This is a genomic window from Arthrobacter sp. ISL-30, from assembly GCF_018613855.1.
Taxonomy (GTDB): Bacteria; Actinomycetota; Actinomycetes; order Actinomycetales; family Micrococcaceae; genus Arthrobacter.
In genome coordinates this window covers 1-57020 of the sequence record NZ_JAGGPK010000020.1, presented here as the reverse complement: position 1 = coordinate 57020, position 57020 = coordinate 1, and the positions used below count along the sequence as shown (strand labels likewise).

The window sequence follows — 57020 nt, the reverse complement described above, 5'->3', positions numbered from 1 at the left end:
GGGCTGACCTTCGCGGCGCTACCACGTGTGCCGCTATCTCCGAGGCGGAGGCCGCCACCGTGCTGGGCCGCCTGGGGCCGGACCCCTTACGCAACATGCCGGGGGACCGCGAAGAGTTCGTCCGACGCGTAACGAGGCGCCGCACCGCCGTCGCGCTATTGCTGATGGATCAATCGGTCCTGGCCGGTGTGGGAAATATCTACCGCGCCGAGGTCCTGTTCAGGCAGGGCATCGATCCCTGGCTGCCCGGCGAGTCATTGTCGGCGGAATCGGCCGGGCTGCTCTGGGACGACACCGTGGAACTCATGTCCGACGGCGTCCGGAGCGGCCGGATTGTGACGACGCCGGCGACGTTCTGGTCTGAAAGGCCGGAGGGAGCGCGTGGCGAGGAAGCGCACTACGTCTACAAGCGGCAAGGCTTGCCGTGCCGCCGCTGCGGCACAACCGTCGGCCTGGCGGAGATTGGAGCACGAAAGCTGTACTGGTGCCCGGGCTGCCAGAGCTGAGGACTACGACTATCAACGAGAACGACTGAAGGCCCCCGGACTCGGGGGCCTTCAGTCTCATTCATTTCTTAGTGGAGGGGACGACGGGAATCGAACCCGCGTAATCAGTTTGGAAGACTGAGGCTCTACCATTGAGCTACGTCCCCGGGATGATCCTGAACACCTCGTGGTGCTTCTGATCTTACCGGGAGTTTTCCGGTGGCTTGTTCAAGCCGGATATAACTAAACCTAATTCTGGTGCCAAGTGTCAAATGTGCATTCGACGCCCCTTGGCCGTAGACTGTCCTGTGCATTCACGGGGTGTAGCTCAGCTTGGCTAGAGCACCTGCTTTGGGAGCAGGAAGTCGCAGGTTCAAATCCTGTCACCCCGACTCTGTGTCAGTTCCGGATATCCGCAACACGGCAGAACCCCATCCCACAAAACCAGGAGTACTTAGACTGTGAAGAGCGCTGTCGAGAACCTCACCGCCACGCGCGTCAAGCTCAACGTCGAGGTTCCCTTTGAGGAACTGAAGCCGAGCATCGATGCCGCTTACAAGACCGTTGCTTCGCAGATCCAGGTTCCCGGGTTCCGCAAGGGCAAGGTTCCCGCCAAGATTGTCGACCAGCGCGTTGGTCGCGGCTATGTCCTGGAGACTGCTATCAACGACGGCCTCAACGGCTGGTACCAGGCCGCTGTCCAGGAGACCGGCATCCGCCCGCTCAGCCGCCCTGAGGTTGAGATCACGGAGGTTCCGGATCCTTCCGCAACCGATGGCGAGCTCAAGTTCCAGGTCGAGCTGGACGTCCGTCCCGAGATCGAACTGCCAGACTACGCCGGCATCAAGGTCGAGGTCGCTGCTGCTGAGTCCTCCGACGCCGACGTCGACAAGGCCCTCGACGAGCTCCGCGGCCGCTTCGGCACCCTGAAGCCGGTCGACCGCCCCGCGCAGACCGATGACTTCCTGACCATCGACATCACCGCCACTATCGACGGTGAAGAGGTCGACTCCGCCACCGGCCTGTCCTACCAGGTCGGCGCCGGCACCATGCTGGAAGGCCTCGACGAAGCCGTCGCCGGACTTTCCGTAGACGAGGAAGCCATTTTCGACACCACCCTTGTCGGCGGCGAGCACGCCGGCGAGGCAGCCCAGGTCAAGGTCGTAGTCAAGGCCGTCAAGGAGCGCGAGCTGCCCGAGGCCGACGACGACTTCGCCCAGCTGGCATCGGAGTTCGATACCCTGGCTGAGCTCCGCGAGGACCTCGCCAAGCAGGCCGCCGAGTCCAAGGTCGTCAACCAGGGCGTAGAGGCCCGCGACAAGGTCCTGGACAAGCTCGTTGAGCTCATCGAGGTTCCCGTGCCGGAGTCCGTCGTCGCCGAGCAGATCGAGGCGCACTTCAACCCGGAGAACGCCCACGGCGAAGGTGACCACGACACCGAGGAGCACCGCGCCGAGGTCAAGGCCAACACCGAGCGCGCGTTCCAGAACGAGATCATTCTCGACGCCATTGCGGACAAGGAAGAAGTGGGCGTCAGCCAGAACGAGCTGATCGACTACATCGTCAGCACCGCCAGCCAGTACGGCATGGACCCGAACCAGTTCGCCCAGATCATTGACCAGAGCGGCCAGGTTCCCATGATGGTTTCCGAGGTTCGTCGTCGGAAGGCCCTGGCAGTTGTCCTGGGCCAGGCCGAGGTTGTGGACACCGAAGGCAACAAGGTCGACCTCAGCGACTTTGTCCGTCCCGGTAGCGAAGAAGCAGCTCCGGAGGCGGAAGCCGAAGAAGCGGGCGAGGTTGTCCCCAGCGACGATCCCGCCGCCGTGAAGTTCTAAGGAATGCCCCCGCCCGCCCCCGGATCACAGGATCCGGGGGCGGGCTGCTTTAAGCCGTAAGAGAGCGCATCGGCGGACCGTTCCGCGATCGTGCGCCGTCAGCGAACAGCGCGATTCCCGAGAACAAAACCCCTGTGAAAACGGTTAGTGTCCAAGTAGTGAAGTTCAGTGATGGCACTTCAGTGATGGCACTGTCACCAGCGAGAGGTAAGTAAATATGTCACAGCAAGCAGAGGCCCCCCGGATGGCAACGGTCGATCCGGCGACCCAGGACAACTACATCTACAACCGCCTGCTGAAAGAGCGCATCATCTGGCTCGGTTCCGAGGTCCGCGACGAGAACGCCAACGCAATCTGCTCGCAGCTGCTGCTCCTTTCCGCTGAGGATCCCGACAAGGACATCTACCTCTACATCAACTCTCCCGGCGGCTCAGTAACCGCCGGCATGGCCATCTACGACACCATGCAGTTCATCCCGAACGATGTCGTCACCGTGGCCACAGGCCTTGCTGCCTCCATGGGACAGTTCCTCCTGTCTTCCGGCACCAAGGGCAAGCGCTACGCAACACCCAATGCCCGCATCCTGATGCACCAGCCCTCCGGCGGCATCGGCGGCACGGCATCGGACATCAAGATCCAGGCCGAGCTGATCCTGCACATGAAGAAGGTCATGGCCGAACTCACCGCGGAGCAGACCGGACAGACCGTGGACACCATCCTCAAGGACAACGACCGCGACAAGTGGTTCACGGCTACGGAGGCGCTGGAATACGGCTTCTTCGACAAGATTTCCGCCCACGCAGGCTCCGTCGCCGGTGGCGGCGGAACGCAGAACGCCTCGAACAACTCGAACAACCCGAACTCCGAGAAGTAACCGGCACCAGGACAGAACTGATTTCAGGAGCAATAACCATGAACTACAATTTCGGATCGTCTGCCGGCAACCTGCCCTCCAGTCGTTACGTACTTCCCCAGTTCGAAGAGCGCACACCCTATGGGTTCAAGCGCCAGGATCCGTACACCAAGCTCTTCGAGGATCGCATCATCTTCCTCGGCGTCCAGGTGGACGATGCCTCTGCTGATGACATCATGGCCCAGCTCCTGGTACTGGAATCCACTGACCCGGACCGCGACATCACCCTGTACATCAACTCACCGGGTGGTTCCTTCACGGCCATGACCGCTATCTACGACACCATGCAGTACATCCGCCCGGAGATTCAGACCGTCTGCCTTGGCCAGGCAGCCAGTGCAGCGGCCGTCCTGCTGGCAGCCGGGACACCTGGCAAGCGCCTTGCCCTGCCCAACGCCCGAGTGCTGATCCACCAGCCGGCACTGTCTGGCGGCCAGGGTGGCCAGGCATCAGACCTGGAGATCCAGGCGGCCGAAGTCATGCGCATGCGCACGTGGCTTGAGGACACGCTGGCCCACCACTCGGGCCGCACGTCGGAGCAGGTCAACAATGACATTGAGCGCGACAAGATCCTGACGGCGGCCGAAGCCCAGTCCTATGGGCTGATCGACCAGGTACTGGATTCGCGCAAGATCAAGCCGCAGGCAATCGCGCGGTAGCAACTCAAAGGGCACCGATGTGGTCCACGAAATATGGACTACATCGGTGTTCTGTTTCCACCCAAGCGGTCCAATGTGACCTAGAGTGGAACATGTCACGGTTCCGCCGACCGGTAGCCGCGGCACCAAAAAGGCGGTGCGGGGCAGCACTGGCAGGAAGTAGCGAAGGGATTCACACATGGCTCGGATTGGCGAGAGCACGGATCTGCTGAAGTGTTCTTTCTGCGGAAAGAGCCAAAAGCAGGTGCGCAAGCTGATTGCCGGTCCCGGCGTCTACATCTGCGATGAGTGCATTGAACTCTGTAACGAGATTATTGAAGAGGAACTCGCGGAAGTAGCCGATCTGGGCAGCTTTGAACTGCCCAAGCCGCGTGAAATCTTTGACTTCCTCCAGGAATATGTCATCGGCCAGGAACCGGCCAAGCGCTCCCTGGCCGTCGCTGTGTATAACCACTACAAGCGGATTCAGGCCGGGCACACTCCCAAGAGCGGGGCCCTGGCCGAGGGCGGGCATCACGAGGACGTTGAGATAGCCAAATCCAACATCCTCCTGATCGGACCAACCGGCTGCGGAAAGACATACCTGGCCCAGACCCTGGCCCGCCGGCTCAACGTTCCCTTTGCGGTCGCCGACGCCACTGCCCTGACGGAAGCCGGCTACGTCGGCGAAGACGTCGAGAACATTCTGCTCAAGCTGATCCAAGCTGCGGATTACGACGTCAAGAAGGCCGAACAGGGCATTATCTACATCGATGAGATCGACAAAATCTCGCGAAAGAGCGAAAATCCTTCGATTACCCGTGACGTTTCGGGTGAGGGGGTCCAACAGGCCCTGCTGAAGATCCTTGAGGGCACCGTCGCCTCGGTCCCACCGCAGGGCGGCCGGAAGCATCCGCATCAGGAATTCATCCAGATCGACACCACCAATGTGCTGTTCATCGTCGCTGGAGCTTTTGCCGGGCTCGAGGACATCATCGGGTCCCGTTCAGGCCGCAAGGGCATCGGCTTCGGGGCGCCCCTGAACGAAATCAAGGACAATTTGGATTCCTACGGTGAAGTGATGCCGGAGGACCTCCTCAAGTTCGGGCTGATTCCGGAGTTCATCGGGCGGCTGCCCGTCATCACCACCGTGTCCAACCTTGACCGTCCGGCCCTCATCCAGATCCTTTCGACCCCCAAGAACGCCCTGGTGAAGCAGTACCAGAAGATGTTCCAGCTGGACGGGGTGGAACTGCTCTTCGACGACGACGCCCTCAATGCCATTGCTGATCAGGCCCTGGAACGCGGAACAGGCGCACGCGGACTTCGGGCAATCATGGAGGAAGTCCTCCTGCCCGTCATGTTCGAACTACCCAGCAGGGACGACATCGCCAGCGTTGTGATCACGGCAGACGTGGTAGCCAAGAAGGCGCAACCAACCATGATCGGGCATGAAGTAGCCGCCAAACGTCGGAATAAGTCTGCCTGAGCGGCTGTTGTCACTGACAGTGTGGTCCCATCCGCGGCTCACTGTCCCCACCGTTGTCCACACAAGGAGTTCCCTGTGCCTCAATCGGCTGCCGGCAAGGCAGATTTCTGGTTCGATCCCATTTGCCCGTTTGCCTGGGTTACCTCGCGCTGGATTGAAGAAGTCCAGGAGGCCAGGGGGATCGAGACGGACTGGCACGTCATGAGCCTGTCCGTACTCAACGAAGGACGGGACCTCCCCGCTGAATATCGCGAGAAGATGGACGACTCCTGGGGCCCTGTTCGAGTGATCATCGCCGCCCAAGAGCTTCACGGCTGTGAGTACGTGAAGCCGCTGTACGACGCCATGGGCAACCAGATTCATCACGAAGGCAACAAGGACCACAACTCCGTCATCGCGAAGGGCCTGGCGGAAACCGGCCTGCCCGAAGACCTGGCACGCTTCGCTGAGTCCGATGAGTACGATGACAAGCTCCGAAGCAGCCACGAGGCCGGAATCTCGCTTGTGGGGCAGGACGTAGGTACTCCCGTTGTTGCCTTCAACGGCACCGCATTCTTTGGCCCGGTCCTCACTAGAATTCCCCGCGGTGACGATGCCGGCAGGGTCTGGGACGCCACCGTCGCCCTGGCGGGCTACCCGCACTTCTTTGAGTTGAAGCGCAGCCGCACGGAACGGCCCGAATTCAACTAGCCCGGTCTGCCTGAACTGGACCTCCTGAACGACTCGCAGATGGCCCCGGAATTACATGAGAGTAGTTTTTCCGGGGCCCTTGTGCATCCCGGGACGCAGTACCACAATTGAATTTACCCACTTCGAAAGAAGAGGGACGCAGAAACCAAAGACTCAGTGATATGCACTTAACGCAGCCTTCGGCAAAGTTGAGGCAAGCTATTAGTGATGAAGTAGTAAGACCTGAAATTCTGAGGATTCTGCCAGACTGTCAAAGACATCACGAGACAGCCGAAAAGTCGAAGCCCCACCAACGGCAAAACGCTGATGGGGCTTCCCCTTTGCCCAAAAACTCCGGGACTTGCCCAAAAACTCTGGGACTTGCCCAAAAACTCTGGGACTTGCCTAAGAACTACCCTTCGGCCGGTGCTTCCGCCGGAGCCAGGACGACGTCGCTCACGGTCAGTTCGCCCTCACCGGACACCAGGCTAATATCCCGCGCGTTCGCAGCGGCCTTCAGATCGGCCAAGCCCGCCTTGAGCTGTGTCACCAGCGATTCCGTGGCGGTGATTGTTGCCGACAGCACCTCGGTGCGCTGCTTGACCTTGGCCTCGGACTTCGCCTTGCGGATGCCGCTCAGCGCGAGGCCCACGGTGGCCAGCATGGTGGTGTCGCCGTTGGCAATTTCCAAAGGAGCCGGCCAGGCAGAACGGTGCACGGAGCCCGGACGCCACCAGCTCCAGACCTCTTCCGTGGCGAAGGGCAGGAACGGTGCGAACAGGCGAAGCAGGGAGTCCAGCGCCGTGGCAAGGGCCGCAAGAACCGAGGCCTGCTCCGTCTCGCCGGCGGCGCCGTAGGCCCTGTCCTTGATGAGCTCCACGTAGTCATCCGTGAACTGCCAGAAGAACGACTCGGTGATCTGCAGGGCACGGGCGTAGTCGTAGTTCTCAAACGCCTTGCTGGACTGCGCCACGACGTCGGAGAGCTGGGCGAGCAACGCACGGTCGAGGGGGTTCGACAAGACGGGATCATCACCGGAGACGACCGAGTTTTCGGTCGCTCCGAGGTTGAGCACGAACTTCGAGGCATTGAGCAGCTTGATCGCCAGGCGGCGGCCGATCTTCATCTGGGCAATCTCATAGGCGGTATCCGCGCCGAGCTTTGCCGAAGCGGCCCAGTAGCGGACGGCGTCGGAGCCGAATTCCTCCAGGACCGCGGTTGGAACCACCACATTGCCCTTGGACTTGGACATCTTCTTGCGGTCCGGGTCCAAAATCCAGCCAGAGATAGCCGCATGCTTCCAGGGTGCGATGTCCTGCAGGGCATCGGCGCGCACCACTGAGGAGAACAGCCACGTACGGATGATGTCATGGCCCTGGGGGCGCATGTCGAAGGGGTAGACCTTGGCGAACAATTCCTCGTCCCGGCTCCAGCCGCCCACAATGTGCGGCGTCAGGGAGGAGGTAGCCCAGGTGTCCAGGATGTCGGCATCGCCGATGAAACCGTTGGGCTGTTCGCGCTGGGATTCGTCGTAGCCCGGAGCTGCATCAGCTGCAGGATCCACCGGCAGGGACTCGTCGGAGGGCAGGATCGGGTTCTCGTAGTCGGGATTGCCTTGGGCATCCAGCGGATACCACACTGGGATCGGCACGCCGAAGAACCGCTGGCGGGAGACCAGCCAGTCGCCGTTCAGCCCCGCGATCCAGTTTTCGTAGCGGGAGCGCATGAACGACGGGTGGAAGTTGATTTCCTGTCCGCGGCGGATAAGGCGTTCCCGGAGGTCTTCATCCCGGCCGCCATTGCGGATGTACCACTGGCGGGAGGTAACAACCTCAAGGGGCTTGTCGCCCTTCTCGTAGAAGTTCACCGGATGGGTGATCTTCTTCGGCTCGCCGTCCAGCAGGCCGGCTTCCGCCAGCAGCTCGACGACTGCTTCCTTTGCGGAGAAGACTGTCTTGCCGGCGATTGCGGCGTAGGCCTCCCGCCCGGCGTCGGTGGTGATCCAGTCCGGAGTCTCGGCGATGATGCGCCCGTCCCTGCCGACGATGGCACGGGTGGGCAACTGCAGCTCGCGCCACCAGGTCACGTCGGTCAGGTCTCCAAAGGTGCAGACCATGGCAATGCCTGCGCCCTTGTCCGCCTTGGCCAGGGGGTGGGCCTTGACTTCAAGTTCGGCGTCGAACAGCGGCGAACGCACCGTCTTGCCGAAGAGCGGCTTGTAACGGTCGTCGTCAGGGTTTGCCACCAGCGCTGCACAGGCCGCGAGAAGCTCGGGCCTGGTGGTCTCGATGAAGACCTTTTCGCCGTCCTCGGTGAAGAAGGGATAGCGGTAGTAGGCGCCGGGAACTTCCCGATCCTCAAGCTCGGCCTGGGCGACGGCAGTACGGAACGTGATATCCCACAGCGTTGGAGCTTCGGCCATATAGGCGTCGCCGACGGCGAGGTTGGCGAGGAAAGCGCGCTGGGACACTTCACGCGAAGCGTCGTCAATGGTCCGGTACGTGAGGTCCCAGTCGACTGAGAGGCCCAGGGTCCGGAACAGGCTCTCGAAGACCTTTTCGTCCTCGACGGCGAGTTCCTCACACAGCTCGATGAAGTTCCGGCGGGAGACGACGTCGAAATCGCGCTGGTTCTTCGCGGGCTCTGCAGGCGGGCGGTAGCCGGCGTCGTACGGGATGGCCGGATCGCAGCGGACACCATAGTAGTTCTGCACGCGGCGTTCGGTCGGGAGGCCGTTGTCGTCCCAGCCCATCGGGTAGAAGACATTCTTGCCGATCATGCGCTGGTATCGCGCCAGGACGTCGGTGTGGGTGAAGGAGAACATATGGCCCACATGCAGGGAGCCCGACGCCGTGGGCGGGGGAGTGTCGATCGAGTAGACCTGCTCCCGTGTGGTGTCGGTGTTGAACTTGTAGGTTCCCTCCTGGAGCCAGCGCTGGCTCAGGGCAGCCTCGAGGCCCTCAAGGGCGGGCTTGTGGGGAACGTTGATGGGGGTGGTTGCGGGCGTGTCTGTACCCTGCGTTGATTCAGCCATGGTCCCAATTGTTTCATGTTCCCGGGCCCCGCCCTGCAATAGCATGCATCCATGGCAGGGCTGGCGCACGTACTGGCGCTCAAACGCGTCTACGAGGAGCCCTCCGACGACGACGGGGTCCGGGTGCTGGTGGACCGGCTGTGGCCGCGGGGGATCACGAAGGAGCGGGCCGCCCTTGACCTTTGGCTGAAGGAGATCGCGCCGTCTACGCCGCTTCGGAAAGAGTTCGGCCATATGCGCGAACGCTTCGAGGATTTCAGGCAGCGCTACGAGGCTGAGCTGGATGGCAACGCCGCCGTCGAAACGCTCCTGGAACTTGCCCGCGGAAACAAGCGCGTCACCTTGCTCTATGGCGCCCGGGACCCGGAGGCCAATCATGCACAGGTCCTGCGGGATTACCTGCTGTCCCGGGAAGGCCATTAAGCGGGAAGGTCACTGAGCAGGGGCAAGTCGGCCACGACGCTAAGGTTGTGCCATGACTGAAGCGGTACTGAATAAGACAGCAGTTGTGACCGGAGCCAGCACAGGAATCGGCGAGGCTACCGTGCGGGCGCTTATTGCCGGCGGCTGGAAGGTTTATGCCGTAGCCCGACGCGAGGAGCGGCTGGCCGCCCTGGCTATTGAGACCGGAGCCGTGCCGTTCGCCGCGGACATCAGTGACGACGGCGACGTTGAGGCTTTGCTTGCGGCAGTCGCCAAGGCAGGCGGAGCGGACACCTTGATCAACATTGCCGGCGGGGCGCGTGGAGCAGACACCCTGGCTCACGCCGATACGGACGACTGGGATTGGATGTACAAGGTCAACGTCCTGGGAACCATGAAGATGATCCGTGCCTTCCTGCCAATGCTCCGTGCCCACGGCGAAGGAACCATCCTGAACCTCACCTCCACGGCCGGTTTCGCGGCCTATGAAGGCGGGGGCGGGTACAACGCAGCCAAGTTTGCCCAGCATGCGCTGACCGGGGCGCTGCGCCTGGAGGAAGCCGAGAACAATATCCGGGTCATCGAAGTCGCACCCGGGCTTGTCCACACCGAGGAGTTTGCGCTCAACCGCCTGGGCGACCAGGCCGCAGCCGACAACGTCTATGCAGGGGTTGAGAAGCCGCTGACCGCGGAGGACGTGGCCGACGTCGTCCGCTACGCCGTCTCCCTGCCGCACCATATCAACCTGGACCAGATCATCATCCGGCCGGTAGCCCAGGCCTCGAACTACAAGCTGATCCGCAAAGGCTGAGGCCAGGCTGGCCCTAATCCGAGGAAGGGATGCTCAGCGTGGCCAGCACCGCCGCGTGGTCGGATCCCGGGATCCGGTGAACGGCGTAGCGGGAACCGGCGATTCCCTGGGTGGTGACGACGTGGTCGATGGTGATCCCCGGCAGGGGTACGCCCTCCATCGGCCAAGTAGGAAGCAGCCGCAGGCCAGCTGCAGTCCCGACATCAACCAACTTCGTGCCGCCCTCACCGCCGTCGAGCACCGCGCGAAACTCGGAGTGGTCGTACGTGGCGTTGAAATCACCTATCAGGAGGCGGTTGCCCTGACCTCCCTCCGCGACCAGGTGCCGCAGTGCGGCCAGGTCGCTCCGCCACTGGTGGATGCGTCCCTCAACGGGTGGAAGCGCATGAATATTCGTCACTTCGAGGGTGACGGTGGGGTGTGTGTCCCCAAGTGCCAGCCGGACCCTCGGCATCTCGAATGGCGTGTCCGGCACCATCCCAACGAACTGCATAGGGTGGAGGGAATAGAGTGCGCTGCCGCCGGCACCCCTGGCGAAGTTGCTGACCCTGTTGGGCAGCACGCTTCCCAGTCCCTCAGCCGCCAGCCGCTTCTCCAGGGCCGGTGTATGTTCCTGGACCGCGAGCAGGCCCACGCGCTCTTCGCGGACCAGTCGTACGATTTCCGCGGCATCCGCCTCTCCGAACTGGGAATTGATGTTCATCACGCTCAGCGAGGTGCTTGAGCGGGACGGTGCCGCACTTGGGCGCCCGGCGTCCAACGGGAACAGCCAGAGCAGTTGTGCAGCCAGCAGTACCGCGGCCACGATCATTATCCAGGCACGGCGGCCGGCCAGCGCCAGCCCCAGTGCGAAGACTGCCGGGACCACCATCCACGGGGTGAAGGACAGCAGCTGGACCACCGGCGTCGGCCATTGTGTGAGGACGGCCCGAAAGAAGGACACGGACGCCACCGGCACAAGCAGGGCAATCGCCAGCAACTGACAGGTCAAGGGGGAGACGGCCATGGCACTGAGTCTAGGCAGGAAAGGGTTGAAGTTGTCCGCTCCACCACACCGGTTCCGCAGGTAGGACCGGTTATGGAGTCCCGAAGCTGAGCCGCTAGACTTGATCCACAAGCTTTGACCCGGCCATCACCGGTGAGCTTCCGGAAGAACGTCCATGGACCGCATGCGGCCGGATCACTAGAACCGGACGGGTAAGCCCGTTACAGCAGTAATGAGCGGCCGACGCCGGACCTTCCTTGGGAGGGCGGGCGGCGGTAAGTGAGGTGGTACCGCGGTACCGGAACTGTTGGCGACAACGGAAACGGCGCCGTCCTCGCATCCTGAATGAAACGCAAGTTCACCGGCTCAACCCAGGATGATGAGATGACGTATTACCCCAAGGCCTCAGCCGCTGCCGGCACAGGCTCCACTGCCTCCGGTGTGTTCGCCTCCGTGAAGTTCCCGGAGATCGAAGAACGCATCCTCAAGTACTGGGAAGAGGACGGCACCTTCCAGGCAAGCATTGACCAGCGCGACAGCGACCTGCCCGGTGGCGCGCACGGCAGCAACGAGTTCGTCTTCTACGATGGCCCGCCCTTCGCCAACGGCCTGCCGCACTACGGGCACCTCTTGACCGGCTACGCCAAGGACCTCGTGGGCCGCTACCAGACCCAGCGCGGCAAGCGAGTCGAACGGCGCTTCGGCTGGGACACCCACGGACTGCCCGCCGAGCTGGAAGCCATGAAACAGCTGGGCATGACGGACAAGACCCAGATCGAGGCCATGGGCATCGACAAATTCAACGACGCCTGCCGGGCCTCCGTCATGAAGTATGCCAATGAATGGAAGGCGTACGTCACCCGCCAGGCGCGCTGGGTGGACTTCGACAACGACTACAAGACCCTTAACGTCGAGTACATGGAGTCGGTGCTGTGGGCCTTCAAGCAGCTCCACGAAAAGGGCTTGACCTACAACGGCTACCGCGTCCTGCCGTACTGCTGGAAAGACGAAACTCCGCTGTCCAACCATGAACTGCGCATGGACGACGACGTCTATAAGAACCGCCAGGACCAGACCGTCACGGTCACCTTCCCGATCAAGGCAGGGCAGTCCGCGCTCTCCCAGGCCCTGGCCGGGGTACAGGCCCTCGCCTGGACCACAACGCCCTGGACGCTCCCCACTAACGCCGCGCTCGCCGTCGGACCTGAAATCCCCTACGCCGTGGTGCCGATGGGACCGAACGGCGTGAAGGCCGCCTCCGCGGAGGCGCCTTTGTCCGGCCGTTTCCTGCTGGCCGCGGACCTAGTGGGCACCTACGCCAAAGACCTCGGCTATGACGACGGCGCGGCTGCCGCTGCCGCCGTCGAGGGCACCTACACCGGAGCCGAGCTGGCAGGCCTCGAGTACGAGCCGCTCTGGGACTACTTCACCGATAACGAGAAATACGGCAACCAGAACGCCTGGCGCTTCCTCGTGGCCGATTACGTCACCACCACGGACGGCACCGGCATCGTCCACCAATCCCCGGCCTACGGTGAAGACGACCAGAAGGTTTGTGAGGATGCCGGCATCCCGGTAGTGCTTTCCGTTGATGAAGGCGCAAAGTTCCTGCATTTGTTCGCGCACGGACCCCTCGCCGAGATCGCCGGTCTCCAGGTTTTCGATGCCAACAAGCCGATCACCCAGGCCCTGCGCTCCGGCGGCCGCCTTGTGCGCCAGGCCAGCTACGAACACAGCTACCCGCACTGCTGGCGCTGCCGCAACCCGCTGATCTACCGGGCCGTGTCCTCCTGGTACGTCGAGGTCACCAAGTTCAAGGACCGCATGAGCGAGTTGAACCAGGACATCAACTGGATTCCGGGCAACGTCAAGGACGGCCAGTTCGGGAAGTGGCTCGAAAACGCCCGCGACTGGTCCATCAGCCGCAACCGCTACTGGGGCTCTCCCATTCCGGTGTGGCAGTCCGACGACCCCGAGTATCCGCGCACCGACGTGTATGGCTCGCTCGCTGAACTCGAAGCCGATTTCGGCCGCCTGCCCTTGAACAACGAGGGCCAGGTTGACCTGCATCGTCCGTTCATCGACGAACTCACCCGGCCCAACCCGGACGACCCCCGCACCCCGGAAGAGGGCCAGTCCACTATGCGCCGCGTCGAGGACGTGCTGGACGTGTGGTTCGACTCCGGCTCCATGCCTTACGGACAGGTGCACTACCCCTTCGAGAACGAAGCCTGGTTCGACACGCACAACCCCGCGGACTTCATCGTGGAGTACATCGGCCAGACCCGCGGCTGGTTCTATATGCTGCACATCCTCTCCACGGCGCTGTTCGATCGCCCGGCCTTCCGCAACGTCATCAGCCATGGAATCGTCCTGGGCTCGGACGGACAGAAGATGTCCAAGAGCCTGCGGAACTACCCGGATGTCTCCGAGGTCCTGGATCGCGACGGCTCGGACGCCATGCGCTGGTTCCTCATGGCGAGTCCCATCCTCCGAGGCGGCAACCTGATCGTCACCGAGCAGGGCATCCGCGACGGCGTCCGCCAGGTGATCCTGCCGCTGTGGAACGTGTACAGCTTCTTCACGCTCTACACGAACGCCGCCAATGGCGGCGCCGGGTACGACGCTAAGCTGCGGTACGACGGGTACGCGGACACCCTGGACCAGTACTTGCTGGCCAACACCGGGGACCTGGTCCATAACGTTACCGAGAGCCTGGACAGCTATGACATCTCCGCTGCCTGCGATGCCCTCCGCAGCTACCTGGACATGTTGACCAACTGGTACGTGCGCCGCAGCCGCCAGCGGTTCTTCGACGAGAACACTGACGCATTCGACGCCCTCTACACCGCCCTTGAGGCCGTATGCCGCGTCTCGGCGTCGCTGCTGCCCCTGATTTCGGAAGAGATCTGGCGGGGCCTTACCGGCGGCCGCTCCGTGCACCTGGCCGACTGGCCGGATGCCGGCATGTTCCCGGCCAACCCGGAACTGGTACAGACCATGGACCGTGTACAGCAGATCTGCTCCACCGGCTCATCACTGCGGAAGGCCGCCAACCTGCGCGTGCGCCTGCCGCTGCAGGAACTGACCGTTGTGGCACCGGGTACCGAGGCGCTTCAGGGCTTCGCGGCAGTCATCGCCGATGAGCTGAACCTCCGCTCGGTCCGGCTGCTCGATGCCGCCGAGGCCTCGGCCGAGGAATTCGGCATCGAACAAAAGCTCGTGGTGAACGCCCGCGCTGCCGGTCCGCGACTTGGCAAGAACGTCCAGCAGGCCATCAAGGGCTCCAAGTCCGGCGACTGGTCCGTCAGCGACTCTGGTATGGTGACGGCCGGCGGTCTCGAACTGGAGCCACAGGAGTACACCCTTGAGACTGTTGTGGCGGACAAGTCCGACGGCGGTTCCGGCGCAGCCACAAGGGCAGTATCCATGCTTCCTGGCGGCGGCTTCGTAGTCCTGAACACCGAGGTGACCCCGGAGCTTGAGGCCGAGGGGTTGGCCCGAGACATGGTCCGTGCCATCCAGCAGGCACGCAAGGACGCCGGACTCAACGTCAGCGACCGCATTCACACAACTGTGCAGGCGGGCCGGGACGTGGTGGACGCCCTCGCGGCAAACTCCGAGCTTGTAAAAACTGAGACCCTCTCGCTGGAACTGGAGGCGTTGCTGGCCGCCGAATCCAGTGAACCTGCCATTACGGTTGCAAAGGTGGATGCATGAGCGACGAATTCTCCGTGGAGAGCGTCTACGCCGAACTCCTGGGCCGGGCGCCCGAAAACAAGATGGAGCCCCGGCTGGCTCCGCTTTTCCGGGCCATGGACGTGCTCGGGGAGCCGAACAAGGCCTTTCCGATCATCCACATCACCGGCACGAACGGCAAGACGTCGACCGCCCGGATGATCGAGGCCGGCCTTCGCGCCCACGGGCTCAGCACCGGCCGCTACACTAGTCCCCACCTGTCCAAGGTGACCGAGCGTATTAGCATCGACGGCGAGCCGGTCCCCGACGCCACCTTTGTCCGGATTTGGGATGAGATCAGGCCGTACCTTGAGATCGTCGACAACGAACTTGCGGCGGACAATCAGCCGAAGCTCACCTACTTCGAATGCCTCACAATCCTCGGTTTCGCGATTTTCGCCGATCAGCCGGTGGATGTCGCCGTATTTGAGGTGGGGCTCGGCGGGATCACTGATGCCACGAACGTCGGCGACGGTCAGGTAGCCGTGGTCACGCCCATTTCGCTTGACCACACCGACCTCCTCGGAGACACCACGGAGGACATCGCCTACGAGAAGGCCGGCATCATCAAGCCGGGCGGCTTCCTGATCAGTGCGGCACAACCCGTGGACGCCGCCCAGGTGCTGCTGGACAAGGCCCGCGAAACGGGAGTCCCGTTCCGATTCGAGGGCGTCGAGTTTGGCGTCGAATCCCGCAGTGTAGCCGTCGGCGGCCAGCTCGTAACGGTCCAGGGGATCGCCGGACGCTACGAGGACGTCCTGGTACCGCTGCACGGCGCCCACCAGGCCGAGAATGCCGCAGTGGCTGTCGCCGCCCTCGAGGCCTTTTTCGGCGGGGGTGAAAAGGAGCTCGACGCCGATGTGGTGCGGGAGGCTTTCGCCACCGTGACCTCCCCGGGGCGGCTTGAAGTAGTCCGTACCGCGCCCACCATCATCGTCGACGCCGCCCACAATCCGGATGGCGTCCGTGTGTCCGCTGAAGCCCTCCACGAGGCCTTCAGCTTCAGCAAGCTCGTGGTGGTGGTCGGAGTCCTGCGCGAGAAGGACGCCGAGGAGATCCTCCGCCAGCTGAAGGAATCCCTGGGTGACCTGGCCGAGGAGTTCTGCTTCACCCAGTCCAATTCGCCGCGGGCAGTTCCTGCCGGGGAATTGGCCGAACTTGCCGTGGACCTGGGCTTCGGCGAAGAAAACGTCCACATTGCAGAACAGCTGGACGACGCCCTCGAGTGGGCCGTGGAACGTGCCGAATCGAACGACGACCTCGCCGGCGGAGTGCTGGTGACGGGGTCCATCACGGTAGTGGCCGAGGCCCGCATCCTCCTCGGCAAGACGGGGGCGTGAGATGGCCAGGCTGACAAAGGCCCAGCGTGAATGGCGTCCAGGCATGCCGAAGAAGCGGCGCTCCACCAAGGTGATGTTTGCCTCAACGGTCCTCCTGCTTGAGGCGTTCGTCGCGTTCTTCGCCACCCTCGTGGTCTTCGGCCTGCGGAGGGGCGAGGTGAATCCGGCCCTCATCCTGGGCGTGGGTATCGGCCTAAGCATTGTCCTCGTGTTCGCCTGTGCTTTCCTGTCCCGGCCCTGGGGCATCGGGCTGGGTTGGGTCCTCCAACTTGTGCTGATCCTCACGGGAATCGCCGAGCCCACCATGTACGTGGTGGGTGCGCTGTTCGCGGCATGCTGGTGGTACGGCATCCGGGCCGGCATTCGGATCGACCGCGAGAACGCGAAGCGGGACCGCGAACAGGCCGAATGGGATGCCTCCCATCGCGGCGAGGCAGACGGCGACAAGCCCGTAAACTAGCGGAGAAACCCCGAACTACATTGGAGCATCTGTGAGCATTGAGCGCACTCTTGTACTGATCAAGCCCGACGGCGTGGCCCGCAAGCTAAGCGGCACCATCCTCAGCCGGATCGAGGCCAAGGGCTACAGCCTGGTCGAGTTGAAGAAGGTCAACGCCAGCAGGGAACTGCTCGAGCAGCATTATGCAGAGCACCTGGGCAAGCCCTTTTACGAGCCCCTGGTGGAGTTCATGCTGAGCGGCCCGGTGGTGGCGGCAGTGTTCGAAGGCCACCGGGTTATTGAAGGTTTCCGTTCCCTGGCCGGAACAACCGATCCAACGACGGCGGTGCCCGGCACCATCCGCGGCGACTTCGGCCGTGACTGGGGCCTGGCGGTACAGCAGAACCTCGTTCATGGTTCGGACTCCCTGGAGTCAGCCGAACGGGAAATCGGCATCTGGTTCTCCTGACGCCGGACACCTAAATTCGCGAAAGGGCCCCGCATTCATCACGAATGCGAGGCCCTTCGGCATTGCGGGACCATCCGGTTTTATGGGGCCTCGGTTTGCGGGGTTAGAAGCCCGAGGTCCCGACGAATACGTGGACGAAGGCGAAGAAGACGGTGGCAGCGACAGCCACATACAGCAGGGCGGTGATGATCCACCCGGAGTCCACCAGAAGCTTCGCCAGCGGGGCCGGAGCCTTAATGACTCCCTGCGCAACATTCCTCAGGGTCACCCAGACGAACATTGGAATCATGACGGCCCACACCACCATGCAGAACGGGCACAGGATATTGATGGCGTACAGTGCCTGCCACCACAGCCACACTGCGAAGGCGAAGCCGAGCGTCACGCCGACCTGGAGCCCAATCCAGTAACCCCGGGAGAACCTTGCGCCGGAAAGCAGCCCCATCGCAGTGGTGAGGGTCACGGCAAAGGCCACAATGCCAATGAACATGTTGGGAAAGCCAAACACCGAACTCTGCCAGGTCTGCATTACCTGGCCGCAAGAAATCCACGGATTAACGTCGCAGACGGTGGTGTGGTTCGGGTCTTTAAGGATTTCCAGCTTCTCCAGGACAAGGGCTCCAGAGGCCAGCCAGCCGATAATGCTGGTGGTGAGCAGCATCCAGGCAAACGGCCTGTCCCTGACGATTGCAGGGAAGGCGGGAGTGCTCACCGTATCGGTGGCTTCGGCTGAACGGCTGCCTGCCAGTCTGTCCCTGGCTGTGCTCGACATGGCGGAAAGATCCTTTTCCGGAATACGCCGCTTCAACTGTCGTGGTTGACAGTCGTGGCGTCTCCTGCTTGGCATGAGGTGCTTCTGGGCTGATTGTAGCGCCGTGGCCTGAAAACCGCGTCCAGTCAACGCATCACGGTAAGACGTCAGGACGCAGATCCGGCGGTGCCTTCCTCTCTCCTTAGCTCTGATGTGAGAGAATGAACGTGGCCGGAAGCCGATCCACATGCGGCGTCCGGTCCGGTGGGTTGTTCCCAAGACCGCCACGCTTGAGCAGGGCCTGCCCGGATCGTCGATCCCCGGTAAGCCCGCCATGCACATGGACGGCACCTGGTTGTGGTGTTCGAACAACGGGTTTCAGAATGACGCCTCCGGCCTTTCAGGGCTGCCGCACCCCGACTATCGGTGCGAACCGGAAGGCATACAACTGACTTCTGTCAACGCCTGAGGGTTTTGACAATAATTTGCCCCGCTGGGCGTCGGATGTGGCGGCGCCGCAAGGGCAGGAGTGTTGCCACATATGGATAATGACCAGGTTGTAGCCGTCAATGAAGAAGCGGCTTCGGCTGAAGCCCCTGAAGCGCCAAAGAAGGTCGCCTCCCGGCGGAGGGTAGCGACAAAGGCCGCTGCCGAACCAGCAGTGGAAAGCGACACCGGGGGTGAAGGCCCCGATGCTTCTGTTGAATCGTCAGCTCCTGTTGCAGCCAAGGCTCCCGCCCGACGAACCCGCACGCGCAAGAAGGTCGAGGAGGCCCAACCGCTGCCGGGACTTGGGGAGGAAGGCGCTGCTCCTATCCAGGAAGCTGGCCAGGAACCTGAGGGAGAAGCCCCGCAAAAGCCGGTGCGCCGTCGTCGGACAACGAAGGCGCAGGCCACCGCATCTGAGGTGGAAACCGCACCCGAGGCGGAAACCGAACCTGAGGTGGAGACTGCATCTGAGGCGGAAACCGCTGATGCCAGCGTCGCCACGGATGAGGACGCCAGGGCGCATGCCAAGGCTGAAGAAGCTGCAAGCAAGGGCGAAGAAGCTTCCGACGATGAAGCGGCTGAGGAGTCCGGCACTACTACGACAGCTGGTTCCCTGTTCCTGGAGCCGGTCTCCATCACGTCCATGATTTTCCAGGCACCGGACCTGAGCACAGTGGTTCGGCCGGAACCCGCTGCCAAGCAGGCAGAAGAAACCGAAGAGGCCGAGGAAGCTCCTGCGGAAGGTGAGCTCGAGGACAGCAGCAGCCGTCGCCGCCGCCGCAGCCGGGGACGCCGGGGACGCCGGGCCGGCGAGCGGGAGCAGGACAGCGAGGAAGGCGAACTTCCCGAGGGCGAGGCCGAGGAGGCGACGGCCACAGAGGAACTCGAAGAAGGCGTAACGTCCCGCCGTCGGCGCAGGCGCCGTCGTGGCGACCAGGACCTGGAGCTGACCGGCGGCAGCGACGACGATCCGCCCAACACAGTCACCCGTGTGCGTGCGCCGAGGGCGGTTGCCGAATCTTCCAGCAGCAATCGCGTCACAAGCGTCAAAGGCTCAACGCGGCTGGAGGCGAAGAAGCAGCGCCGTCGGGAGTCCCGTGAGACCGGCCGTCGTCGCCAGGTCATCACCGAGGCAGAGTTCCTGGCGCGCCGCGAGTCCGTGGACCGCCAGATGATCGTGCGCCAGCGCGATGACAGAATCCAGATCGCTGTCCTTGAGGACGGCGTCCTGGCTGAGCATTTTGTGTCCAAGACGCAACAGGACTCGCTGATCGGCAATGTCTACCTTGGCAAGGTCCAGAACGTGCTGCCGTCGATGGAGGCGGCCTTCGTTGACATCGGGCGGGGCCGCAACGCCGTGCTCTATGCCGGTGAGGTCAACTGGGACGCCGTTACGCTGGAAGGCCAGCCCCGCAGGATCGAGAACGCGCTGAAGTCCGGCGATTCCGTGCTCGTCCAGGTGACCAAGGATCCTGTAGGCCATAAGGGTGCCCGACTGACCAGCCAGATCTCCCTTCCGGGCCGTTACCTGGTGTACGTGCCGGGCGGATCGATGACAGGCATCTCGCGCAAGCTGCCCGACGTCGAACGCAACCGCCTCAAGCGAATCCTCAAGGACCGCCTGCCGGAGGACGCCGGCGTCATTGTGCGCACGGCCGCCGAGGGCGCGTCCGAAGAGGAGCTGACGCACGACATCAACCGCCTGCGAGCCCAGTGGGAGGGCATCCAGGGGCAGGCCACCTCCACCAAGGTCTTGGCACCCGAACTGCTGTACGGGGAACCTGACCTCACCATCAAGGTGGTTCGCGACGTCTTCAATGAGGACTTCTCCAAGCTGATCGTTTCCGGCGACGACGCCTGGGACACCATTGAGGCCTACGTCACCTATGTGGCGCCGGACCTGGTGGGCCGCCTTGAGAAGTGGACGTCTGAGCAGGATATCTTCGCTTCCTGGCGCATTGACGAACAGATCCACAAGGCGCTGGAGCGCAAGGTCTTCCTGCCTTCCGGTGGCTCCCTTGTCATCGACCGTACCGAGGCCATGACCGTGGTGGACGTCAACACCGGCAAGTTCACCGGCAGCGGCGGAAACCTCGAGGAAACCGTCACGAAGAACAACCTCGAGGCCGCTGAGGAAGTGGTGCGCCAGCTGCGGCTGCGCGATATCGGCGGCATCATCGTGATCGACTTCATCGACATGGTGCTCGAATCCAACCGCGACCTCGTGCTGCGCAGGCTTGTGGAATGCCTCGGCCGTGACCGCACCAAGCATCAGGTCGCGGAGGTTACGTCGCTTGGCCTGGTCCAGATGACCCGCAAGCGCATGGGTACGGGACTCCTGGAGGTCTTTGGCGAACAGTGCGAGCACTGCGCCGGCCGTGGCATGGTCACTCACGACGAGCCGGTGGAGCACCGCCGTGCCAATGTCGTGGCTGCCGAACACCACCACCAGCGCGCCGAGGTCCAGCCCGTCGTTCGCACCGAACGCAAGCGCCGTCGTGGAAAGGGCGGGGGACAGCCGATCGCCGAGGTACCCGTCCTGGCCCCGACGCCGCTTCCCCATCCCGAACCTGTCGATGCCGAACGCCAGGCGAAGGCAGAGGCAACTCGTGCTGCACTGGCCAACATTGCGGCAGCCGCCCACGCAGCACACATCCACGAAGAAGAAATCGCCCGAAGCATCCAGAAGGCCCCGGCTGGTTCGGATACAGTTCGGGAGGCAGCGCCCGAAGCAGCCATGCCCGAAGCAGCGTCGTCCCAAGCAACCTCGCCCGGTGAGCCATACTCGCCGACGAGCGGCGGGCGGCATGCATCTGTGCTTCGCTTTGGTGGAGACGAGGTGGCCCTGCCGCTGGTGCGCCCGACGGAGGAGCCTGCCCGGTCCGCGCCGCCAATGAGCCTGGACCTGCTGGCCGAGGCGTTCGCGCACCTTGGCGGCTCTCCCGTAGACGCCGGCCCGGCATCGGATGATTCGGAAGGAAGCCCGACGGCGCCGGAAGACTCAGAAGGGTTGCCCCGGACCGAAGAGCATCCTGACTCCGAATCCTCCCGCTCGCCGAGCAGGCGGGGACGCCGGAACAGAAGCGCCAGCAGGGCACAGGGTGCCGCCAACGAGACATCGGTGGAGCATCACGAGACTACGGCTGCGGCTTCGGGGGGCACTGCCCACCAGGCATCGGCTCCAAGGGCTTCAGCTCAGGGGGCATCCGCTCCCGCCAAGGCGCCTGCGAGCAATGAACCGATCATCCTCGGGGTCGGAGTACCTGCCTCGGAGCTGTAGCTGACAGTCCTGCTCTAATGCCCCGGTGCTCTTATGCCCCGGCCGCTTCCCTGGTGGAAGCTGGTCGGGGCATCTCGCTTTTTGCCTGGTCACTTTTTGCCTGGTCACTTTTGCCTGGTTCACTTTTGCCTGATCACCGGAGCTGGTGGAGCCCACGCCATATTCAGGCCACGAACACGGCTCAGGTTACGCTGGAATCTGACACGGGGTGCCGCGCACAGTGCCGGCTGAGATGAGACCCGTTGAACCTGTCCGGCTAGCACCGGCGAAGGGATGTCTTCGTGGCTATATCGTCCTTTTCCAGCACCCTGCCTATGTCCGCTCCGGGGCGCCAGACCCCACGGGTGTTGAGCATCGCGGGTTCGGACCCGTCCGGCGGGGCCGGCATCCAGGCGGACCTGAAGAGCATCGCGGCCCAGGGCGGTTATGGCATGGCAGCCATCACAGCTTTGACGGCACAGAACACCCAGGGTGTCCGGTCAGTCCATGTCCCGCCTGTGGAGTTCCTTCGGGAACAGCTGGATGCCATCTCGGACGACATTGCCATCGACGCCGTCAAGATCGGCATGCTTGGGGATGCTGCCGTGATCGGCGAGGTCCGGCGCTGGCTGGAAAAGGCACGCCCCGCCGTCGTCGTCCTGGACCCTGTCATGGTGGCGACCAGCGGGGACCGGCTCCTGCGTGATTCAGCCGAGGCGGCACTGAAGGAGTTGCTGCCCCTTGCCGACCTCATTACGCCAAACCTTCCCGAACTCGCCATGATTCTTGGCGAACCCGAGGCCCAGGACTGGGCCGCCGCCCTGGACCAAGGCAAGCGCCTCGCGGCGGAATGCGGTAACACTGTCCTGGTCAAGGGTGGACACCTGCAAGGGACGGACTGTCCGGATGCCCTGGTCAACACCAGCGGACTGCTTCGGCAGGATGTCGTGGAAGTGCCGGGTGAGAGGGTGGATACCCGGAACAGCCATGGAACTGGCTGCTCAATGTCGTCCGCGCTTGCCACGGCACAAGTTCGCCTGGGCGACTGGGAAGCGGCGCTGCGGGAGGTAAAACCATGGCTTCGCGGTGCCCTCAAGCTATCGGACTCCCTCGAGGTCGGACGCGGCAGCGGGCCGATTCATCACTTCCACCACGCGTCCCAAGCGGTCCAGGCCGGCGACTTCACAGCAGAGCTTTGGGCCTCCGCGCTCCCGGAGCTCGAGGCCATTTACCGCCTGGATTTCATTCAGGACTTGCAGACAGGCGAGCTTTCCGAGAAGCACTTCGCCTACTACCTTGCCCAGGATGCCCTGTACCTCAACGGCTACTCTCGAGTCCTGGCACGCGCCGGAGCAATGGCGCCCAGTGAGGAAGAGCAGCTCTTCTGGGCTCGCGGCTCCCAGGTTTGCCTCGAGGTGGAGTCGGAGCTGCACAGGAGCTGGCTAAGCAACCGGACCGCCGACGTGTCGCTGGGCCCGGTCACCAAGTCCTACGTCGACCATCTGCTGGCCGCCTCTGCCTCGGGAAGCTACGCCGTGCTCGTCGCCGCCATCCTGCCCTGCTACTGGCTCTATGCCGAAGTGGGCCAGAGCCTGCACGCAGCCTACGTAGCGGCAGACGAATCCTCGGACCACCCGTATGAAGCCTGGCTCAAGACCTACGCCGACGAGGAATTTGCCCAGGCTACCCGCCAGGCCGTGCGTCTCACCGATGCCGCGGCAATGAATGCCTCTCCCGCTGAACGCACCAGCATGGTCGAAGCGTTCAGGCAGTCGTGCCGTTATGAGGTGGAGTTTTTCGATGCTCCCAGGCTGCACGCCTGAGCCGTTTCCGGCGTGTCGGAGCAGCAGTCCACGCCCGCGTCGGCGGAGAGGGTAGGCTGTATGGGCACGGTTCCGGACGGCGCAAAGCCAGGCAGTGGTGCGTATCACGCAGCCGCCGCGGGGCCGGCCTCATTTGCAGCCGGAGGCCAAACTAGCGTAATCTAGATCTTCGGTGCTTACGCCAACACTTGGGTTATGCCCCTTGGAATTGTTCACTTGGAATTATTCATGGGATGGCTCACGGACTCCGCTCTGGAGTCCACGGCGTTGAGGCACAGCGTGAACCCAACCAATTCCGGTTCAAGGTTCCGCACGCAAAATTTGTAATAGACGTCGAGAGAAGTGAGTTCCCAAGTGGTGTACGCGATTGTCCGCGCCGGCGGCCGCCAAGAGAAGGTTTCCGTTGGAGACTTCGTTACCCTGAACCGCGTCCCCGGTGGAGCCGGCAGCACCATCGAGCTGCCCGCGCTGCTTTTGGTTGACGGTGACTCTGTCACGTCCGCCGCTGCGGACCTGGCAAAGGTAAAGGTTACGGCTGAGATCCTCGAAGACCTGCGTGGTCCGAAGATCGTCATCCAGAAGTTCAAGAACAAGACCGGCTACAAGAAGCGCCAGGGTCACCGTCAGGAACTGACCAAGGTCAAGATCACCGGTATCAAGTAACCTCCGGTTGCTGTTCAGGTTTTCAGTTTCCCTAGAATTTATTGAAGGCAGGCATTTCACATGGCACACAAAAAAGGCGCGAGCTCCACTCGCAACGGTCGTGACTCCAACGCACAGCGCCTCGGCGTAAAGCGCTTCGGCGGTCAGGTAGTTTCCGCAGGCGAGATCATCGTCCGCCAGCGTGGCACCCACTTCCACCCGGGCGCCGGCGTAGGCCGCGGCGGCGACGACACCCTGTTCGCCCTGCAGGCAGGTGCGGTTGAGTTTGGTACTCGCCGCGGCCGTCGCGTCGTGAACATCGTTGCTGCTGCAGCTGCAGAGTAACAAAACGTTCTGAACCGGTGGAGCGGGCCAAACGGCCCGCTCCACCGTTCTTTTAACAGCATTACAATCGACTCGGGCGCCCAGGGGCGCCAGGTCACACACAGAGGAGAATCACGTGGCGAGCTTCGTAGACCGGGTAGTCCTGCACGTATCCGGCGGTACCGGCGGCCATGGCTGTGTCTCTGTAAAGCGCGAGAAGTTCAAGCCGCTAGGCGGACCCGACGGCGGCAACGGCGGCAACGGCGGGGACGTAATCCTGCGTGTGGATTACCAGACCACAACCCTGCTCGACTACCACCATGCCCCGCACCGCCGTGCCAGCAACGGCGGACCCGGCATGGGCGACTGGCGCGCCGGCAAGAACGGCGAAACCCTGATCCTCCCCGTCCCGGATGGCACCGTGGTGAAGACCAAGGACGGTGAAGTGCTTGCCGACCTCGTGGGGGAGGGCACCGAATTCGTGGCCGCTGCAGGCGGACAGGGCGGCCTGGGCAACGCCTCCCTTGCCTCGCAGAAGCGCAAGGCCCCGGGCTTCGCGCTGCTCGGAATTGAGGGCGATTCCCGGGACATCGTCCTGGAGCTGAAGTCCATTGCGGACATCGCACTGGTCGGGTTCCCGTCAGCCGGCAAGTCGAGCCTCATCGCCGCCATGTCCGCTGCCCGTCCCAAGATCGCGGACTATCCCTTCACCACGCTCATCCCGAACCTTGGAGTAGTGCAGGCCGGTGACGTCCGCTTCACGATCGCCGACGTTCCCGGACTGATTGAAGGCGCCAGCGAGGGCAAGGGACTGGGACAGAACTTCTTGCGGCACGTTGAACGCTGCGCGGCCCTGGTCCACGTCCTGGACTGCGGCACCCTCGAATCGGACCGCGATCCGCTGTCGGACCTTGCCATCATCGAAGCGGAGCTTGAGAAGTACGCCGTCGATATGAGCTACGCCGGCGTGGACGGCGAAGTCGTACCCCTCAACGAGCGGCCCAAGCTGGTGGCCCTGAACAAGGTAGACCTGCCCGACGGCCGGGACATGGCCGAATTCGTTCGCCCTGGGCTTGAATCACGCGGCTATCGTGTCTTCGAAGTCTCGGCCACGAGTCATGAGGGCCTGCGGCAGTTGGGCTTTGCCATGGCTGAAATCGTCAAGGCGGCCCGCGAGGCCGTAGCCGCCGCTCCGCCCAAGGTTGCCCCGCCCGTTATCAGGCCCCGTGCCGTCAATGAAACCGGGTTCCGGATCCGCCGCGAGGAGAAGAACCTCGAGCCGCTCTTCCGCGTCCTGGGCGAGAAGCCCGTGCGCTGGGTCAAGCAGACGGACTTCACCAACGAGGAAGCTATCGGCTACCTCGCAGATCGCCTCGCCAAGCTGGGCATCGAAACCGAACTGTTCAAGATGGGCGCCAAGCCCGGCGACACTGTGGTGATCGGCGAAGAGGACGGCGTTGTCTTCGACTGGGAGCCCACCATGATGGCTGGCGCTGAACTGCTCGCCACGCCGCGAGGGACGGATATCCGCGTAGCGGACATCGGCGAACGCCCGACTCGTTCCCAGAAGCGTGAAGAGCAGCTGGAGCGCCGGGACGCCAAGGCCGCCGCGCGTGCCGAGCTCGAAGCCGAGCGCAAGGCTGGAGTTTGGACGGAATCCGTCAGCCGTCGTCGAGCAGCTCAGCCCGTGAAGGAGAGCGGACTGGACGTCGACGATGACCAGTAGCGCTCAAGGGATCACCATGACGGATGAGGCACCGGCGGTGCCTCCGCGGAACGCCCTGGCGACGGCCAGCCGGATCGTGGTGAAAGTGGGTTCGTCGTCCCTTACCAGCATCAAGGGCGGCATCTCGGAGAAGTCGTTGACAACCCTGGTCAACGCTCTTTCGGACAAGCACAACGCCGGCACGGAGATCATCCTCGTGTCCTCGGGCGCGATCGCCGCCGGCCTCGCCCCTCTGGGCCTGGCCAAGCGGCCCAAGGACCTTGCCACCCAGCAGGCCGCGGCCAGTGTTGGCCAGGGGCTCCTGATGGCCCGCTACACGCAGGCCTTCGCAGCCCATGGCGTGACCGTCAGCCAGGTGCTGCTCACAGCCGATGACCTCATGCGCCGTACCCAACACACCAACGCCTTCCGCGCCCTCGACCGTCTTCTGAACCTCGGCGTGGTGCCCGTAGTCAATGAAAACGACACCGTGGCAACGCATGAGATCCGCTTCGGGGACAACGACCGCCTGGCCGCGCTGGTGGCCCACCTGGTCCGGGCGGATGCCCTGGTCCTGCTCTCTGACGTGGACGCGCTCTACGACGGGCCGCCGTCGCATGGTGCCAAGAGGATCCCGCTGGTCACTGGACCGCAGGACCTGGAAGGCGTGTCGATCGGCAGGACCGGGAAAGCCGGCGTTGGCACGGGCGGCATGATGACGAAGGTGGAGGCCGCAACGATTGCCGCCGGTTCGGGCATCCACGCCCTGGTAACGTCGACGGCGAACGCGGCGGCAGCCTTGGCGGGCGAGGACGTCGGCACCTGGTTCGAGGTGAACGGCAACCGCAAGCCGGTACGGCTCCTGTGGCTGGCCCACCTGGCGTCAGTACGCGGTCGCCTGGTGCTCGACGATGGTGCAGTCAAGGCAGTGCGTGACCGGCATACTTCGTTGCTGCCCGCAGGCGTCTCCGGCGTTGACGGGGAGTTCGAGGCAGGCGATCCGGTGGAGATGGTGTCCACGGACGGAACCGTCGTAGCCCGCGGACTTGTCAACTACTCCGCTGAGGAGCTACCGCGCATGCTGGGCCGGTCCACCAAGGAACTGGGCAGGTCGCTCGGCCGCGGATATGAGCGTGAAGTTGTTCATGTTGACGATCTTGTGCTGGTTCAGTCCCGCCGCTCCACTAAACTTGGAGAATGACTGAGGCCCTTACCCCCGATACTGCTGTGATTTCCGACTCCGTGATGTCCGACGCCGTTCAGGCTCCGGAGACTCCCGAGGCCGGGAAATCCCCATTGTCGGAGGTCCAGGTTGAGGCCGCAGTGAACAGCATTGCGGATCGTTCGCGCAAGGCTGCCCGTCGCATGGCCCAGGCCAATCGCGCGTGGAAGGACCGGGCACTGCACGCCATCGGTGCTGCCCTGGTGGAGCAAAAGAGCCAAATCCTCGCCGCCAATGAGAAGGACGTGCAGGCCGGCAGGGAGAACGGGACCTCCGCCGCCCTGCTGGACCGCCTGACCCTCACCCCCGCTCGCATCGACGCCCTGGTCGCCGCGCTCGAAAACCTGGCAGGCCTTCCCGATCCCGTTGGAAACGTGGTGCGCGGGCAGACGCTGCCCAACGGCCTTCGCCTGCGCCAGGTCAACGTGCCCATGGGAGTTGTGGCTGCCATCTACGAGGCTCGTCCCAACGTGACGGTGGATATCGCAGGCCTTGCCCTGAAGAGCGGTAACGCGGTCATTCTGCGCGGTGGCAGCGCTGCCGCGAACACCAACGAAACGCTGGTCCGGATCATTCGTGAAGTCCTTGAGGATGCAGGCCTTCCGGCCGACGCCGTCCAGACTGTGGACCAGTATGGCCGCGAGGGGGCAAATGTCCTCATGCGCGCCCGTGGACGGGTTGACGTGCTTATTCCCCGCGGTGGCCGCGAACTGATCCAGACCGTCGTCAACAACTCGTCAGTGCCTGTGATCGAAACAGGTGAAGGCAACGTGCACATCTTCATCGACGAATCCGCCGATGAAGAGATGGCCGTCGAAATCCTCCTCAACGCCAAGACCCAGCGGCCCAGTGTGTGCAACACCGTGGAAACGCTGCTGGTCCATTCCGGCTCCACAGTGCTGCCGGCTGTTGCTGCGGCGCTGCGCTCCGCCGGTGTGACGTTGCACGCCGACGACCGCGTCCGGGAAGCACTCGAGGGCAAGGTCGAGACAGTCCCTGCTACGGAGTACGACTGGGCTACGGAATACATGGACCTGGACCTCGCAGTTGGCATGGTGGACGATCTGGAGGAAGCTGTCCAGCACATCCGGACGTGGTCCACTGGGCACACCGAGGCCATCCTGACGAACAACCTTGCCCATGCCGAGCAGTTCATTGCCGAAGTGGATTCCGCAGCAGTCATCGTCAATGCGTCCACGCGCTTCACTGACGGCGGCGAACTCGGCCTCGGCGCAGAGGTGGGAATCTCGACCCAGAAGCTGCATGCCCGCGGTCCGATGGGTCTCACCGAGCTGACCACCACCAAGTGGATCGTGCAGGGCGAGGGCCAAGTCCGCAGCTGACAACGCTGTAACATAGAACAGAAGTCCGGAACGGCGGGTGATCCGCCGTCGATATCCTTTTCCAGTCATAGGGGAGAAAATGCAGTTTCAGCAGATCGCCACATCCATTGCCGCGCAAGTGGGCGAAGGCGGGCACGAGGAACTCGCGCCGCTGTGGGCTGAGCCCTGGGTTTTCGGCATTGTGATGTTCGCGCTTCTGCTGCTCCTGATGTTCGTCACGCTTTCCTACACCAACCTCGGCAAGCGTCACGAGGCCGTCGACGAGCACGCCGATCCGCACCGCCAGCACCCGAACAAGCACGACCACGGCCACTAAGATTTTCACCAGGCAACCGCAGAACGGGGCTGCCCGGCGGCTCCGTCTGGGCGTGATGGGTGGAACATTCGACCCCATCCATCACGGCCACTTGGTTGCCGCCAGTGAAGTGGCGGCCAAGTTCAAGCTGGACGAGGTTGTCTTCGTCCCTACTGGGCAGCCCTGGCAGAAATCCAGCAAGAAGGTCAGCGAACCGGAACACCGGTACCTTATGACGGTCATCGCCACGGCATCGAACCCTAGGTTCACCGTCAGTCGGGTTGACGTTGACCGGCCCGGGCCGACCTACACCATTGACACCCTTCGGGACCTGCGCATGCTGCGGCCGGAAGCTGATCTTTTCTTCATCACTGGCGCCGATGCCCTGGCCCAGATCCTGTCCTGGAAGGACGTGGACGAGCTGTGGTCCCTTGCGCATTTTGTGGGGGTAACGCGGCCGGGTCATGAGCTGGATGACATGGGCCGGGACGATGTCAGCCTCCTGGAAGTTCCGGCGATGGCTATTTCTTCAACGGACTGCCGCACCCGGGTCGAAGACGGGAATCCTGTGTGGTACCTCGTTCCGGATGGAGTGGTGCAGTACATCGCCAAATACGGATTGTACGCAGGGCAGCCCGAACCGGGGGAGCAAATACCAGCCCCCTTACCGTCAGACGACCGAGCACGTACTGAATGAGTTTCGAATGAGTCAGGAACAGCAACCGATACGCAGCCGGCGCGAACTGCGCCGGGCCCGGGGCGAAGGCCTGGAGCAGCAACTGCCGGGCACGAATCCCGGTGAACCAAACCGTCAGGCACCTGCAGTTCAGCCGCACGTCCCCGCCAAGGCCGGAGAGCCTGTCAGGCCGAGGACCCGCCGCGCTGCAGATGTGCCGATAGATGCCGTTCCGTCGCAGACCAGTGCTGAGCGGTCTTCCCAGATCCGCGCCCGTGACCGGGCTGCCTTGCGCGCCATCAAGGAGCTTGCGGACAAGGAAGAGCAGTTGGCCGGCGGTGGACCGCCCACGCGTCGTCAACTCCGGCTGCAACAGCTTAAGGAGGAAGTAGCGCCGTCCACCTCGATGATCCCCGTGATCGACGGCGGCGTTCGCGTCACAGCCGGCCCGGGAACTTCCAGGCAATCCGTCCCCGACGCTCCGGCAACTCCTCCGCAGATTGCCGAGCCGTCCCGGACGGCGACTCCGGCTCAGAAATCCGCCCCTGCTCAGAAATCCGCCCCTGCTCAGAAATCCGCCCCTGCCGGGATGACTGTGGAGCAAGCGCTGGCTGCCCGCGAGCTCATCGCTGCACAGGCACAAAATCAACTGGCCAAGATGGAACACATCGCGGCGAATGATCCGGAGGCCGTCGATCCGGAAATCCTGGCCGAGCAGATTGCCCTCGCCGAACGCGCGGCAGTCCTGAACAAGCGGGCCCTCGCCAAGCAGAAACTGGCGGAACAAAACAACCGTTCAGCAACCCCTAAAGTCGACCCCACGGCAGCCAGCAATCTGGCAATGGTTACGCCCCTTGAGTTCGTCAAGATACCCGGCGTTGACCGGCCCGTCATGAAGCCGCCCACCACCAGCTTTGTCCCTGTTACAACGTCTCCGGCCCGAAAGCTCGCTCCCGAGAAGCCTTCGAAGGCCTCCCCGTCGCGGCCCGGAAGGGACGGCTCGGGGACGGGATCAGGCAGGGCAGGTGTTCTTGCACGTGCAGAGGCCGCAGCGAAGGCGGCATCAAGTGCCCGCACCGCGGGTGCCAACCAGAAACCGGCGACACCTGCCGCGTTTGTCGCTGCAACCTCCGGGGAACAGGTTGAGCCGCCCCGGGTTGCGGCGCGTTCCGCCTACGGGCTGGAACCCCTCGACGCCGCAACAGCGGGCCTGGGCAGAGCACAGAGGTTCCGCCTCCTCCAACTGGGCGTACTTGCCTTGGGAATTGTGGCCCTCATCGCAGGCGTCATCATGATCATCAGCGGACTTTCCCGCTGACCATTCCGGCTGGACCGCTCTACGGCATCAGCCACCGACAAGGAGTCTCGTGACTGCAACAGAATCTTCCATCGCCATCGCTCGCCACGCTGCGCGCGCTGCGGCGGACAAAATCGCAGAGGACATCGTGGCCCTGGACGTCAGCGACCGCCTGGCGCTCACCGATATCTTCCTCATCGCTTCGGCCCCCACCGAGCGCCAGGTCAATGCAATCGTGGACGGGATCGAAGAGGAACTGCTCAAGCAGGATCGTCGTCCTGTTCGCCGCGAAGGACGATCCGAAGGCCGTTGGGTCCTCCTGGACTATGCCGATGTCGTGATCCACGTCCAGCATGCCGAGGACCGGGTGTTCTATGCCCTTGAGCGCCTCTGGAAGGACTGTCCCGTGGTGGACATGGAGCTTGGCAACGACCCCTCCGTTATATCGAAATCCGCCGGAGAAACCGAATAGCCTGGCGCGCAAAACTGAATATGCCCGATTTGGAATTTTCCGAATCGCTGTTCTGAGATATTTGAGTTGCCCGGAGGAAACCGGAACAAACCAAGGCTCCCTGAGCCGTTGGTTTTGGTTTTCGGGCAACGCGAATATGGGGCTGTGGCGCAGCTGGTAGCGCACCTGCATGGCATGCAGGGGGTCAGGGGTTCGAGTCCCCTCAGCTCCACCAAACGAACACCCTGGTCTTCGGGCCAGGGTGTTTTTGTTTCCCGGCCACGATTTCGCATCTCACACTGTTGTGGTTTAGGATGGACAAGTTGCTTCGGCTGGTTCGGAAGAACCGGCGGGCGCAGAGTTTGGGGCTGTGGCGCAGCTGGTAGCGCACCTGCATGGCATGCAGGGGGTCAGGGGTTCGAGTCCCCTCAGCTCCACCAAACGAAAAGTAGCCCTGGAAACGATAAATAGCCCTGGACAAGAGTCCGGGGCTATTTTGCTTCCCGAAAGGAAGGCCTTCAGTTTCGATGCCACGCCTGGACACGCACCCTTTGGACCTGGACGGCCTCTTTGGCCGGCTTCGCAGGTTTCCCGACGTCGAGGCAGCCAACCTCGAGGCGCACGACGCCACTGACCGCCTCCTGCTGGAGACGGCCGCCGGCCTCGGCCTCAGCGCGGACAGCCAGGTCGCCGTCGTCGGAGACCGTTATGGGGCGCTGACACTTGGCAGCCTGGTCGGCCTCGGCGTCGGACGCGTCAGGGTTTTCCAGGACCTTTATTCGGGTCGGCTTGCATTGGCTCGAAATGCCTCCGCCGCAGGCCTTGCCGGGCGATTTGAACATCACGAACTTGGCGAATCGCTCCTCTCCGGCGCGGACCTGGTGCTGCTGCAGCTGCCGAAGTCCCTTGCCGAACTGGACGAGGTTGGGGACGCCGTCGCACGCTACATCCGTCCAAGCGCCGTGTTGCTAGCAGGCGGCCGCGTGAAGCACATGTCCCTGGGTATGAATGAGGTGCTGGCACGCTACTTCGGGACTGTCCAGCCTCAACTCGCGCAGCGGAAGTCCCGGGTGCTCCTTGCCTCCATGCCGCAGGTGCCGGTGGCAGCGCCGCCTTTCCCCGTATCGCAGGACAATAGCGAACTGGGACTTACCGTGTGCTCCCATGGCGCAGTCTTTGCCGGAACCCGGCTCGACATCGGCACCCGCTTCCTGCTGGAGTTCATCGACAGGATGCCAGCGGTTGCAGAGGCAGTGGACCTTGGCTGCGGCACGGGCATCCTCGCCACCATGTACGCCAGGAGTCACCAGGGTTCCCGCATCACCGCAACGGACCAGTCTGCCGCGGCTGTGGCTTCCGCTCGGGCAACTGCCGCTGCCAACGGGCTGGCCGACAGAATCAGGGTGGTCCACGACGATGCCATGTCCACTTTCGCGGCCGGAAGCGCGAAGCTCATCCTGCTGAATCCGCCGTTCCATTTAGGGGCAAGCGTGCATGCGGGAGCAGCGCTTCGGATGTTTGAGGCCGCAGCGCGAGTACTTGCCTCGGACGGGGAGCTCTGGACCGTCTACAACAACCATCTGCAATACCTGCCCGCCCTTGAGCGGCTGGTTGGTCCCAGCAAGATCGAGGGCCGCAACCCCAAGTTCACTGTGGTGCGCAGCCGCAGACGCTAGTGCCGCTTCAGCCTGTAATTAACGCTTCAGCCTGTAATTAAGCAGGATAATGCCGGACGGGAACGGCCTACACTCCAGGAGCTCAACCTTCGTCCATCGGCTGATCCTGCCGACGAAGGGAACTCCGCCGCCGAGGAGAACCGGCACGACGGAAATGCCCAATTCATCCAGCAACCCCAACTCGATGAATTCAGTAACCAGCTGGGCTCCGCCATACACACAAATATCCTTGTCTTCGGGAATGGTGGACTTGATCCCGGCAACCAAATCTCTCAGGTCTCCTGAGAACAGCCTGGTATTCCCTGTCGTGGTCATGGTTGGGTCATGGGTGGCAACGTGGGTCATAACCTGGGAGCCCATACCGCCCATTCCGGCTACCTCGCGGTAGGTATTGGCGCCCATGACGTACGCTCCGGTCCTGCGGCTCATCGCTTCAAAGCCGTAGTCCTCATCCTTTGCCATTGCATCGTTCAGCCACGATAGATCTCCGGTCTCAGAACGGATGTATCCATCGAGGCTGGCTGCCATTCCGCCGAAAACGATGCCCATGAAGGCAGACGCTATCCACGCCCGGCAGCACGGTCAAGGTCGCGCAGTTCCTGCTCCAGCTAGTCGGTTCCCAGCACTTGATCCAAGGCAAAGTGCCCGCAGGCGAGCATCATCGAATTGTCGTCGGAGTTGCTCACCATGGCGCTTGCCAGCACAAGGGCCCAGCCCCGGGCACGTTCCCAGGTTTCGGCGTCGACGTCGGCGCCCATCGCGAAGACGAATCGCCGCCTGCCTTCGGCGTCGAACACCAGCCACGCTGCCGCAAGGTCGACGGCGGGATCCCCGGCGCCGAGGTCGCCAAAATCGATGACGCCGGCAAGGGTACCCTCATTGCCGATCAGGATATTGGCCGCGTGGAGATCGCCATGGATCCAGAGTGGGGCCTGCGACCACGGGCGCACGGCGAGGGCCTGTGACCAGAGCCTTCGAAGCTGGCGGGCCTGCCCGTAGCGGCGTCCGTCCTCAAGCCGCTGCAGAATGTCGTCATTCCGGTGAGACAGGGGCACGCCCCGGAAAGGATTGATCGGGGCGTTCCCGGGCGCCGGAACCTGAATGCCTTTCAGGAAGGCGGCCAGCGCTTCAGCCGATCGAGCGCGGAAGGGTGCGGGAAGAACGGAGGCCTGCTCGCCCTCAAGCCAGCGGACAATGCTCCAGGGCCAGGGGTAGTCGCGGGACGGCCGCCCACTGAAAACCAGCCCGGGAATGGGCACAGGGGACCGCCGTTCATATCCGGGAAGGTAGGCCTGCTCCTTGACGATCAGTTCGACCGCCTCACTGCGCCGAGGCAGCCGCACCGCATAGGCGGGGCCAAGCCGGAAGATGACGTTGTCCCAGCCATTCGCAATCCTCGTCAGGGGCAGGTTTGCAAGATCCGGCCGCTGCTCCTCGAGCAGGCGCCGGACCAGCGCATGAGTGACGTCGATCCCCGCCGCGGGCATCAGGGCCATTGCGCATTCCTCCACAACTTGCGCATTCCTCCACTACGTCGGTAAGAGCTCGCCTTCCCGGTCAGGGAGGCCGGTAGGCGCGCCGTTGATGCGCTTGGGATGGTGTAACTGTTCCGGGATAGGTACAGGTATCGTACGATGCAGACACAGCTTGTGACCCAACCGCACATCGAATGATTTTTTAGGGGATTCCGTGACTGAGATCCGGCAGCCGACTCCGAGGCGCGGAACCAATCTGCCCCGCATGGGTGACTTCAACCTCACCGTGATTCTCGATGCCATCAGGAGGTCGTCAGGCGGTCTCAGCAGGGTCGAACTGGCCCAGATCGTCGGTCTTTCGCCACAGACCATCTCCAACATCTCCAGGCGCCTGCTTGACCAGAACCTGATCGTCGAGGCCGGCAAGGAAGGCAGCGGCCCCGGTAAGCCCCGCACCATTCTCCGGCTCAATCGGTCCGGAATGTATGCGGTCGGCGTGCACCTCGACCCCGCAGTCATCACTCTCGTGCTGCTCGACCTTGTGGGAGACGTCGTCAAGCATGCCCGTATCAAGACGCCCGGGGGCAGTAACCCGTCCGGCGTCATTGACACTATCGCGGCCGAAATCCGGAAGCTTATCGACGATTCGGAAGTCGATCCCACGAAGATCGCAGGACTCGGGGTCGCCGCCCCGGGACCGATCGACGTGGACGAAGGAATCGTAGTCGATCCGCCACTGCTCATGGGCTGGCATCGCGTCCGGCTCCGTGACGCCCTGGCCCAGGCGACCGGGCTGGATACCCTGGTGGACAAGGACGTTACCAGTGCTGCCGTGGCCGAGACCTGGGCCGGCGGCCCCAGCGGGACGGGCAGCTTCATCTTCATGTATATGGGTACCGGCATAGGTTGCGGCATTGTCCTCAACGACGAGGTGTTTCGTGGCACCTCGGGAAACGCCGGCGAGATTGGCCACATCATCGTCGACCCTGCCGGACCTGCTTGTGACTGCGGGCTTCGCGGCTGCGTGAAGTCGTCCTGCATTCCCCAGGTCCTCGTGGCCGAGGCCGAGGATCAAGGGGTCATTGAAGACACCCGCCAGGATGCCAACGGTCCTGCCGTTCAGGAGAGCTTCGCCATGCTGTGCGATGCTGCCGACGCCGGCAACAGGCGTGCGATTGAAATTATTGACAGGTCCGCAGTCCTGGTTTCCCGGGCGGTGGCCGTTGTTGCCAACACGCTCGACGTCGAGCGGGTGGTGTTCGGCGGACCATTCTGGGGACGTCTGGCGGAACGTTATCTCGACAGAATTCCGGACCTGCTGATGGAAAACAGCGCGGCACGGAAGATCCACGGCATCGAGGTGGTGGGAACCGGCGTCGGCGAGGACGTCGGTGCCGTCGGTGCCGCCTGCCTTGTACTCGAGCACACATTGGCACCGAGGGCCCAGCGCCTTCTCCTGGAAGGCTAAACCTCCATGAACTTACGCCCCCGGTTATCGGCAATCGCAGTAGCCGCCCTGATGGTTGTGGCCACGGCCGCATGTTCTCCCGGTCCCGGCGAACCTCAAGCCCGAACCCTGACGGTCATGTACCAGAAGACCGATTCCTTCGTCGCCCTTGAAAACGTGCTCAAGGACGCGAAGGGCGAGTTTGAGGCTGCTAACAGCGGCATCACTGTGGAGCTGGAGCCGATTCAGGCGAACGACGACGACTACGGCACCAAACTCGCGCTCGCGCAGCGCTCGCCCGAGACCGCGCCGGACGTATTCTACGAGGACACCTTCAAGGTGCGCGCTGACGTCGAGGCCGGTTACCTGCTCAAGCTGGATGAGCACCTCCAGAAATGGGAGGACTGGAAGCAGTTCAGCGAGGGCGCCAAGGCAGCCGGCCGCGCGGACGACGGCGGTATTTACGCGGTGCCCCTGGGAACCGACACCCGGGCCATCTGGTACAACAAGACGGTGCTGCAGAAGGCCGGCATCCCTGTACCGTGGCAGCCGCGCACGTGGCAGGAGATCCTTGATACAGCACGGAAGATCAAGGCAAACGACCCCTCAGTGGTCCCCTTCAACATGTACGCAGGCAAAGGCACCGGCGAAGGAACCGTCATGCAGAGCTTCTATGAGCTCCTGTATGGCACAGGCGCCGCCCTCTATGACGAGAAGGACAGGAAGTGGGTGGTCGGTTCCCAGGGGTTCACGGACTCCCTCACCTTCCTCAAAACCCTCTATGATGAGGGCCTCGCCGTGACGCCCGCAGAGGCGCTGGATGCCAACGTCTGGAAAAAGGTGTTCGGCGAATGGCTGCCCCAAGGCAAGATGGGCGCCACCGTTGAAGGCTCCTACGCGCCGTCGTTCTGGCAGGCGGGCGGTTCCTACGAGTGGCCGGGTTATGCAACCGAGATGGGGGTAGCCCGCTTCCCGACGCAGAACGGCCAGGAGCCCGGCGGCGTCAGCATGTCCGGTGGATGGACCCTTGCGGTCGGTGCCGGCACTGCCGAACCTGACCTCGCCTTCAAGTTCCTGACCACGGCCCTGAACAAGAAAAACGCCCTCGCCTTCGATATCAACAGCTCGCAGATTGCGGTGCGGGCGGACGTCGCCGCCGATCCCGCCTATCAGTCCGCCAACCCCTTTATCAAGGAAGTCTCCGAGCTCGTGGACGTAACCCACTACCGACCTGCCACAGCCGACTATCCGAGGATCTCAACGGCCGTGCAGGTCGCAACCGAGTCAGTGATCACCGGCAAGCAAAGCCCCGACGAGGCAGGTGCCGTATACGACCAGACGGTCAGGGAAATCGTGGGTGACGACAAGGTCATCCAAAAGTGATTCATGTCCGCCCCTAAAATCCGGAACTTTGCATCGCTGAGGAACATTGGGTCTCTGAGCAACGTTAGTTCGCTGAAGAGGAGCACACGTTTCCTTCCCGTTGTACCGTCGGTGGTGCTCCTGGTGCTGTTCCTGCTTGCTCCCGTCGTCTGGTCCTTCGTGTCCTCCTTCACGGACGTTTCCCTGTCCGGAAAGTCCGCGCGTAATCCCGTATGGGTGGGCCTGGACAACTATGCCCGGATGATCGGCGACCCCTCCTTCCCCGCATCGGTCTGGCTCACAGTCGTCTTTGTGGCGGCGTCCGCAGTCGTGGGCCAGAACATCCTGGGGCTCGGGCTGGCATTGCTGATGAGCCGAGCAGGCCGGGCGATCTCAGCCGTGGCCGGCATAGCGGTAGTGTCTGCCTGGATCCTTCCGGAAATTGTGGCTGCCTTCGCTGCCTACGCATACTTCAACAGGGACGGAACGCTGAACCAGCTGCTCGCGGCTATCGGCCTTGAGGGGACGGACTGGTTGTATTCCTTCCCCATGACGGCGATCATCCTCGCCAATCTCTGGCGGGGGACGGCGTTCTCGATGCTTGTGTATCGGGCCGCGCTGGCGGCAGTACCGCGGGACATTTCCGAGGCCGCCCTGATGGATGGTGCCGGCTCCTGGCAACGGCTGGCGTTCATAACCCTTCCGGTCATTCGCAGCAGTATCGCCACCAACCTGATGCTCATCACCCTCCAGACACTGGCAGTCTTCACGCTGATCTGGATCATGACGGCCGGTGGGCCAGCCAATGCCAGCACCACACTCCCGGTACTTGCCTACCAGGAGGCGTTCAAATTTGGTGACATCGGCTACGGGACGGCCGTCGCATCGGTGATCATCGTCATCGGCTCAGTCTTCGGCATAGCCTACGTCCGGCTGCTTCGGCAGGAACGGCCATGAACCCGAAGGGAATACGACGGCGGACACGGCTCGCCGCCGACGCCGCCCTCGCAGTCGTGGCCCTGTGTTTTGTGCTGCCCCTGTTGTGGCTTGTCCTTGCGGCCGTGGACACCGAGGCAGGCCACGAGATCAACTGGCCGGCATCGCCGTCGTTCGCCAATTTCACCTCGATCCTCACGCCGGACCTCCTCTTCCGGCCGCTGGCCAACAGCTTCCTGCTCTCGGCGGGGACGGCGTGCGTGAACCTGGTCGTTGCGGTGCTGGCCGCCTATCCGCTTTCCCGGTTTCAATCAAGGTTCAACAAGCCGTACCTCTACGCTGTCCTCTTTGCGACGTCCCTGCCTATCACGGCCATCATGGTGCCGGTCTATGGATTGTTCGTCCAGCTCCACCTGCTGGATTCCATGGCTGCAACCATCTTCTTCATGGCCACCACCACACTTCCCATGGCGATCTGGATGACCAGGAACTTCATCGATTCCATCCCGCTTGAACTCGAGGAGGCAGCCTGGGTGGATGGGGCCTCCGGAATGATGGGCCTGCGCACAGTGGTGCTGCCCCTGATGCGCCAGGGGCTGGGAGTGGTCTTTATCTTCGTCTTCATTCAGGCCTGGGGAAACTTCTTTATCCCGTTCATCCTGCTGCTGTCGGCGTCGAAGCAGCCCGCGGCCGTTTCCATTTTCGGGTTCTTCGGACAGCACGGCGCGGTGGCCTACGGACAGCTGGCCGCTTTCTCCATCCTCTATTCAATTCCGGTGCTGGTGCTGTATGCCCTGGTGTCCAGGGGCTCTGGCGATTCGTTCGCCCTGTCGGGCGCAATGAAGGGCTAGCGCTACTGTGCAGGAGCCCCAATGCTGAACTTGTCCATGAAAGCACCATCTGTCGCAAGGAACTCCGCATCCAGCCTACTGGTGGTGAGCCGTAGCTTGAGCAAGCCATGGCTTGGGCTGGAGTTCCTCCCTGAGAAGGCTGCGAAGTAGCCTGCCTCAGGGTCCATGCGATTAACATCCCGCAAGGGCGTCCCACCGGTTCCGACAGTGGAGAAGACAGTGCCTGCCCCTTTCGTGAGCTGCTCATCACTGTCCTGGACGCACTCAGGGTTGTAGCTATTCGGCCGGATTTCCGGACATTGCGAGTCTGTGGCCAACTGCTTGGTCCGTTGATACAGGTGTTCGTGACCGTTGAGGACGAGGTCCACCTTCTTGTCCACAAGGAGATTCGTTATCGCGCTCCCAGCCTGACATGGGTAGCGGCCCATGGAGATGCACGGCGTGTGCATACCGACCACAACCCACGGTATTGACGCTGCCCGCGCGCCGTCGATGGCCGCCGAAGTCCAGTTGTACCTCTCGCTTCCTTCGGAGTAGTCCCAAGGGCCGTTGGAGAAGGGGATTCCCGGGGATATCAGCACGAAGCGGGCAATAGGCTTTTCGGCCGGGACATCGACGTAGTACTCCTTGGCGTAGGTCCCCACCGCCCCGGCCAGGAGGTTTGGCAGGCAGAGGGCGAAGTTGTCTATGTGGCCGTTTTGCCCATTGCTTTCGTGGTTTCCGGCAATGAGCTGAAAGGGAAATCCCATGCCAACCCGCGCGGTCACGAAGTTACACCATGCAGTTTCACCGTCTTTGGAACCGTAGGAAAGGTCGCCGAGCGCCAGATGCAGATCGGGCTTGAGAGCGCCGACACCGGACAGGACAGCCGACGCGGCATCGTTCGCTGAGTAGTCTCCGGCGGCAGTGACGTGAAGCTCGCCGGGTACTGAGGGTATCGCTCCCCAGGGCGGAGGTGACGACGTCTCCTGCGGAAGCATGGAACTGGACGCCAGGGACGCGAGCGCCAAGACTCCGCAGACTACCAAGGCTGCGGCGGCCACTGCCAGGGATCTCCTTTTAGTCATGGAGCTTCTCCAGTGCTTGCCAGCAGCGGACCCCTGACGCGACCGTTGCGATCAGTGGTGTCAGTCGATGTCTTCGACGATGGTGCCGTAAGGAACGCTCTCGTCCAGGTGTGCCTGATGCCCGGTGGAGCCGGGATTGTAAATTACCCTGACGCCGTGTTGTTGGTCAGCGGCGGACTGGAGAAGGACCGGCCGAACGGTTTCGATGAAGGCAACGCTTTTGCCCTCAAGATAGTCCTGGTAACTGGCTGGAAGCTGGCTCATGGCTAAAGAATAGACCTGCCGAACCAGCATGGGGAGGGGTGCCCATTGCGCTATTCGTTCAGCGCCGTTTGGATATGAGGGCCGGTGTTTGGGCGGACGGCGGATCAACTGCGGCCGCCTGGAGGACCTGCTTAAGCCAACTGCCAACCCAGGGGAACGATGACGCTTCAGAACACCGCGACGGCCACTATCGATGCAGGCAGCTTTTCCCGGGCTCAGCAGCTTGTGGCGGGGATCTCCCGCAGCTTCGAAGCCAAGGTGGTGGGGCAGGATCGCCTCCGGGAAACCCTCCTGATCGGCCTGCTGACCGGTGGGCACGTCCTTCTCGAAAGCGTCTCTGGACTGGCCAAAACCACTGCGGCACAAACGCTTGCCCAGGCCGTAGGCGGTGAATTCAGGCGCATTCAGTGCACTCCAGACCTTCTACCCAGCGATATCACCGGCACCCAGATCTACGATGCCTCAAAAGGCATCTTCGTCACCCGGTTGGGCCCAGTACATGCCAACATCGTGCTGCTCGATGAGATTAACCGTTCCAGTGCCAAGACCCAGAGCGCCATGCTGGAGGCCATGCAGGAGCGGCAAACGTCAATTGGCGGAGAGTCCCATCGCCTTCCCGATCCATTCCTGGTCCTGGCCACCCAGAACCCAATAGAGCAGGAAGGAACCTACCGGCTCCCCGAGGCCCAGCTGGACCGCTTCATGCTCAAGGACGTCCTGGGCTACCCCGGGCCGACGGAGGAAGCGGAGATCGTGCGCAGGATGGACGCCGGCATCCTTGACCCAGGGAGTGTTCCGCCGCCGGCGACCTCAATGGACGCCCTCGGGGAAGTCAAGGAAGTGGTCAGGGGCATCTACCTGGACCCGGCGATCGTTCGCTACATTGTCGGGCTCTCCTTCGTCACCCGGAACGCGGGGCAGCACCTGGATCCCCGACTCGCCGCCGTCGTAGAATTCGGCGCTAGCCCCCGCGCCAGCATTGCCTTCAGCCAGGCGGCCCGTGCCCTGGCTCTTCTGAAGGGACGGGACCACGTCATACCTGAGGACATCAAGAACCTTGCCCACAGGGTCCTGCGCCACAGGATCGTGCTCGGCCTCGACGCCGTCGTAGAAGACGTCCGGGTGGAGACCATCATCGACGCCGTACTCGCTTCGGTCCAGACTCCCTGACTGACGTGCCAAGCCTCCTTAAGAAAGTAAAGTCCAGGCTCTTCATCGCTGCCCGCCGCCGGACCCTGGGAATGCTCGACGGCGAATATGGTTCCGTATTCAAGGGGCGTGGCCTGGACTTTGATGAACTGCGACCCTACGTTCCCGGTGACGACGTTCGGGACATCGACTGGAAGGCCACCGCACGCCATGGTTCGCCACTAATCAGGCGTTACATTTCCGTTCGGCGGCAGACGGTGCTGCTGGTGGCGGACACCGGTCGGAACATGGCAGCGGCATCAAAAGACGGCAACGCAAAGCGCGAGGTAGCGCTGGACGCCCTGGGGCTGATCGGTTTCCTCGCGCTGCGGCACGGCGACGACGTCGCGCTGGTTCACGGCGACGCCGAGAAAACCCGCTACTTTCCCCCGCGCACAGGGGAGGAGCATCTGGAACGCCTTCTCGGCGCCATTCATGACTCCGCCGGCCGTGAATCACCACGCAGCGACCTGTCCTGCCAGCTTCGATTCACCCTGCGGAACTTCAGGCAAAGGATGCTGGTGTTCGTGGTCGCCGACGAGTTCCTTCCGGACGCCGAAACGGAATCACTCCTGCGACGACTCCAGGCCAGGCACGAAATCCTCTGGCTCACTGTCCGTGATGCTGCGCTCGCCGTTGAGGCTCACGCTGAGCTGGCTCCCTGTCCCCGCGGTTTCAAAACTGTCGATATTTCCGACGGCACCTACCTTCCGGATGCCCCTGCCGCAAGGCCTTCGGTGAGGCGTGCCTACGCCGAAGCAATGAAGGAGCGCGAAGGCGTCCGGCGGGAGTTCTACCGCAGGCTTGGCGTCACCGAGGGGGTAACCGGCGGGGATGACGTGGTACCCGCGCTGTTCCGGTTGCTGGAACTGCACCGCATGACCGGCCGGGCCCATGCAGGATAGTGTGGGCTTCTACGCGCCCCTCCCGTACAGCCCGGCCTGGTTCCTCGTCGGGGTCATCCTGGTCCTGCTCGTCGCGTTCTGGCTGGTGCGGGTCCTACGACCGACCCGCATGCGGAACACCGGGCCGAAGGCACGCCAGGCCCAACTGGTCGCGCCGCCGTCGGACGTTCCCCTGGGGGCCTCGCTGGACTCCGCAGAACTGCGACGCCGGTACCTCTTCCGGATCGACGCCGTAGCTGCCAACGCCGCAGCCGGCAGGATCCCGGCCCGCGCCGCCCATCAGGAGCTGAGCCTGCTGGTTCGCAGTTTCGCCCGGGATGCCACCGGCACGGACGCAACCCGCATGACGCTGCAGGAACTGGAGGCAGCGGGACTAACGGAGTTGGCCGAAGCCGTGGCGTGCATCTACCCCGCCGCCTTCAGCCAGGGAACAGGGGCCGCAGTACGCGACTCTGTTCGGACGGCCCGGAAGGCGGTAGCGGAATGGAGCTGACCTTGTGGTGGATGCTTCCCCTGGCCACGGCCGTGGGTATCGTGGCAACTCTTATCCTGTTACGTCGCGGCCGCGGGAAGCAGCCACAACGGCGCTACATCGCCCACAGGGAGCGGCTTGCCGCCCTGCCCGAATACCGGCGGGCGCTCCGCAGCCATCGCCGCTGGCTCTGGATTGCCGCCGTCTCGGCCGGGGTGCTGCTGGCCGCCGCCGTTGTGGCGGCGGCAAGGCCGGTCCAAAGCGATGTGGTGCAGCCGGAGACCAGGAATCGGGACATCGTGCTCTGCCTTGACGTCTCCGGCTCGATGGGCAGTACCGACTCGGCGCTGGTGGAAGTCTTCGCAGACCTTGCCAAAGAGTTCGACGGCGAGCGCATAGGCATGGTGATCTTCGACAGCCGTGCCGTCCAACTGTTCCCCCTCACCGACGACTACGCGTACATCTCCACCCAGTTGCAGGCAGCGCGGGACGCCTTCGACGGCAAGGAGGGCACCTCCGGGTTCTTTGACGGGACGTGGAGCGGTGCGGGATCGTCGTTGATCGGTGACGGGCTGGCCACCTGCGTCCAGAGCTTTCCGGCCGGCGACGACACGGGTGCGGAAACCGGGCCTGAGCGCTCGCGCTCCGTCATCCTTGCTACCGACAACTTCCTGTCCGGCACTCCGATCTTCACCTTGGAGGAGGCCGGCGAACTGGCCACGACCAGGGGCGTCCACGTGCACGCCCTGAATCCGGGGGACTTCGACTCGGGGGATGCCTCCGATCAGCCGGGGGCGCGATTGAAAGCCGTGGCGGAGGGCACCGGGGGAGTCTATGCCACTCCGGATAGTCCGGACTCTGTTAGCGACATTGTGGCGAAGGTGCAGGCCACCGAGGCCCTAAGCTATCGGGCGGCGCCCGAGGCAGTCGTCACGGACAGCCCTGCAGTTCCCCTGGCCGTCGGCCTGCTTGCCGGTGCCTCCCTGCTGATCGCAGCCTGGAAGCTCGAACCATGACCGTTCTGCCGGTTTTTCCCTTGTGGGCCCTGGCCGTCCTTGCGGCCATCGTCGTCGGCTTCACCGTGTGGAGGATCCGCGCGAACCGTGTCGGGAAGTACGGCAGGCGCGGGTGGATACTGCGGGGATCAGCCATGCTGTTGCTGCTGCTTGCCGCCCTGCGGCCGGGGTGGCCGGCTGGAGAGTCCCGTGCCGTCGTCGCGGACCTTGATGTGTTCCTTGTAGTGGATACGTCGGCAAGCATGGCCGCGGAGGATTACGACGGCGGCAGGATACGGCTTGAGGGCGTCCGCAAGGACATCGCCACCTTGGGCCAGGAGTTTGCCGGGGCGAAGTTTGCGCTCCTGACGTTTGATGACTCTGCAAGGGTGCGCATGCCGCTGAGCCAGGACGCCTCCGCACTGGCAACGGCCGTCGACGTGCTGGCGCCACAGCCTATTGAATATTCGCGTGGCAGCAGCGTCACGGCGGCGGGGGAGCTCCTCAAGGAACGGCTGGAGGCAGCCAGGGCGGAACATCCCGGACGGCCGGCGCTTGTCTTCTACTTCGGCGACGGCGAGAACACCAGCCCCGATCGGGGGGCGCCGATGGGGACGGATCCGGGACTCATCGATGGTGGTGCAGTGCTGGGCTACGGAACCAGCGAAGGGGGCCGGATGAAGGCACCGGCTGCAGGGGAATCAGGGGAGGAGGGAAGCTACCTCAAGGACCCGGCGTCGGACGGCTCGACGGAAGCTGTGTCCCGGATCGACGAAGACAGGCTCCGGGATATTGCAGGGGAGCTGCAAGTACCGTACCTGCACCGCCAGGCTGATGACCCCACGGGCGTAATGTCCCAGGAAGCCAAGGCCGCGGCGTTTAATACCAGGCAGTTCAGTACCAGGGACCTGGGCGACGCGGGTGGGGCAGTGCGCCTGGAGCTCTACTGGCTGTTTGCCCTTGGCGCGTTCTCGCTCCTGCTGGGCGAGCCCCTCAAGCATGCAACTGCACTACGGAATTCAGCTGCCCTCCAACGATCGCCGGCAGCGCGGGAATCAACGGCACCGCGGGAATCAACGGCATCGCAGGAATCAGCGGCACATCGGGGGTCACGATGAGGATCAAATTCAAGCCGCGCTTCAGTGGCGGCCTACTGCTATGGTGCGCCGTCCCGGTGCTCGCGTGCCTTCTCTGTGCTGCAAAGCTCATCTCTGTGACGCCACTGGCCGACCAGGCCTTGGATGCATTCCAGCGATCCGACGCCGCAGCATTGTCTAAGGCCACATCATGGCTCGCCGTCGCCAACTTGGTGGAACCCCACAAGGCGCTGTTCGCCGCTGGCGACGCCTTCGTTGTTGCCGGAGACTTCCGAAACGCCCGGCCGGCCTTTGAAACAGCGTTGTCCCGGTCGCCGGAGGATGATTCGTGCAAGGTCAGGGTCAACTTGGCGCTCACAATCGAAAAACTTGGAGACGGGAATGCCTCGGCCGGTGAGTTTGCGGCTGCGTCAGGATTGTTCCGGGAGGCGGAAGCTGTGATCGCGGGGTCAGCTGGCGGGTGCTTCCAGGCTGGTCATGCCGGCAATGCCGACGGCGAAGGACAGGCCCTTGCGGCTGCCTCCGTCCGGCTTGCCGAAAAGCTTCGCCAGGCTGAAGCCGGAGAGAATGCTGAAGCCGGCGACAACGGGCAGCCGGAGGAACCGGCACCGCAAGATGAGGTGGAGGAAAAACCGGCCACCACGAACCAACTGCAGCAGCTCCAGGACAGCGCCCGTAAGGCACAGCAGGACCGAACCGACGGCGGGCACTTGGACGAGTATCTGGACGGTGCGGATTCGGATCCTCTGGTGGAAAAGCCCTGGTAGCTGCTTCGAGCGAAGAAAATTCACCGGGAGCGTCCAGCCGAGCGTAAAACTGCGTCTTAATTCGGACGCGAAGTTGTGCCCCCAACAAGCCCGGTCCTAGAGTCATAGACAAGTTACCGCGGTAACGTGTCAGCGATCCTCCGTACGGACAGCCCTCAAGGCATCCAGGAGGGTGTGGGTGCCCCCATGTGGGCCTGACATTTGCACACGGACAACTTCATTCCAGGCGTAACAGTCGCGGCTGCGCCCTGCTGGAGTTTTTTCGTGTATCCCAAACTCAATTCACCGGCATATTAGCCGATCGGTTCCCAGGATCCGGTTGCTGTGCCGATGACCCATAGCCAAGGACGCAAATGTCACCACCAAGCCTTATTGACGCACACTCTAATCTTTCCGGGATCGCCCCGGTTGCCCTTTCCTATGAACTCTTCCCGCCCCGTTCTCCGGCTGCGGCTGAGACGCTCTGGACCACCATCCGGGAACTGGAAGCAACCGAGCCGGACTATGTTTCCGTGACCTACGGTGCCAGCGGCTCAAACCGGGACACCGCCGTCGAACTCATCAACCGGCTCCTGCTGGAAACCACGCTTCGCCCGCTCGCCCACCTGACCTGCGTCGGCAACACTGCCGGGGAACTGGCTGAGATCATCGGCGAGCTCCTGGACCACGGCGTCCGCGGCATCCTGGCCCTTCGCGGCGACCTCCCCAAGGACGGCACCCTGCCCGCCAGCGGATCGTTGCGGTATGCCCAGGACCTTATCGAGCTCATTCGCCGCGTGGAGCAGCGCCGGTCGGCACTGCTGTGCGCCGGGAAGATCGCCGTTGGTGTTGCCGCCTATCCCACCAGGCACCCCGAGTCGCCCAGTGAAGGGCACGACGTCGAGGTCCTCCTGGCCAAGCAGCGCTCCGGTGCCGACTTCGCCATCACCCAGGTGTTCTTCCACGCCCACCAGTACGCCGACCTTGTCTCCCGTGCACGGCGTGCCGGCGTGACCATCCCCATCATCCCGGGCGTCATGCCGCTCACGAGCCTGCGGCGCGTCAAGCGGCTCAGCGAACTCGCCGGCGTCGAGCCTGCTCCGGAGCTCATGGAGCGGCTGGCGGCATCTAATACGGAAGCCGAGGCGCGTGGCATTGGGGTCAGGGCAACCGTTGACCTGGCCAACGCAGCCCTTGACGCAGGGGCGCCGGGAATCCACTTGTACACCTTCAATGAGCACGCCCACGCCCTCGACGTGCTGGACAAGCTCGCCCTGCCTCGTCCGGCCCGGCCCGGCAGCCGTCTCCACGCCGTCGCCCGGCGCCAGGAAATGGCCAGCTGACGCAGGCCTCCCAGGACAATTTCAAAATAACTTCCGTTCACCGCCAGCAAGGAATACACATGACTGAACAGCAGACCCCGTTCCCCGCCGCGTCCCTTCTCGGCTACCCCCGCATCGGCCGCCGTCGCGAGCTGAAGAAGGCCGTAGAGGCCTACTGGGCCGGCAAGATCGACGCCGCCGCCCTTGACGCCGCAGCCAAGGACATCCAGCTGACCATCGCCAAGCGCCTGCAGGAGCTGGGCCTGACCGAGGCCGGCGCCGTCCCCGGAACCTTCTCCTTCTATGACCAGGTCCTGGACGCTTCCGCCCACCTCGGCGCAGTTCCCGCCCGCTTCGGCAACCTGCTGAACGCCGACGGCGAGCTGGACATCGACGGCTACTTCACGCTGGCCCGCGGCAACAAGGTGCAGCAGCCGCTTGAAATGACCAAGTGGTTCGACACGAACTACCACTACCTCGTTCCCGAGATCGGTCCGGAAACCGAGTTCAAGCTCACCTCCACCCGCAAGGTCGAGGAGTTCGAATTCGCCCTGGCCAACGGCATCGAGACCCGCCCGTACATTGTTGGCCCGGTCACCTACCTGCTGCTGTCCAAGGCTTCCGACGACGCCCCGGCCGGCTTCTCGCCGCTGTCCCGCCTTGAGGACGTCCTGCCCGTTTACGTCCAGCTCCTTGAGAAGCTCGCCGCAGCGGGCGCGAGTTGGGTCCAGCTGGACGAGCCGGCCCTCGTCGTCGACCAGGAAATCCCCGCAGCCGAGCTCGACGCCGCCGTTGCCCGTGCCTACGAGGTGCTCACCGCCGCGGCCAAGCGCCCGCAGATCCTCGTTTCCACCCCGTACGGTTCGCTGGACGGTCAGTTCGCCGCCATTGCCAAGACCAACATTGACGCCCTGCACATCGACGTCTTCAAGGGTGCCGTTCCGGCTGCCGCAGACCTCGCGCTGCTGGGTGACAAGACCCTCGTTGCCGGCCTTGTTGACGGCCACAACATCTGGCGGAACGACCTCGCGGCTTCAGCCGGCAAGCTCGCCGAACTGCGGAAGTCGGTTGCCAGCGTTGCCGTCTCCACGTCCACGTCCACCCAGCACGTGCCGCACGACGTCGAAGAAGAGACTCTGCTCTCCGCAGAGCTCCGCAGCTGGCTGGCGTTCTCCGACCAGAAGGCTGTTGAGGTCAAGACCCTCGCCGGCCTCCTGACCGACGCCGCCGCCGTCCAGCCGGCCATCGATGAAGCGACCCGCATTATCGCTTCCCGTGCCGCAGCCGAAGGCGTGCGCCGTGCCGACGTACGTGCTCGCACTGCTGCCCTGACGGCCGCCGACTTCAGCCGTTCGGAGTACTCGGTCCGTGAAGCCGCCCAGGAAGAGGCGCTGCACCTGCCGCCGCTGCCTACCACCACCATCGGTTCCTTCCCGCAGACCTCCGAAATCCGGTCCGCACGTGCCCGCAACACCAAGGGCGAGCTGAGCAACGAGCAGTACGAGCAGCTCATGAAGGACGAGATCAAGCGCGTTGTTGACCTGCAGGAAGAGCTTGGCTACGACGTCCTGGTACACGGCGAGCCTGAGCGCAACGACATGGTCCAGTACTTCGCGGAGAACCTCGAAGGCTTCGACGTCACGGTCCACGGCTGGGTCCAGTCTTACGGCTCCCGCTGCACCCGTCCCTCCATCCTCTGGGGTGACGTGACGCGTTCGGCTCCGATCACAGTTGCCTGGGCTGAGTACGCCCAGTCACTGACCAATAAGCCGATGAAGGGCATGCTGACCGGTCCGGTCACCATCCTGGCCTGGTCCTTCGTCCGCGACGACCAGCCGCTGGGCGAGACCGCCAATCAGGTTGGCCTGGCCCTGCGCGACGAGATCGCCGATCTCGAAGCCGCCGGCATCAAGGTCATCCAGGTGGACGAGCCTGCCCTCCGCGAGCTCCTGCCCCTGCGCAAGGCCGACCACGCCGATTACCTGAAGTGGTCAGTGGATTCCTTCCGCCTGTCCACCGCCGGTGCGGCTGACGCGACGCAGATCCACACCCACCTCTGCTACTCGGAGTTCGGCGTGATCATCGACGCCATCGATGGCCTCGACGCCGACGTCACCTCCATCGAAGCAGCCCGCTCCCGCATGGAGGTCGTCCACGACCTGGAGTCCCACGGCTTTGGCCGCGGCGTTGGCCCGGGTGTCTACGACATCCACTCGCCGCGCGTGCCGGGCGAGGCCGAGGTCACGGAGCTGCTCTCCACTGCCGTCAAGCACGTGCCGTCCCGCCAGCTCTGGGTCAACCCGGACTGCGGTCTGAAGACCCGCGGCTACACCGAGACGGAAGAGTCGCTGCGCAACCTGGTCAAGGCCACCAAGACGGTTCGCGCCAACCTGCTGGAAGCTGCCAAGTAGCAATTCCTTAACCACGACGACGGTCGGTCACCTTGCAAGGTGACCGACCGTCGTCGTGGTTTAAGTTGTGTCAGGACTCCCAGAGAATCTCGTCGTCGACCACGCCGTCCTCGTCCGCTGCGGCGACCAGGAGCTCATCGGTGAAGTGCGAGCCGAGAGTGAAGTCCAGGACGAAGTAGCGTTCGGGTTGGCCCGGGTAGATGGCAACATGCCCCAGCTTCAGGGCCTTCAGGAACACATCCTTGGTGAGCTGCGCCTTGTCCTCGACGCCGAAGACCGCCTTGAGCTGGTCGTCCTTGAGCTGGTTCGAATGGAAGTGCAGGTACTGCTGCGGGTTGGTGCCTTCCTGGTCCAGCTCCTCCGCGATCATGTCCCGTACCTGGTCCACAAGCTCCGGAAGGTAGCGCAGCCTGTAGTCCACCTTGTGCAGTGCGGCTTCGTCGAAGTGGTCATGCGGGGCGACGTTCAGGTCGAGCTCGAGCTGGTTTCCGGCGAGTTCGTGCGAGGCCACATAACAGTGCTCGCGGCCGTGATTTAGCTCTATTTCGCCGAAGTGCTGGCTCGCTACCTTGCTCATGTCTTCAAGATAGTCCCAAGTACCAGTGCATTCCAGCATCCCGGGAAATTCACTTCCGCCTACCCGTCTGCGCCCGCCGGATTGCCGACTGCGGCGTTGGCCGGGCATTCCCATTGGTCGAATGCAGCGTGTCTGCGAGCAGTTCCGTGAACAGCTGCACCTGCGCGGTGCGCTTTTCGTTGATGAGCAGTGCGAACACGTTTCGGGCGAGCCTGATGTCCGGGACGTCGAGTACCACGACGCCGGCAGGCCGGTGGACCAGGGCCAGCTCCGGAACCAGCGAGGCGCCCAGGCCCGCCGCAGTCATTTCGAGGCTCGCATGGAAGTCATCGCTATAGGCCACCACCCGGGGGTGCAGGTTGCAGCTGGCAAAGAGGCGCTCGATCACCATGGCGTCGCTGGTTCCGGGATGATGGATGATCCACGGCATGTCCGACAGATGCGCGGCGGCCACCTCCGCGTCTTCCCGGATGCCCCAGACCGAAGGGAGCACCACCCGGAAATTGTCGTCACCGATCCATTGCCGCTCCAGGGAATGCGGCCAGGCAAGCCCTGACTGACCCACTTGGTAGACCAGGGCGAGATCCAGTTCGCCCCCGGTCCGCAGCCCTTGGATCGTCTGGGCAGGTTCAGCCACTGACACGCGAAGGTCGATGCCGAGGTCCTTCCAGCGGGGATTGCCCAGGATCGCGGGGAGGACGTAGGTTGCCAGGCTCGGGAAGATCCCCAGTCGGAGTTCCTGCGCGGCGGAGTCGTGGGTGCGGGACGCTGACGCCATAAGTGCCTCGACGTCGGTGAGCACCTTTGAGGCGTGCCGCGTCATGGTCAGGGCTGCCTCCGTGGGGACGACGCTTCGGGCCGAGCGGTGGAACAGTTCGACGCCGGTGTCCCTCTCCAATGCCGACATCTGCTGCGAGACCGCCGACGCCGTGTAGCCGAGCCTCGCGGCCGCTGCTGCGAAGGAACCCAGCCGGGTCACTTCAAGCAGGGTGCGGAGATGTAGAAGGTTGACCATCAGGAATCCTTTTGCTTTGGCTGCGCTGCCATTCCGGGGTTTTCATTGCCCATGTTGAGTGCTGACCAGCCTATCGCGAAAAAATGCATAAGAAGAATTGGGCCTGCATTTCCCGGGCCCTGTAGCTTGATTCCATGAGGAGCTTGATCCCATGAAGGCTGGAAGATGGTTTGGGGGCGAAGGAGTGTTTGGCGCTTCCGGGGCCGCCCCTTCAGCCGTGGCCGTGCTCCTGCATGGTGGTCCTGAAGTCTCCTTGCGGAAGCCCTGGCGGGCCGATCCAGGGCGTGTCAGACTTGGTGCTTTTGTGCCTTCCATCCAGCACGCCGCTTCTCGAATGCGTGCATCGGCCTCGGATGGGGAACATGCTTCCGGCTTCAGCGTGGCTGTGGTTCGAGTCAGCTACGAGGTTCGGGGATGGAACGGTGCAGCCCGCAGTCCCGTGGCCGACGTCGAAAATTCCCTTCAAGCAATACAGGCCAAGGTCGGCCCCGTGCCGGTTGCCCTCGTCGGGCATTCCATGGGAGGCCGCGTGGCGGCGGTGCTGGCGCAGCGTCCGGAAGTCGCCGTCGTCGTCGGGCTTGCTCCCTGGTGGCCCGACGACGAGGCACGCCACCTGCGTGCGGGTCAGTCCGTCCTGGTGCTCCATGGGCGGGGTGACCGGGTGGTGGATCCGGAGTCGACCCGCCGGCAGGTGCTGGCGGCGCGGGGCAGGGGAGTGGCTGCTGATTGGGTGGGTATGCCGGGCGGCCACGGTATGGTCAGCAACTTCCGGTCCTGGCATGCGTTGACCGCGGACTTCGTGGTCTCCCGGCTGTTCGAGGCTTGGAACGCCAAGCATTCGATGTGAGTTCCGCCGCTAAACCCTGTCAGCCGGACGTGTTTTGCGTCTCTTCTTCGTGGCTTTTCTATAGTTGCGGGTGGCCAACACGCAGGGTTTCAAGCGTTACGACACGCCGTCCACCCATACGACACGCGCGGGTTTAAATGTGGCTAAGTACTCCACAGGGTGTGGACGAAGTCTTCAGAATCGGCGTATTTCCGGACATTTTGAGGCACCTGTCTTGTGGATTAACGGTGCATTAAATGACATACTTGTAATACATCATCTTGGGGTTCCGCCGAGGCACTTGCACTACATGTAGTATCAACTTACGGATTGAGCGGGAAACCAGCAGATTGAGCGGGAAACCGGCAGAGGGAACCCAGCACAGTCCAAAAGCATCTCGGCTGCGAAGGCAGTCGGCGGGCCCAGCAGCGGAGTCGGTAACAGTTCCGTTCGAGCCTGCGGATACGAACAGCATCGACTTCAACTAAGGGGACAGGGACCATGACCGTTACGGTTTACACGAAGCCGGCCTGCGTTCAGTGCAACGCCACCTACCGCGCGCTGGACAAGAAGGGCATCGCCTACCAGAGTGTTGACATCTCCCAGGACGTCGAGGCACTGGAGCGGCTGAAGTCCCTGGGCTACATGCAGGCACCGGTTGTCGTGACCGACCTGGACCACTGGTCCGGTTTCCGTCCGGACAAGATCGAGGAACTGGCCTTGGCGTCAGCTTCCTCCGTGGCCTAGGCGGCTTCCGCCCTCCGCCACCATCGAAAGAATTTCCAGGCAGGCGAGGTGACTCCCATGGCAGCGCTGGCAACAGCTCCTGCTTCTGCTGCAGCAGACGCTGCCAGCACGAGGAGTCACCTCATCTACTTTTCTTCATCATCTGAAAACACCCGGCGGTTCGTTGAGAAACTTGGCCGGGATGCCGCGCGTATTCCGCTCTATGCAAAGGACCCGCCCCTCGTGGCGTCCGAACCCTACGTGCTGGTGGTGCCTACCTATGGCGGCACCGGCGGCGAAGGCTCCGTACCCAAGCAGGTCATCAAGTTTCTCAACAACCCGCAGAACAGGAAGCTGATCCGCGGCGTCATCGGCGCCGGAAATACCAACTTCGCGGACAACTACTGCATGGCCGGCGACATCATCGCCAGCAAATGCCAAGTCCCGCACCTGTACCGTTTCGAACTCATGGGGACGCCCGAAGACGTCCTTCGGGTCAATCAAGGATTGGATAAGTTTTGGACACGACTGTCGCAGACACAGAAGTAACCGGGACCACACAGCAGGGCACTTCGGCGGACAACGCCAAGAAGCCGCTCCCTGAGGCCTACAAGGGCCTGGGCTATCACGAACTGAACGCCATGCTGAACCTGTATGGCCCCAATGGTGAAATCCAGTTCGAAGCGGACCGCGAAGCAGCCCACCAGTACTTCCTGCAGCACGTGAACAACAACACCGTCTTCTTCCATGACCTCGAGGAGAAGCTGGACTACCTGGTCAAGAACCAGTACTACGAGCGCGAAACCCTGGACCAGTACACGATGAATTTCATCCGTGACTTGTTCAACCGCGCCTACAAGAAGAAGTTCCGCTTCGAAACCTTCCTAGGCGCCTTCAAGTTCTACACGTCGTACACGCTGAAGACGTTTGACGGCAAGCGCTTCCTGGAGCGCTACGAGGACCGTGTCTGCATGGTCGCCCTGCACCTCGGCCGCGGCGACGAGGAACTGGCTACCCGGCTGGTAGACGAGATTATCGACGGCCGCTTCCAGCCTGCGACGCCTACCTTCCTCAACGCCGGCAAGGCACAGCGGGGCGAGCTGGTCTCCTGCTTCCTCCTGCGCATCGAGGACAACATGGAGTCGATCGCCCGTGGCATCAACTCCGCCCTGCAGCTGTCCAAGCGCGGCGGCGGCGTCGCCCTGTCCTTGACCAACATCCGTGAGCACGGTGCGCCAATCAAGCAGATCGAGAACCAGTCCTCCGGCGTCATCCCCGTCATGAAGCTCCTCGAAGACAGCTTCTCCTACGCCAACCAGCTGGGTGCCCGCCAGGGTGCCGGCGCCGTGTACCTGCACGCGCACCACCCCGACATCTACCGCTTCCTGGACACCAAGCGGGAGAACGCGGACGAGAAGATCCGCATCAAGACTCTCTCCCTTGGCGTGGTGATCCCTGACATCACGTTCGAGCTCGCCAAGAAGAACGAGGACATGTACCTCTTCTCGCCGTACGACGTCGAACGCGTCTACGGCATGCCGTTCTCTGACGTCTCGATCACCGAGAAGTACTACGAGATGGTGGACGATTCCCGGATCAAGAAGACCAAGATCAACGCCCGCGAGTTCTTCCAGACCCTCGCCGAGATCCAGTTCGAGTCCGGCTACCCGTACATCATGTTCGAGGACACGGTGAACCGGGCCAACCCGATCGATGGCAAGATCACCATGAGCAACCTGTGCTCGGAAATCCTCCAGGTCTCCACGCCGTCGCTCTACAATGACGACCTCAGCTACCAGACCGTGGGCAAGGACATCTCCTGCAACCTTGGTTCGATGAACATCGCCAAGACCATGGACTCCCCGGACTTCGGCGCCTCGATCGAGACCGCCATCCGCGCCCTCAGCGCGGTGTCGGACATGTCCTACATCAACTCGGTCCCGTCCATCGCACAGGGCAACGCCCAGAGCCACGCCATCGGCCTTGGCCAGATGAACCTGCACGGCTACCTGGCGCGTGAGCGGGTCCACTATGGCTCGGAAGAGGGCCTGGACTTCACCAACATCTACTTCTACACCGTGCTGTTCCACGCGCTGCGGGCCTCGAACAAGCTGGCCATCGAGACCGGCCAGGCCTTCGGCGGCTTCGAGAAGTCCAAGTACGCCTCGGGCGAGTTCTTCGACAAGTACACCGAGCAGGAATGGGCTCCTGAGACCGGGCGAGTCCGTGAACTCTTCGCCGGCACGCACATCCCCACACAGGATGACTGGCGCGAGCTGAAGGCCTCCATCATAGAGCACGGTATCTACAACCAGAACCTGCAGGCTGTTCCGCCGACTGGCTCCATCAGCTACATCAACAACTCCACGTCCTCCATCCACCCGGTGGCATCCAAGATCGAGATCCGCAAGGAAGGCAAGATCGGCCGCGTCTACTACCCGGCGCCGTACCTGACCAACGACAACCTGGATTACTACCAGGACGCGTACGAAATCGGTTACGAGAAGATCATCGACACCTACGCAGCCGCCACGCAGCACGTGGACCAGGGCCTGTCCCTGACGTTGTTCTTCAAGGACACGGCCACCACGCGTGACATCAACAAGGCCCAGATCTACGCCTGGCGCAAGGGCATCAAGACGCTCTACTACATCCGCCTCCGCCAGCTCGCGCTGGAAGGGACTGAGGTAGAGGGTTGTGTCAGCTGCATGCTGTGACAACCCAACTCGGTTGAACTTCGGGCGGCGCTGCCGTCCACAAAAACTGAACAGTACGACGCCGGGTGCGCGCCCGCCGTCGTACGCTTACCTTAAAGAACCCAAACGCTAAGGGGATGAAATGACCGAGAAGGTCAAGCTGCTCAGCCACGTCGAGGCGATCAACTGGAACCGCGTCCAGGATGAAAAGGACGTGGAGGTCTGGAACCGCCTGGTCAACAACTTCTGGCTGCCGGAGAAGGTGCCGCTGTCCAATGACATCCAGTCGTGGCACACGCTGACGCCTCAGGAACAGCAGTTGACCATGCGCGTCTTCACGGGCCTGACCCTGCTGGACACCATCCAAGGCACGGTTGGTGCCGTCAGCCTCATCCCGGATGCCCTGACTCCGCACGAGGAGGCTGTGTACACCAACATCGCATTCATGGAGTCGGTGCATGCCAAGAGCTACTCGTCGATTTTCTCGACGCTGTGCTCGACCAAGGAAATTGACGATGCCTTCCGCTGGTCCCTCGAGAACGAGAACCTGCAGAAGAAGGCCCAGATTGTCATGGACTACTACTACGGCGACGATCCCCTCAAGCGGAAGGTAGCCTCTACGCTGCTGGAGAGCTTCCTGTTCTACTCGGGCTTCTACCTGCCCATGTACTGGTCCTCGCGCGCCAAGCTCACCAACACCGCCGACCTGATTCGCCTCATCATCCGCGACGAGGCCGTGCACGGCTATTACATCGGCTATAAGTTCCAGAAGGGCCTGGAGAAGGTTTCTGAGGCCCGCCGGCAGGAGATCAAGGACTACACCTTCGAGCTGCTCTTTGAGCTGTATGAGAACGAAGTCCAGTACACGCACGACCTCTACGATGGCGTCGGCCTGGCCGAGGACGTCAAGAAGTTCCTGCACTACAACGCCAACAAGGCCCTCATGAACCTGGGCTACGAGGCAATGTTCCCGGCCTCTGTCACGGACGTGAACCCGGCGATCCTTTCTGCGCTTTCCCCGAACGCCGACGAGAACCATGACTTCTTCTCGGGATCGGGTTCCTCCTACGTGATCGGCAAAGCCGTCAATACTGAGGATGAGGACTGGGCGTTCTAGGGGTTCTTTCAAGTGAATGCACGCACCACCGCCGCAGGGCTTATCAGGCTCGCTGTTAAGCGGCTGGGTTTCCCAGCTTGGCACGGTGCCGGATTTTCCCGCGCCAAGGGTCCAGGGCCATCGCTAGGAACCCGATGGGCGCCGATCGTTCCCTGATGCTGGTTCCGGGCAGTGGGGGTGCGGTGGAGTGGTAGGTGTGGCCTGTGGGTGTGCGGTATTCGATGGTGTGTTGGGGTCCGGGGCTTGGTCTGGTGGTCCAGCCGGGGTTCTCTTTGGTGTGGTCGCAGGCTTCGCAGAGGCCTGC

At 63.1% G+C, this 57020-nt stretch carries 50 protein-coding genes, 4 tRNA genes, 1 pseudogene and 1 riboswitch (1 of these 56 running past the window's edge); of the genes and pseudogenes, 44 read left to right on the top strand and 11 right to left on the bottom strand.

From position 1 onward, the window contains the following. Nucleotides 1-506 carry the 3' portion of an Fpg/Nei family DNA glycosylase gene (locus J7E82_RS08565; RefSeq protein ID WP_214862192.1) on the top strand. Its footprint begins 382 nt before the window's first position, so the window shows 506 of its 888 coding nt (coding positions 383-888); its start codon lies beyond the left edge, outside the window; the stop codon is at nt 504-506. A 72-nt stretch (nt 507-578) separates the two neighbouring features. Here J7E82_RS08565 and J7E82_RS08560 read toward each other — a convergent pair. Then, a tRNA-Gly gene (locus J7E82_RS08560) sits at nt 579-652 on the bottom strand. Nucleotides 653-802: 150 nt separating this feature from the next. Here J7E82_RS08560 and J7E82_RS08555 point away from each other — a divergent pair. The 6 genes from J7E82_RS08555 to J7E82_RS08530 all read left to right on the top strand — a co-directional run bounded on the left by J7E82_RS08555 (nt 803) and on the right by J7E82_RS08530 (nt 6050). Then, nucleotides 803-877 (top strand) — tRNA-Pro (locus tag J7E82_RS08555). 69 nt (nt 878-946) lie between these two features. Continuing rightward, nucleotides 947-2320, top strand: a complete 1374-nt coding sequence (gene tig, locus J7E82_RS08550; protein ID WP_214862191.1) for a trigger factor — start codon at nt 947-949, stop codon at nt 2318-2320. A gap of 244 nt (nt 2321-2564) precedes the next feature. Then, nucleotides 2565-3194, top strand: coding sequence for an ATP-dependent Clp protease proteolytic subunit (locus J7E82_RS08545; RefSeq protein WP_214862266.1), 630 nt, complete (start codon nt 2565-2567; stop codon nt 3192-3194). 38 nt (nt 3195-3232) lie between these two features. Then, complete coding sequence (locus tag J7E82_RS08540; RefSeq protein ID WP_214862190.1) at nt 3233-3892, top strand: ATP-dependent Clp protease proteolytic subunit; 660 nt, start codon at nt 3233-3235, stop codon at nt 3890-3892. A gap of 178 nt (nt 3893-4070) precedes the next feature. After that, complete coding sequence (gene clpX / locus J7E82_RS08535; protein ID WP_214862189.1) at nt 4071-5360, top strand: ATP-dependent Clp protease ATP-binding subunit ClpX; 1290 nt, start codon at nt 4071-4073, stop codon at nt 5358-5360. A 75-nt stretch (nt 5361-5435) separates the two neighbouring features. Further along, entirely contained in the window at nt 5436-6050 is a 615-nt protein-coding gene (locus J7E82_RS08530) for a DsbA family protein (RefSeq protein ID WP_214862188.1), read from the top strand. Between the two features lie 391 nt (nt 6051-6441). Here the strand turns inward: J7E82_RS08530 and valS are convergent, their stop codons facing one another. After that, a complete protein-coding gene (gene valS / locus J7E82_RS08525) occupies nt 6442-9063 on the bottom strand; it encodes a valine--tRNA ligase (RefSeq protein ID WP_214862187.1) in 2622 nt (873 codons plus the stop codon). Between the two features lie 51 nt (nt 9064-9114). Here valS and J7E82_RS08520 point away from each other — a divergent pair, with 51 nt between their 5' ends. Then, nucleotides 9115-9486, top strand: coding sequence for a DUF488 domain-containing protein (locus J7E82_RS08520; protein WP_251041627.1), 372 nt, complete (start codon nt 9115-9117; stop codon nt 9484-9486). Nucleotides 9487-9538: 52 nt separating this feature from the next. Then, a complete protein-coding gene (locus J7E82_RS08515; RefSeq protein ID WP_214862186.1) occupies nt 9539-10297 on the top strand; it encodes an SDR family oxidoreductase in 759 nt (252 codons plus the stop codon). A 13-nt stretch (nt 10298-10310) separates the two neighbouring features. Here the strand turns inward: J7E82_RS08515 and J7E82_RS08510 are convergent, their stop codons facing one another. Next, nucleotides 10311-11303: an endonuclease/exonuclease/phosphatase family protein gene (locus J7E82_RS08510; protein WP_214862185.1), complete on the bottom strand. Its 993-nt coding sequence runs from the start codon at nt 11301-11303 to the stop codon at nt 10311-10313. Nucleotides 11304-11666: 363 nt separating this feature from the next. On the opposite strand from J7E82_RS08510, the gene ileS reads away from it, so the two are divergent. The 4 genes from ileS to ndk are packed head-to-tail and all read left to right on the top strand — an operon-like array spanning nt 11667 to nt 17268. Next, nucleotides 11667-15002 (top strand): isoleucine--tRNA ligase, encoded by a 3336-nt coding sequence (gene ileS, locus J7E82_RS08505; RefSeq protein WP_214862184.1) that lies wholly within the window; start codon nt 11667-11669, stop codon nt 15000-15002. After that, nucleotides 14999-16360 carry a folylpolyglutamate synthase/dihydrofolate synthase family protein gene (locus J7E82_RS08500; protein ID WP_214862183.1) on the top strand — a complete coding sequence of 454 codons (1362 nt, stop codon included), beginning with the start codon at nt 14999-15001 and terminating at the stop codon, nt 16358-16360. Before ileS ends, J7E82_RS08500 begins: the two co-directional genes overlap by 4 nt. A gap of 1 nt (nt 16361) precedes the next feature. Beyond that, nucleotides 16362-16820: a DUF4233 domain-containing protein gene (locus tag J7E82_RS08495; protein WP_214862182.1), complete on the top strand. Its 459-nt coding sequence runs from the start codon at nt 16362-16364 to the stop codon at nt 16818-16820. A gap of 31 nt (nt 16821-16851) precedes the next feature. Further along, complete coding sequence (ndk, locus tag J7E82_RS08490) at nt 16852-17268, top strand: nucleoside-diphosphate kinase (protein ID WP_214862181.1); 417 nt, start codon at nt 16852-16854, stop codon at nt 17266-17268. A gap of 103 nt (nt 17269-17371) precedes the next feature. On the opposite strand, the gene J7E82_RS08485 is transcribed toward ndk, so the two are convergent. Then, a complete protein-coding gene (locus J7E82_RS08485; protein ID WP_214862180.1) occupies nt 17372-18040 on the bottom strand; it encodes a vitamin K epoxide reductase family protein in 669 nt (222 codons plus the stop codon). A 520-nt stretch (nt 18041-18560) separates the two neighbouring features. Here J7E82_RS08485 and J7E82_RS08480 point away from each other — a divergent pair. The 14 genes from J7E82_RS08480 (at nt 18561) to J7E82_RS08415 (ending at nt 33221) form a co-directional block, all read left to right on the top strand. Then, nucleotides 18561-21788, top strand: a complete 3228-nt coding sequence (locus J7E82_RS08480) for an Rne/Rng family ribonuclease (RefSeq protein ID WP_214862179.1) — start codon at nt 18561-18563, stop codon at nt 21786-21788. A 194-nt stretch (nt 21789-21982) separates the two neighbouring features. Then, a riboswitch (TPP riboswitch) is annotated at nt 21983-22079 on the top strand. A 23-nt stretch (nt 22080-22102) separates the two neighbouring features. Further along, on the top strand, nt 22103-23590 hold the full coding sequence (gene thiD, locus J7E82_RS08475) for a bifunctional hydroxymethylpyrimidine kinase/phosphomethylpyrimidine kinase (protein ID WP_214862264.1): 1488 nt from the start codon (nt 22103-22105) through the stop codon (nt 23588-23590). A gap of 354 nt (nt 23591-23944) precedes the next feature. Then, on the top strand, nt 23945-24253 hold the full coding sequence (rplU, locus tag J7E82_RS08470; protein ID WP_214862263.1) for a 50S ribosomal protein L21: 309 nt from the start codon (nt 23945-23947) through the stop codon (nt 24251-24253). Nucleotides 24254-24313: 60 nt separating this feature from the next. Continuing rightward, nucleotides 24314-24577, top strand: coding sequence for a 50S ribosomal protein L27 (gene rpmA, locus J7E82_RS08465; RefSeq protein WP_070347479.1), 264 nt, complete (start codon nt 24314-24316; stop codon nt 24575-24577). A 115-nt stretch (nt 24578-24692) separates the two neighbouring features. Beyond that, nucleotides 24693-26282: a GTPase ObgE gene (gene obgE / locus J7E82_RS08460; RefSeq protein ID WP_214862178.1), complete on the top strand. Its 1590-nt coding sequence runs from the start codon at nt 24693-24695 to the stop codon at nt 26280-26282. Nucleotides 26283-26298: 16 nt separating this feature from the next. Beyond that, on the top strand, nt 26299-27462 hold the full coding sequence (gene proB, locus J7E82_RS08455) for a glutamate 5-kinase (RefSeq protein ID WP_214862177.1): 1164 nt from the start codon (nt 26299-26301) through the stop codon (nt 27460-27462). Next, entirely contained in the window at nt 27459-28826 is a 1368-nt protein-coding gene (locus J7E82_RS08450) for a glutamate-5-semialdehyde dehydrogenase (RefSeq protein ID WP_214862176.1), read from the top strand. Before proB ends, J7E82_RS08450 begins: the two co-directional genes overlap by 4 nt. A 79-nt stretch (nt 28827-28905) precedes the next feature. Beyond that, nucleotides 28906-29142 (top strand): hypothetical protein, encoded by a 237-nt coding sequence (locus J7E82_RS08445; protein WP_214862175.1) that lies wholly within the window; start codon nt 28906-28908, stop codon nt 29140-29142. A gap of 1 nt (nt 29143) precedes the next feature. After that, complete coding sequence (nadD, locus tag J7E82_RS08440) at nt 29144-29818, top strand: nicotinate-nucleotide adenylyltransferase (RefSeq protein ID WP_214862262.1); 675 nt, start codon at nt 29144-29146, stop codon at nt 29816-29818. A gap of 7 nt (nt 29819-29825) precedes the next feature. Next, nucleotides 29826-31115: a hypothetical protein gene (locus J7E82_RS08435; protein WP_214862174.1), complete on the top strand. Its 1290-nt coding sequence runs from the start codon at nt 29826-29828 to the stop codon at nt 31113-31115. A gap of 49 nt (nt 31116-31164) precedes the next feature. Next, nucleotides 31165-31566, top strand: coding sequence for a ribosome silencing factor (rsfS, locus tag J7E82_RS08430; protein WP_214862173.1), 402 nt, complete (start codon nt 31165-31167; stop codon nt 31564-31566). A gap of 138 nt (nt 31567-31704) precedes the next feature. Continuing rightward, nucleotides 31705-31780: transfer RNA gene (locus tag J7E82_RS08425), tRNA-Ala, on the top strand. Between the two features lie 129 nt (nt 31781-31909). Beyond that, nucleotides 31910-31985: transfer RNA gene (locus tag J7E82_RS08420), tRNA-Ala, on the top strand. An 87-nt stretch (nt 31986-32072) separates the two neighbouring features. Then, nucleotides 32073-33221, top strand: a complete 1149-nt coding sequence (locus J7E82_RS08415) for a methyltransferase (protein WP_214862172.1) — start codon at nt 32073-32075, stop codon at nt 33219-33221. An 18-nt stretch (nt 33222-33239) separates the two neighbouring features. Here the strand turns inward: J7E82_RS08415 and J7E82_RS08410 are convergent, their stop codons facing one another. Then, complete coding sequence (locus J7E82_RS08410; RefSeq protein WP_214862171.1) at nt 33240-33770, bottom strand: dihydrofolate reductase family protein; 531 nt, start codon at nt 33768-33770, stop codon at nt 33240-33242. A gap of 59 nt (nt 33771-33829) precedes the next feature. Continuing rightward, nucleotides 33830-34717 (bottom strand): aminoglycoside phosphotransferase family protein, encoded by an 888-nt coding sequence (locus J7E82_RS08405; RefSeq protein ID WP_214862170.1) that lies wholly within the window; start codon nt 34715-34717, stop codon nt 33830-33832. 193 nt (nt 34718-34910) lie between these two features. Between J7E82_RS08405 and J7E82_RS08400 the strand changes: the two genes are divergently transcribed. The 4 genes from J7E82_RS08400 to J7E82_RS08385 are packed head-to-tail and all read left to right on the top strand — an operon-like array spanning nt 34911 to nt 39292. Beyond that, nucleotides 34911-36164, top strand: a complete 1254-nt coding sequence (locus J7E82_RS08400) for an ROK family transcriptional regulator (protein ID WP_308113712.1) — start codon at nt 34911-34913, stop codon at nt 36162-36164. A 6-nt stretch (nt 36165-36170) separates the two neighbouring features. Beyond that, complete coding sequence (locus J7E82_RS08395; protein ID WP_214862169.1) at nt 36171-37526, top strand: extracellular solute-binding protein; 1356 nt, start codon at nt 36171-36173, stop codon at nt 37524-37526. 3 nt (nt 37527-37529) lie between these two features. After that, the gene (locus J7E82_RS08390) at nt 37530-38462 is read left to right on the top strand and encodes a carbohydrate ABC transporter permease (protein WP_214862168.1); all 933 of its coding nucleotides are present in this window, start codon (nt 37530-37532) and stop codon (nt 38460-38462) included. Next, complete coding sequence (locus J7E82_RS08385; protein ID WP_214862167.1) at nt 38459-39292, top strand: carbohydrate ABC transporter permease; 834 nt, start codon at nt 38459-38461, stop codon at nt 39290-39292. The genes J7E82_RS08390 and J7E82_RS08385 overlap by 4 nt, the downstream gene beginning before the upstream one ends. A gap of 2 nt (nt 39293-39294) precedes the next feature. Here the strand turns inward: J7E82_RS08385 and J7E82_RS08380 are convergent, their stop codons facing one another. Next, entirely contained in the window at nt 39295-40359 is a 1065-nt protein-coding gene (locus J7E82_RS08380; RefSeq protein ID WP_214862166.1) for a metallophosphoesterase, read from the bottom strand. A gap of 60 nt (nt 40360-40419) precedes the next feature. Then, the gene (locus J7E82_RS08375; protein ID WP_214862165.1) at nt 40420-40623 is read right to left on the bottom strand and encodes a hypothetical protein; all 204 of its coding nucleotides are present in this window, start codon (nt 40621-40623) and stop codon (nt 40420-40422) included. Between the two features lie 159 nt (nt 40624-40782). Between J7E82_RS08375 and J7E82_RS08370 the strand changes: the two genes are divergently transcribed. The 8 genes from J7E82_RS08370 to metE all read left to right on the top strand — a co-directional run bounded on the left by J7E82_RS08370 (nt 40783) and on the right by metE (nt 49759). Continuing rightward, nucleotides 40783-41793, top strand: coding sequence for a MoxR family ATPase (locus J7E82_RS08370; protein WP_214862164.1), 1011 nt, complete (start codon nt 40783-40785; stop codon nt 41791-41793). A 5-nt stretch (nt 41794-41798) separates the two neighbouring features. Next, nucleotides 41799-42716, top strand: a complete 918-nt coding sequence (locus J7E82_RS08365) for a DUF58 domain-containing protein (RefSeq protein WP_214862163.1) — start codon at nt 41799-41801, stop codon at nt 42714-42716. Beyond that, complete coding sequence (locus tag J7E82_RS08360; protein ID WP_214862162.1) at nt 42706-43209, top strand: hypothetical protein; 504 nt, start codon at nt 42706-42708, stop codon at nt 43207-43209. Before J7E82_RS08365 ends, J7E82_RS08360 begins: the two co-directional genes overlap by 11 nt. Beyond that, nucleotides 43200-44204 carry a VWA domain-containing protein gene (locus J7E82_RS08355; RefSeq protein WP_214862161.1) on the top strand — a complete coding sequence of 335 codons (1005 nt, stop codon included), beginning with the start codon at nt 43200-43202 and terminating at the stop codon, nt 44202-44204. Before J7E82_RS08360 ends, J7E82_RS08355 begins: the two co-directional genes overlap by 10 nt. Then, nucleotides 44201-45301, top strand: a complete 1101-nt coding sequence (locus J7E82_RS08350; RefSeq protein WP_214862160.1) for a VWA domain-containing protein — start codon at nt 44201-44203, stop codon at nt 45299-45301. Before J7E82_RS08355 ends, J7E82_RS08350 begins: the two co-directional genes overlap by 4 nt. Further along, a complete protein-coding gene (locus tag J7E82_RS08345) occupies nt 45298-46047 on the top strand; it encodes a hypothetical protein (RefSeq protein ID WP_214862159.1) in 750 nt (249 codons plus the stop codon). The genes J7E82_RS08350 and J7E82_RS08345 overlap by 4 nt, the downstream gene beginning before the upstream one ends. 353 nt (nt 46048-46400) lie before the next feature. Next, nucleotides 46401-47369, top strand: coding sequence for a methylenetetrahydrofolate reductase (locus tag J7E82_RS08340; RefSeq protein ID WP_214862158.1), 969 nt, complete (start codon nt 46401-46403; stop codon nt 47367-47369). Nucleotides 47370-47428: 59 nt separating this feature from the next. Beyond that, entirely contained in the window at nt 47429-49759 is a 2331-nt protein-coding gene (metE, locus tag J7E82_RS08335) for a 5-methyltetrahydropteroyltriglutamate--homocysteine S-methyltransferase (RefSeq protein ID WP_214862157.1), read from the top strand. A 70-nt stretch (nt 49760-49829) separates the two neighbouring features. Here metE and J7E82_RS08330 read toward each other — a convergent pair whose 3' ends face one another. Together J7E82_RS08330 and J7E82_RS08325 are read right to left on the bottom strand one after the other, a co-directional pair. Then, the gene (locus tag J7E82_RS08330; protein WP_214862156.1) at nt 49830-50336 is read right to left on the bottom strand and encodes a DUF2004 domain-containing protein; all 507 of its coding nucleotides are present in this window, start codon (nt 50334-50336) and stop codon (nt 49830-49832) included. 49 nt (nt 50337-50385) lie between these two features. Beyond that, on the bottom strand, nt 50386-51351 hold the full coding sequence (locus J7E82_RS08325; RefSeq protein ID WP_214862155.1) for a LysR family transcriptional regulator: 966 nt from the start codon (nt 51349-51351) through the stop codon (nt 50386-50388). A gap of 334 nt (nt 51352-51685) precedes the next feature. Here J7E82_RS08325 and J7E82_RS08320 point away from each other — a divergent pair, with 334 nt between their 5' ends. The 5 genes from J7E82_RS08320 to nrdF all read left to right on the top strand — a co-directional run bounded on the left by J7E82_RS08320 (nt 51686) and on the right by nrdF (nt 56716). Then, nucleotides 51686-52198: an alpha/beta fold hydrolase gene (locus tag J7E82_RS08320; protein WP_214862154.1), complete on the top strand. Its 513-nt coding sequence runs from the start codon at nt 51686-51688 to the stop codon at nt 52196-52198. 480 nt (nt 52199-52678) lie between these two features. After that, nucleotides 52679-52924 (top strand): glutaredoxin-like protein NrdH, encoded by a 246-nt coding sequence (nrdH, locus tag J7E82_RS08315; protein ID WP_214862153.1) that lies wholly within the window; start codon nt 52679-52681, stop codon nt 52922-52924. A gap of 57 nt (nt 52925-52981) precedes the next feature. After that, complete coding sequence (nrdI, locus tag J7E82_RS08310) at nt 52982-53452, top strand: class Ib ribonucleoside-diphosphate reductase assembly flavoprotein NrdI (RefSeq protein WP_214862152.1); 471 nt, start codon at nt 52982-52984, stop codon at nt 53450-53452. 68 nt (nt 53453-53520) lie between these two features. Then, nucleotides 53521-55620, top strand: coding sequence for a class 1b ribonucleoside-diphosphate reductase subunit alpha (gene nrdE, locus J7E82_RS08305; RefSeq protein WP_214862260.1), 2100 nt, complete (start codon nt 53521-53523; stop codon nt 55618-55620). Between the two features lie 121 nt (nt 55621-55741). Further along, a complete protein-coding gene (nrdF, locus tag J7E82_RS08300; protein WP_214862151.1) occupies nt 55742-56716 on the top strand; it encodes a class 1b ribonucleoside-diphosphate reductase subunit beta in 975 nt (324 codons plus the stop codon). Nucleotides 56717-56771: 55 nt separating this feature from the next. Here nrdF and J7E82_RS20620 read toward each other — a convergent pair. Further along, nucleotides 56772-57020, bottom strand: a pseudogene (locus tag J7E82_RS20620) (hypothetical protein); the annotation flags it as partial.

What these genes read in the sequence shown, in the direction of transcription:
- J7E82_RS08345 (WP_214862159.1), top strand. Translation starts at nt 45,298, where the DNA reads ATGAGGATCAAATTCAAGCCGCGCTTCAGTGGCGGCCTACTGCTATGG.
- J7E82_RS08540 (WP_214862190.1), top strand. Translation starts at nt 3,233, where the DNA reads ATGAACTACAATTTCGGATCGTCTGCCGGCAACCTGCCCTCCAGTCGT.
- J7E82_RS08485 (WP_214862180.1), bottom strand. Translation starts at nt 18,040, where the DNA reads ATGTCGAGCACAGCCAGGGACAGACTGGCAGGCAGCCGTTCAGCCGAA.
- proB (WP_214862177.1), top strand. Translation starts at nt 26,299, where the DNA reads ATGACGGATGAGGCACCGGCGGTGCCTCCGCGGAACGCCCTGGCGACG.
- J7E82_RS08360 (WP_214862162.1), top strand. Translation starts at nt 42,706, where the DNA reads ATGCAGGATAGTGTGGGCTTCTACGCGCCCCTCCCGTACAGCCCGGCC.
- J7E82_RS08515 (WP_214862186.1), top strand. Translation starts at nt 9,539, where the DNA reads ATGACTGAAGCGGTACTGAATAAGACAGCAGTTGTGACCGGAGCCAGC.
- nrdI (WP_214862152.1), top strand. Translation starts at nt 52,982, where the DNA reads ATGGCAGCGCTGGCAACAGCTCCTGCTTCTGCTGCAGCAGACGCTGCC.
- J7E82_RS08520 (WP_251041627.1), top strand. Translation starts at nt 9,115, where the DNA reads ATGGCAGGGCTGGCGCACGTACTGGCGCTCAAACGCGTCTACGAGGAG.
- ileS (WP_214862184.1), top strand. Translation starts at nt 11,667, where the DNA reads ATGACGTATTACCCCAAGGCCTCAGCCGCTGCCGGCACAGGCTCCACT.
- J7E82_RS08375 (WP_214862165.1), bottom strand. Translation starts at nt 40,623, where the DNA reads ATGAGCCAGCTTCCAGCCAGTTACCAGGACTATCTTGAGGGCAAAAGC.
- rpmA (WP_070347479.1), top strand. Translation starts at nt 24,314, where the DNA reads ATGGCACACAAAAAAGGCGCGAGCTCCACTCGCAACGGTCGTGACTCC.
- J7E82_RS08350 (WP_214862160.1), top strand. Translation starts at nt 44,201, where the DNA reads ATGACCGTTCTGCCGGTTTTTCCCTTGTGGGCCCTGGCCGTCCTTGCG.
- J7E82_RS08355 (WP_214862161.1), top strand. Translation starts at nt 43,200, where the DNA reads ATGGAGCTGACCTTGTGGTGGATGCTTCCCCTGGCCACGGCCGTGGGT.
- metE (WP_214862157.1), top strand. Translation starts at nt 47,429, where the DNA reads ATGACTGAACAGCAGACCCCGTTCCCCGCCGCGTCCCTTCTCGGCTAC.
- J7E82_RS08380 (WP_214862166.1), bottom strand. Translation starts at nt 40,359, where the DNA reads ATGACTAAAAGGAGATCCCTGGCAGTGGCCGCCGCAGCCTTGGTAGTC.
- valS (WP_214862187.1), bottom strand. Translation starts at nt 9,063, where the DNA reads ATGGCTGAATCAACGCAGGGTACAGACACGCCCGCAACCACCCCCATC.
- J7E82_RS08395 (WP_214862169.1), top strand. Translation starts at nt 36,171, where the DNA reads ATGAACTTACGCCCCCGGTTATCGGCAATCGCAGTAGCCGCCCTGATG.
- thiD (WP_214862264.1), top strand. Translation starts at nt 22,103, where the DNA reads ATGTCCGCTCCGGGGCGCCAGACCCCACGGGTGTTGAGCATCGCGGGT.
- J7E82_RS08370 (WP_214862164.1), top strand. Translation starts at nt 40,783, where the DNA reads ATGACGCTTCAGAACACCGCGACGGCCACTATCGATGCAGGCAGCTTT.
- J7E82_RS08330 (WP_214862156.1), bottom strand. Translation starts at nt 50,336, where the DNA reads ATGAGCAAGGTAGCGAGCCAGCACTTCGGCGAAATAGAGCTAAATCAC.
- J7E82_RS08390 (WP_214862168.1), top strand. Translation starts at nt 37,530, where the DNA reads ATGTCCGCCCCTAAAATCCGGAACTTTGCATCGCTGAGGAACATTGGG.
- J7E82_RS08320 (WP_214862154.1), top strand. Translation starts at nt 51,686, where the DNA reads ATGCGTGCATCGGCCTCGGATGGGGAACATGCTTCCGGCTTCAGCGTG.
- J7E82_RS08435 (WP_214862174.1), top strand. Translation starts at nt 29,826, where the DNA reads ATGAGTCAGGAACAGCAACCGATACGCAGCCGGCGCGAACTGCGCCGG.
- nrdF (WP_214862151.1), top strand. Translation starts at nt 55,742, where the DNA reads ATGACCGAGAAGGTCAAGCTGCTCAGCCACGTCGAGGCGATCAACTGG.
- clpX (WP_214862189.1), top strand. Translation starts at nt 4,071, where the DNA reads ATGGCTCGGATTGGCGAGAGCACGGATCTGCTGAAGTGTTCTTTCTGC.
- J7E82_RS08450 (WP_214862176.1), top strand. Translation starts at nt 27,459, where the DNA reads ATGACTGAGGCCCTTACCCCCGATACTGCTGTGATTTCCGACTCCGTG.
- J7E82_RS08480 (WP_214862179.1), top strand. Translation starts at nt 18,561, where the DNA reads ATGGATAATGACCAGGTTGTAGCCGTCAATGAAGAAGCGGCTTCGGCT.
- J7E82_RS08405 (WP_214862170.1), bottom strand. Translation starts at nt 34,717, where the DNA reads ATGGCCCTGATGCCCGCGGCGGGGATCGACGTCACTCATGCGCTGGTC.
- J7E82_RS08340 (WP_214862158.1), top strand. Translation starts at nt 46,401, where the DNA reads ATGTCACCACCAAGCCTTATTGACGCACACTCTAATCTTTCCGGGATC.
- J7E82_RS08545 (WP_214862266.1), top strand. Translation starts at nt 2,565, where the DNA reads ATGGCAACGGTCGATCCGGCGACCCAGGACAACTACATCTACAACCGC.
- J7E82_RS08495 (WP_214862182.1), top strand. Translation starts at nt 16,362, where the DNA reads ATGGCCAGGCTGACAAAGGCCCAGCGTGAATGGCGTCCAGGCATGCCG.
- J7E82_RS08325 (WP_214862155.1), bottom strand. Translation starts at nt 51,351, where the DNA reads ATGGTCAACCTTCTACATCTCCGCACCCTGCTTGAAGTGACCCGGCTG.
- J7E82_RS08500 (WP_214862183.1), top strand. Translation starts at nt 14,999, where the DNA reads ATGAGCGACGAATTCTCCGTGGAGAGCGTCTACGCCGAACTCCTGGGC.
- J7E82_RS08410 (WP_214862171.1), bottom strand. Translation starts at nt 33,770, where the DNA reads ATGGGCATCGTTTTCGGCGGAATGGCAGCCAGCCTCGATGGATACATC.
- J7E82_RS08385 (WP_214862167.1), top strand. Translation starts at nt 38,459, where the DNA reads ATGAACCCGAAGGGAATACGACGGCGGACACGGCTCGCCGCCGACGCC.
- J7E82_RS08510 (WP_214862185.1), bottom strand. Translation starts at nt 11,303, where the DNA reads ATGGCCGTCTCCCCCTTGACCTGTCAGTTGCTGGCGATTGCCCTGCTT.
- J7E82_RS08445 (WP_214862175.1), top strand. Translation starts at nt 28,906, where the DNA reads ATGCAGTTTCAGCAGATCGCCACATCCATTGCCGCGCAAGTGGGCGAA.
- J7E82_RS08415 (WP_214862172.1), top strand. Translation starts at nt 32,073, where the DNA reads ATGCCACGCCTGGACACGCACCCTTTGGACCTGGACGGCCTCTTTGGC.
- nrdH (WP_214862153.1), top strand. Translation starts at nt 52,679, where the DNA reads ATGACCGTTACGGTTTACACGAAGCCGGCCTGCGTTCAGTGCAACGCC.